This window comes from Microbacterium hydrocarbonoxydans, assembly GCF_900105205.1.
Lineage (GTDB): Bacteria > Actinomycetota > Actinomycetes > Actinomycetales > Microbacteriaceae > Microbacterium > Microbacterium hydrocarbonoxydans.
Window position 1 is genome coordinate 3447633 of record NZ_FNSQ01000005.1, and the last position, 55040, is coordinate 3502672.

The window sequence follows — 55040 nt, forward strand, 5'->3', positions numbered from 1 at the left end:
AGCAGCGCGATGAGATCGCGGCCCTGATCGGCGGGTTCCGCTTCACGACCGCGTTCGGCAAGACGCTGTCCCGCTTCCTGCGGGCGGGCATCGGTGTGCACCATGCCGGGATGCTGCCGAAGTACCGCCGCCTCGTCGAACAGCTCGCGCAGCGCGGCCTGCTGCGGGTGATCTGCGGCACCGACACACTGGGCGTCGGCATCAACGTGCCGATCCGCACCGTGCTGCTCACGGCGCTGACCAAGTTCGACGGCACCCGGATGCGCCAGCTCAGCGCCCGCGAGTTCCACCAGATCGCCGGTCGCGCCGGTCGCGCCGGCTTCGATACCGCCGGCACGGTCGTCGCTCAAGCTCCGGAGCACGAGACCGAGAACATCGCCGCGATCAAGAAGGCGGGCGACGACCCGAAGAAGAAGCGCAAGATCATCCGCAAGAAGGCGCCGGACGGCTTCGTCTCATGGGGCGAGCCGTCGTTCCGCAAGCTGATCGACGCGGAGCCCGAGACCCTCACCTCGCACATGCAGATCACGAGCGCGATGATGCTCAACGTGATCGGCCGCGGCGGCGATGTCTTCGGCAACATGCGTGCACTGGTCTACGACAACCACGAACCGCGCAAGCGCCAGCGCGAATTGGCCCTGCGCGCCATCGGCATCTACCGCACCCTGCTCGAGTCCGGCGTGGTGGAGCAGACGGATGCCGGGGAGATCCGCCTCACCGTCGACCTGCAGCCGAACTTCGCCCTGAATCAGCCGCTGTCGCCGTTCGCCCTCGCCGCCTTCGAGCTGCTCGATCCCGACCCCGCGGCCGGCACCGGCACCGGGTCGTATGCCCTCGACATGATCTCGATCGTGGAGTCGACGCTCGACGACCCGCGCGCGATCCTCGGGCAGCAGGAGTTCCTCGCTCGCGGTGAGGCCGTGGCCGTCATGAAGCGCGAGGGCATCGAGTACGACGAGCGCATGGAGCTGCTCGAGGAGATCACGTATCCGCGGCCGCTCGACGAACTGCTGACCGCCGCCTTCGAGACGTTCAGCGCGGCGCAGCCGTGGATCCGCGACTTCGAACTGCATCCGAAGTCCGTCGTACGCGACATGTACGAGCGAGCCATGTCGTTCGGGGAATATGTCGCGTACTACAAGATCGCGCGCTCCGAGGGCGTCGTGCTGCGCTACCTCTCCGACGCCTATCGCGCGGCGTCTCAGACGATCCCCGAAGAGCTGAAGGACGAGGACCTGCGCGACCTGATCGAGTGGCTCGGCGAGCTCGTGCGCCAGGTCGACTCGAGCCTGCTCGACGAATGGGAGGAGCTCGTGAACGGCGTGCTCCAGGACCCGGACGAGGAGCCGATCGTCCCGCCGGCGCCGAAGCGTCTGACGTCGAACGTCCGGGCCTTCCGCACGCTGGTGCGCAACGAGCTGTTCCGCCGCGTGCAGCTCGCGGCACGCGAGGACGTCACGACCCTCGGCGAGATCGATCCCGCCTTCGGCGCCGACGCCTGGTCCGATGCGCTGGACGGGTACTTCGCCGACCACGACGAGATCCTCACCGGCGGCAACGCGCGCAGCGCTCAGCTGCTCCTGATCACGGAGGGCGCCACGGAGTGGACGGTCCGCCAGATCCTCGACGACCCCGCCGGCGACCACGACTGGGGCATCTCCGCCACGGTCGACCTCGCCGCCTCCGACGAGGAGGGGGCGGCGGTGCTCACGGTCACGAGCGTCGACCGACTCTGAGCCGTCGCCGTTCTCTGACGCGCGCCGTGAGGCGGTCGGTCACCAGCAGCGGGTCGAACAGCATCCCGAGCCCGAGCCGAACGATCAGGGCGTGCGCTGCGAGGCAGATCGCGATCACCAGCGCCGTCAGCAGCGGGGGCCAGACAGCCTCTACGAGGGGCGTCGCCACCAGACCCGACCCGCGCAGCGCGCCGTCGATCAGGGCGAGCGGCACCATGTGCATCACGTAGATCGGGAGCGTCCGTCGTCCCACCCACCGCAGGGGGCGGGCGATCACGTCGACGTGCCGGTCGAGCAGTGCGCACGCCGCCACGCCGAACGCGACCGCCACGATCGCGAGCAGCGGCCAGATGCCCGGCCACTGCCGCATGCCGAGAACGCCGACCGCGCCGACTGCCACGACATATGCCAGTCCGAGCATGACAGTGCTCAGCACGCCGGATGCCGCAGCGAACCTCTCCACCACGGAGCGCAGTCGCAGGCCCGCGAGGAAGAAGAAGAGGTTCTGCAGCACCTGCCACAGGTTGCCGAGGTCGGGCAGGATGCCGGACGCGGCGACCGCGGCCAGTGCGAAGGTGAGGGGCAGCACGATCCCGGTCGGCACCTGCCGCACGAGCCGGGCCACGACCAGGTAGACGGCGAGCGCGAGCAGATACCAGAGGTTCGTCGGGCTGATCGTGAGCTGGGCGAGCAGCTGCCATCCGTCCGTCGCCCTCGCCGTGTCGAACTCCGGCGTGATCGCGAGCGCGATCGTCTGGATGAGGACCCAGACGACGTAGACCAGAGCGAGTCGACCGGCGCGACGGCGCCAGGACGAGCCGGAGGGAGCCGAGACCGCACCGCCGGCGAACATCCCGGAGATGAGGAAGAACAGTGGCATCCGCAGCGGCAGGAGTTGCGCGTTGAGCCTCGCCCACCCCTCGGTGATCGCGCCGGCGCCGTCGAGCCCGATCGCGTGCTTGGTCACCACATGCCAGAGCACCACCAGGATGATGCAGACGCCCTTCGCGACATCGGGCCAGCCGACGCGCGCCGTCACCGCCCCGGCACCTCGGCGGCGCGCACCAGGCGCGACACCAGTTCGACGTAGGAGACGTCGGCTGCCGCGAACATCCGAGGGACCTGGGATGCCGCGGTGAGGCCGGGCATCGTGTTGACCTCGTTCAGGACGGGGCCGTCGGCGGTGAGGAAGAAGTCCATCCTGGCGACCCCGGCGCAGCCGAGCGCATCGAACATCGTCAGCGCCGCCCGTGTCAACACGTTCGTCTCGGCGGACGACAACTCGGCCGGAACCGTGAACCGGGCGCTGCCGTCGTACTTCATGGCCGTGTCGAAGAGCCCTGACGCATGGATCTCCAGCGGAGGCGCGGCCCACCGCACGCCCCCGGCCTCACGCAGGACGGCGACGTCTATCTCGCGCCCCTCGACGACCTCCTCCACGAGGATGCGCGAATCGAATCGCGCGGCCTCCCGCAGCGCCGCCCCGAGCAGGCGCTCCTCCCGCACGAGCGACACCCCGTAGCTCGACCCCGCCGAGACGGGCTTCACCACGACGGGCCCGTCGAACTCGGCATCCCCGGAGTCGGCCGCTCCGACCAGCCGCCCTCGCGCCGTGCGCAGCCCGGCTGCCTCCGCGACGAGCTTCGTCGCCCACTTGTCCATCCCGATCGCGCCGGCTCGAGTGCCGGAGCCGACCACCCGCACCCCGGCCAGCGCGCACAGCGCCGCGAGCACGCCGTCTTCCCCGAGCGCTCCATGCACTGCGGGGAATACGACGTCGGCCCGGGCGATCGACGGCACCGCGAGGGCGAGGGAGTCGGCGGCGGTGGCACCCTCCGAGACGCCCGCCACCTCCCAGACGCCCTCGCGCGAGATGGTCACGCCGCTCACGTCGTGCCCCGCCGACCGCAGCGCGGTCGACACAGCCGCGGCGGACGCGAGCGAGACCTCGTGCTCGGCGTTCTGCCCCCCGCCGATCACCAGCACCCTCACGCGGTCCTCCTCTCGACGCGGGGCCCGATCCCCGTGACGATCGTGTGCGGGATGCTCCCCGCCCAGCGCGCCCACTCCTGGATTCTCGGCACCGCGCCGCCGTCCGGGCCGAACACCACGGCCGTCGAGCCGCGCGGCATCCGCCGCTCCCCGGTGTCGACGACGATCTGATCCATCGACACCCGTCCGACGATCTCGCAGCGCACCCCGTCGATCTCGACGGCGGCCCCCGGCAGGAGTTCCCGCGGGATGCCGTCGGCATACCCGACCCCGATGACGGCGATCCCCGTCTGCCGCTGCGTCACATGAGTGCCGCAGTAGCCGATCGACGTCCCCGCCGGAACGACGCTGCTGTGCACGACCGACGCCGTCAGCCGCGCAGCCCCCTGCAGCGCCACGGTCTCGGACGGGTCGATGCCGACGAGCCCCGCGCCGACCCTGACCAGGTCGAAGTGCGTCGCCGGATCCGTGAGCGTGCCGGACGTGGCCGCCAGGTGCACGATGAGCGGTCCGAATCCGGCCCGCAGCACGGCATCCCTCCCCTGTCTCATGCGCAGCACCGCCGGCGCGTTGACGGAGGGATCCGCCGCATCCGCTCCCGGCAGGTGCCCCATGACACCGACCACGTCGATCTGCGCACTCCCCGCGCGAGCGACGCGCAGGAGCTCGGCCCAGTCCTCCACCGGCGCCCCGCCTCTCGCCATGCCCGTGTCGAGGTGCAGGTGCACGCGCAGGCGCCCTGCGTCCGCAGCCGAGACGTCGGCGATCAGCTGCCGCAGCTCGTCGACCGAGCCCGCGGCGACGTCCACGCAATGCGCGAGGGCTCGTGCGGCATCCACTCCCGAGGGGTTCAGCCAAGCGAGGATCGGGACGTCGACGCCCGCCGCGCGCAGCTCCGCCGCGTCGTCGACGTCGGTGATGCCGAGCCACTCCGCCCCGGCCCCGACCGCAGCCAGGGCGACCGGGACGGCCCCGAGCCCGTAGCCGTCCGCCTTTACAACCGCCATGATCGTGGCGTCCGTGGCGAGGCGCATACGCTCGACGTTCGCGGCCACCGCGTCGGTCAGCGTAGTCAGGGTGGGCGCGTGCAGCCGCGAGAGGGTCGGCGGGTGAGCCGGTGTCGTCGGCGACGTGGCCGACGCGCTGGTGTCGGCTCCGGTGGTGATGTCGGCTCCGGTGGTCTCGAGCGCGGGGTGCAGCACGGTCGTCATCGCTGGGTCCTCGGGTCGGCGGTCGGGTCGGCGTACATCAACGGGCAGCCGTTGGCGACAGCAGCGGGGCGCAGCTCGAAGTGCCAGCGCTCGTTCTCGTAGATCTGGCAGAGACCGAAGTCCGAGCCGTGCCGCGACAGCCAGTCCTGGGCGGCCACTGGCCCGAGATCCACGGCCTCCCCCGAGACGTGCTCGGAGTTCTCCGGCGTCGCGACCCAGCGCGCCGCCTCCTGTTCCGATCCGTACTCGGCGATCGCCTCCTGACGCAGCACCTGCTGATAGTCCGCCGACCGCCATCCGCTGTTCACGTGCACGCGGACGCCGTCGTCCTCCGCGGCGGTCGCCGCTGCCCGCACCGCGGCCAGCAGGTCGGAGTCGAGGTTCGTGACGGCCGGGGTCTCGTCGAACACCGACACCGCACCCTCGTCGCGGATCAGGCCGTCGGCCTCGGTGATCGACGACGGCGGCACGGACGGAGGAACGGATGCTGAGGCGAGCGACTGCTGGCCGATCAGCACGACCGAGCCGGTGATGGCGGCGGCGAGCAGCCCGACACCGATCAGTGCGGTGAGGCGGCGACGCCCGAGGGCAGTGCGTGTGTTCATGTCCTCAGTCAAGGAGGGCGGCTGTTGCGACGACGTATGCGTTTTTTCATATGCTCCCGATATGCGGGGGTGCGTAAGCTCTGAGCACATGGGAGCTGTGTCGTGCGCGTACTGATCGTCGAGGATGAGCCGTACCTCGCGGAGGCCGTGCGAGACGGGCTGCGGCTCGAGGCGATCGCCGCCGACATCGCCGGCGACGGCGACACGGCGCTCGAACTGCTCAGCGTCAACTCCTACGACCTGGCGGTGCTCGACCGTGACATCCCCGGTCCGTCGGGAGACGATGTGGCGAAGTCGATCGTGGCCTCGGGCAGCGGCATCCCGATCCTCATGCTCACGGCGGCCGACCGTCTCGACGACAAGGAGTCGGGTTTCGAGATCGGCGCCGACGACTATCTCACCAAGCCCTTCGAGCTGCGCGAGCTAGTGCTGCGCCTGCGGGCGCTCGACCGTCGGCGCCACCGTGCCAGGCCGCCGGTGCTGGAAGTCGCGGGACTCCGTCTCGACCCGTTCCGGCGCGAGGTCTTCCGCGACGGACGGTACGTGGCGCTCACCCGCAAGCAGTTCGCGGTACTGGAGGTGCTCGTCGAGGCGGCGGGCGGAGTCGTCAGCGCCGAGCAGCTGCTCGAGCGCGCGTGGGACGAGAACGCCGATCCGTTCACGAACGCCGTGCGGATCACGGTGTCCTCGCTGCGCAAACGACTGGGCGAGCCCTGGCTGATCCTCACCGTTCCCGGCGTCGGATATCGCATCGGGACGGATGCCGATGGCTGACCCGGTGCGCGTGCCCCGCCGCCGCGGCATGAGCGCCCGCTGGAAACTCACCCTGAGCTACGCGGGCGTCGTCGTCGTGTCGGGGATCGGTCTGCTCGCGGCCGTGGCCGTGTATCTCCTGCGCTATGTGCCGGACGCGGCGATCATCGCCGACCGATTCGTCCCGAACCGCTCCGACCTGATCCGCGCGTTCATCCCCGCGGCGGTGGTGATGATGCTCGTGCTGCTCGCGATCGGCCTCGGCGGCGGGTGGATCATCGCCGGACGGATGCTGGCCCCGCTCGACCGCATCGGACGGGCAGCGCAGCTCGCTGCGCAGGGGTCGCTGTCGCACCGGGTGGCTCTCGAGGGACCGCGCGACGAATTCCGCGACCTGGCTGACGTGTTCGACGCGATGCTCGAGCAGCTCGAGGCGCACATGAGCGAGCAGCAGCGGTTCGCCGCCAACGCCTCGCACGAGCTGCGCACCCCGCTCGCGATCTCGCAGACGATGCTGGAGGTCGCCCGCAACGATCCCGCGCGCGACACGGATGCGCTGATCGACCGGCTGCAGGAGGTCAACGCCAGGGCGATCGAGCTGACCGAGGCGCTGCTGGTGCTGAGCCGTGCCGAGCGCCGCACGTTCACCCGCGAGCCGGTCGACCTGTCGCTGCTCGCCGAGGAGTCGACCGAGACGCTGCTGCCGCTCGCGGAGCGCCGCGACGTGACGATCGATGTGGGGGGAGACAGCGCCCACGTGTTCGGGTCATCGGCACTGCTGCAGCAGCTGATCACCAACCTGGTGCACAACGCCATCGTGCACAATCGGCCGTCCGCGGGAACGGTGGTCGTCCGCACGCACGTGCTGCCGCATGCGGTGGCGCTCGTGGTGGAGAACACGGGCGACGTGCTGCCCCCACACCTGGTGGCGACGCTGGCCGAGCCCTTCCAGCGCGGGGCCGAACGAGCGCGCAGCGACGATCACGTGGGCGTCGGCCTGGGGCTCGCGATCGTGCAGCGCATCGCGCAGGCGCACGACGGATCGCTCGTGCTCACCGCCAGGCACGGCGGCGGGCTGAACGTGACGGTGTGGCTGCCGCATCCGTTCCCCCAGCCGAGGTGAGGCGGCGCGTCCGTCTGGTTTGTTCGGCTGCACAGTGTGGCTGCACATCTGCATGCTCGGATCACGGATGCATGCTGATTTCGCCGGTTCTGGCATGCATCTGTGATCTGGGCATGCATCTGTACTCGGTGCAGCCGCAGTGACCGGTTGGCACGGGCCTGGCTTCGACGACGGTACCGACCTGGCTGCACCTCTGGCCCCGAACGCGGGAGGTCAGGCGACCTCGCCCCGCAGAGCGGCCAGCTCACGGCCATAGGTGCGAGCCGACTGCTCGGCGTTCTCCTTGAGCTCGCGCGCGGTGTCGGCGAAGGCGTCGAGTGCCGGGTTCACTCCCACGAGGGTGAACGGCCGCTCGACGACCCGCAGGTCGAGGCCCCAGACGTCCTCGAGCACGCGGCGCAGCCATCCGGTGGAGTGGTCCCAGCCTTCCTTCGGCGTCCCGGGGGCGTAGTTGCCGCCGAGCACGGTGACGAGGGTCGCGGGCTTGCCGCGCAGCGCCGTGCCCTGCGGATCGATGCGCGGGTCGGTGTAGGCGACGTCGAACCAGGTCTTGAAGTGCTGCGAGACGCCGTAGTTGTAGAGGGGCACGGCGAACAGCAGCGCGTCGGCGCCGATCAGCTCGTCTGCGAAGGTGGTGGCGAGGGCGCGAGCCTCGTTCTGAGCGGGAGTGCGCTGCGCCTCGTCGACGAAGCCTCCGGTCACGGCATCCGCCCAGGCCGTCGCGGGCACCGGATCGGCGGCGAGGTCTCGGCGGGTGACCGTGGAGTCGGGGTGCGATGCCGTCCATTCGGCTTCGACGAGGTCGGCGAGCGAACGGCTGGCGGACGACGCGGGAAGGATGCTGGCATCCAGGCGGAACAGGGACATAAGGCTGCCTTTCGCTTTTCGTAGTCACTCTGTTTTTCTTAGCGACTTGCGTTAACGTAGCACAGGTATGATGGGCGCATGGCCGAGATCGACGACGAGAGTCATGTGTGCGACGCCGCCGTCACACTGGCCTTCAGCGTGCTCGGCAAGCGCTGGAACGGAATGATCATCTCGTCCCTCGGTGGCGGCCCCTCGACCTTCGTCGCGCTGCGCCGCGGCGTGTCCGGGATCAGCGACACCGTGCTGTCCGACCGTCTCGCCGAGCTCGCGGATGCGGGACTCGTCGCCCGCGCAGTCGACGCCGGCCCGCCCGTGACCGTCTCCTACTCGCTCACCGAGGGCGGCCGGGGCCTGCTGCCCATCCTCGATCAGCTCGGCACCTGGGCGTCCGAGAACCTCGAGATCCGCGCGCACTGACCGTCGCGCGCTCCCCTCACCAGGGGCTGGGCTCGTAGTCCTTGAGGAAGACGCCGTGGATGTCCTCGCCGGCCTCGCCGCGCACGATCGGGTCGTACACCCGGGCGGCGCCGTCGACGAGATCGAGCGGAGCGTGGAAGCCCTCCTCGGCCAGACGCACCTTCGTGTAGTGCGGGCGCTCGTCGGTGATCCATCCGGTGTCGACGGCGGTCATCAGGATGCCGTCGGTCTCGAGCATCTCGCCGGCGCTCGTGCGCGTCAGCATGTTCAGCGCCGCCTTGGCCATGTTCGTGTGCGGGTGTCCTGGCCCCTTGTAGCGGCGCGAGAACTGCCCCTCCATGGCGGAGACGTTCACCACGTACTTGCGGTGCGATGACGACGACGCCATCGACGCACGCAGCCGGCTGATGAGAAGGAACGGCGCGGTCGTGTTGGCCAGCTGCACCTCGAGCATCTCGAGCGGATCAACCTGGTCGATCGACTGCACCCAGCTGTTCGTGCGGTTGACGTCGGGCACGAGACCGCCGGCATCGATCGCGGTGCCGTCGGCGTGCTTCTCGAGCGACGACGACCCGGGAGCCATCCCGAGGCGCGCGAGGTCCTCGGCGGTCAGCGCCTGGCCGCCCTGCTCGGCGACGGTGCCGCCGAGGGCTGCGACCGAGAGCAGCGGATGCGCGTCGACCGAGGCCTGCAGCGCCTGAGGATGCGGGTCGGCGGTGTGGCCGAACGTCTCCATCTCCGGCAGCGGCCCATCGGGAAGCGGCTGCAGCTCGGCATCCGCCAGCAGGGAGTACGAGCCGGGCGAGCGGCGCACGGTCTGCGCCGCGTTGTTGATGAGGATGTCGAGCGGACCCTGCGCCGCGACCGAATCGGCGAGGCCGATCACCTGGGCGGGGTCGCGGAGGTCGATGCCGACGACCCGCAGGCGGTGCAGCCAGTCGGCGGAATCCGGCAGCGCGGAGAAGCGGCGCACCGCATCGCGGGGGAATCGCGTCGTGATCGTCGTGTGCGCGCCGTCGCGCAGCAGTCGCAGGGCGATGTGCATGCCGATCTTCGCGCGGCCGCCGGTGAGCAGCGCGCGCTTGCCGGTGAGGTCGGTGCGCGCGTTGCGCTTGCCGTGGCTGAACCGCGCGCAGTCCGGGCAGAGCTGGTGGTAGAACGCGTCGACCACGGTGTAGGGCTGCTTGCAGATGTAGCAGTTGCGGGGCTTGAGCAGCTCGCCGGCGATGGGGGCGTCGACGACGCTCGTCGCGAGATCGTGGCCGCGAGTCTCATCGTCGATGCGGTCGGGGGCACCGGTGGCGGTGCGGGCGACGACGGCCTTGTCGGCCTCGGCGATCGCGTCGCGGATCTCTTTGCGGCGCACGCGCTTGACGGCCTTGAACATCGCGGCGGTCGCGTGGCGGACGGCCACGAAGTCCGGATGCTCGTTGTCGATCTGGTGCAGCTCCGACAGGACGCGCAGGGTGGTGGCGAGATCGTCGGGGTCGATACCGGCACCCAGGTCGGAGGAGGAGTCGGGCGCATCGGTCATTGTGCTGATTTTACGCGACTTCTCGGGGTGTCTTCCTGGGAACGCGGGCGGGGCAGCGGGGTCCGACGTTCACAACTCAGCATGGGCGTTCAGGGGCGATGGCACCGCCGCCGGAAAGACGCGGGCCGTCGCACGTCGACCACGCGTTCATGCTGAGTCGTGAACGCCGACCGGCGGAGAAGAGGGGCAGGCCGCGCGAGCCCGCCCCTCGCGCCGGTCAGTGCCCGGCGGCGCCGACCACCACGAACTCGCCGGGCACGACGTCGAGAGTCGCCTCGGCCGAGACCTCCCCGGTGTGCAGATCGACGGCGAGGATGCGGTTCTCCGCCGGTTCCGTGACGTAGGCGATGTCCCCCACGACGCGGAGCCCGGGGTGCGGGTCCTGCCATTCCGCGGGGCTCTCCCACGGCTCGATGACACTCCACGAGTCGACGACCGCGCCGGCCTCATCGAGCACGTTCAGCGTGCCGTCCGATGCCAGGACGACGATGTTGTCATGGCCGTCGCGGCCGACCCCGCGCCAGGTGTACTCGACGCCGTCGGGCAGATCGACCACCGACAGGGTCTGCGCCTCCGTGTCGACGAGGGCGAGCTGCGAGAGCAGGTAGCCCTCCGTGTCAGGGTCGGCGTTGTAGTCGAGTGCGGCGATCGCGCTCGTGTCGGTGACATAGGCGTTGCCCGATCGACCGAACGCATCGGGCGCTTCGAGCTTGGTGAACTCCCCGTCCGCGAACACGAGCACCCCGTCCTCGCAGCCGAACACGATGGTCTCGCCCTTCAGCGCACCCTCTCCGTGCACGCCGGGGCAGTCCTCGGAGCGAGCGACCTCGGTTCCGGCGTCGAGCAGGCGGACCCCGCTGCGGGACTCTGCGGTGCCGATCGTCGACAGGACCGTCCCGTCCGAGAGCTCGATCGCGACCCCGTGGTGGGCCTCCTCCGACTCGACCGTCTCCGAATCGGGCAGGGCGCCGGTGCCGACCGAGTCGGTGTCGAAGAGCGTGATCCGGCCCGTGCCGTCGTCGAACAGGGCGGTGCGACCGGCGTGCGGGGTGACGTGGCCGGGGGCTTCGGCACCGAACACCTCGCCCGTGAATTCGACAGACCCCGAGGCGAGGCCGCTGTCGAGAAGATGGAAGCCGTCGGCTGCGGTGACGAACACGTGGCCGTCGTGGTCGCCGGCCGGGTTGACGCGCAGGAACCCGTCGAGCTCGGCGGAGGCGACGGTGTCGAGGGTGTCGCCGTCGAGCACGACGATGCCGCCGTCGTACGCGATGGCGACGCGGGTGTCGCCGTCGTGCGAGGGCTCCGAGGCGTCGTTCTCGCCGGAGGCCGACGGAGCGGCGGTCGCACATCCGGCGAGCGCGATCGCGGCGAGCGCGGCGATTGCGCCGGCCGCGAGGCGGCTGCGGGCTGGTCGATGCATGGGGTTCTCCTTCTTCTGGGTGGGTGCGCGGGATGCGCGAGGCGACGGATGCCGCCGATGAGGTGGCCGGAGTTCAGCCGACGGGCTGGATGTACTGGGCGTCGAGGTCGTCGAACGTTCGGGCGACGGTTCCGTCGCCGTGGTCGATCTCGTGCACGGCGCCGGTGGCCGGGTCGGAGACGTAGGCGTGCCGGGCGTCGACGATGAGCTGCACCTGATCGCGCAGTATGGGATCGGAGACGGATGCCTGCAGCAGGGGGGCGGTCCGGGCGAGTTCCGCACCGTCGGCGGCGAGGACTCGCACAGTGCCGTCTGCCCCGATCACGACGGTGCGACTCTCGTCGTCGCCGATCGCGGCGGCACGGATCAGTGGGGTGTCGGTGGCGAGCAGCGTCCAGCTCCGGGCGCGGACGTCGAGCAGCCACGCCCCCGCCGATCCGGCGACTCCTGCGAGGTCGGGGCGGTCCGCGCGACCGGCGAGATCCGGTGCCGCGGGGGCGTCTGCGGGGTAGGGGATGGCCTCGGCGGCGAGCGCTCCGCCGACTTCGCGAGTGACGAGCACGGCTCCGGCGTCGCATGCGAAGACGGCGCCGACGCGGGTGAGATCGACATCGCTCGCGTTCGAGCAGGGCGCGGCGACCCCCGTGGCCGTGCCGGTGCCGGCGAGCACGTCGACCGTCTCGCCGGTGGCCGCGAGGAGATGCCCGGCGAACGGGATGACGGGGCCCGCCGGGTCGATGGCGAGATCGAGGCGCGGGGCATCGTCGATCTTGGCGAGCCGTTCGTGGTAGAGGAGCACGACCTCTCGGCCGAAGCGGATGGCCGTGGCGGTGTCGCCGACGCGGATGTCTGCTTCGCCGGTTCCCTCGACCGTGCCGAGCAGCCCGGGTTCGCCGAGGAACGAGTGCGAGTGGTCGCCGTGCGGAACCGTCCAGCGGCCCGAGTCGAGCACATCGACGACCGTGCGGTCTCCCTCGACGCGGACCAGGTGGGCGAAGCGCCCTGAGCCCGGAACGGCTGCCGCGTCGGCATCCTCGGTCGCCGTCTCGTCCGTCGCGAGCTCCGAGCGCTGTTCGGTGTCTAGGTCGAGCAGCAGGAGTCTGCCGTGCTCGTCGGCCGCGATCAGCGCGCGGGCCGGCGATGCGACCTCTGCGGCTCCCCCGCCGTCGATGCCGTCGTTCTGCGGAATCGGCACGCTCGACGCGGGGGCCGGAGCGTCGGATGCCGCGCACGCCGTCGCGAGAAGCGAAGCCGTGAGCAGCGAGGCGAGCAGCAGGGTGCGGCCGGTGCGGGGAATGGGGGTCACGAGATCTCACCTTATTGAGAACGATTCTCAATCTCAAGTTGGGATGCTTCTGTTCGTCGGCGATCCGTCTCTCGCCGCGTCCGCGTCCGCCTGCGAAGTCCGATCGCGCTTCGAAAGTCCGGATGCCGGAAATTCGGCCTTCCGGGGTGTACTTCGCCGTGCGTGGCGCACCCTCCGCGACGGCATCCGATCGGCCCCGCCCTTGCGAGAACGTCCGACCCCCGGCGTAGGGTCTGAACATGAGCAGCCACACCGAAGCCCCAGGAGTCGTCCCTTCCTACCTGCTCGCGCGCCTGGCCGAGTCGGGTCGCTACCCTCGTGCGGCCGCCGCCGCCCGGCAGACGCTGACGGCGGGCAGACCGCCGTTCCGTGCACGGCTCGACCTCTCGATCGACGAGAACGGCGACCTGGTCGCCCAGCTCTCCGACGCCCCCAATCGCACGATCAGCGACGCCGGCAATACGCAGAACCTGCCCGGCGCGATCGTCCGCAGTGAAGACGAGGCGCCGGTCGACGATGCGTCTGTCAACGAGGCCTACGACGGGCTCGGCGCGACGTTCGAGATGCTGCTCGCCGCCTTCGGCCGCAACTCGCTCAACGACGCCGGCGCGCCTCTCGACGCCACGGTGCACTACGGCATCGACTACGACAACGCCTTCTGGGACGGCGAGCGCATGGTGTTCGGCGACGGCGACGGCGAGGTGTTCGTCGGATTCACCTCGTCGACCACCGTCATCGGACACGAGCTCGCCCACGGCGTCGTGCAGTACACCGCGAACCTCGAGTACCAGGGTCAGCCCGGGGCGCTGAACGAGTCGATCGCCGACGTGTTCGGAACGCTCACGGAGCAGTACCTGCTGGGTCAGCCGGCAGCGGATGCGACCTGGCTCATCGGGGCGGAGATCTTCACGGATGCCGTCGAGGGCCGCGCGCTCCGGTCGATGATCGAACCGGGCACCGCCTATGACGACGACGAGCTCGGCAAAGACCCGCAGCCCGCCCACATGAGCGGATTCGTACGCACCACGGAAGACAACGGGGGCGTGCACATCAACTCCGGCATCCCGAACCGCGCCTTCGCCCTCTTCGCCATCGACCTCGGCGGCAACGCCTGGGAGGCGGCGGGCACGGTCTGGTACCGCGCCCTCACCGGCGGCCTCTCGAGCACCGCGACCTTCACCGAATTCGCCGATGCCACCGTCGCGGCGGCAGCGGCGATCGACGACGCGACGGCCGCGGCCGCTCGACGCGCGTGGACGACCGTGGGAGTCTATGGAGATGAGCGAGTCCCCTCCACCGACTGAGCCGCAGCAGGTCGTCATCGCGGTGGTGCGCACGGGCGGCATCGCCGGCATCCGTCGCAAATGGCGCGTCGAACCCGATGCCGCACAGACTCACCGCTGGATCGCGATGATCGAAAGCTGCCCGTGGGACGACGAGACGGATGCCGACGCCGGCGCCGACCGCTTCGTCTGGGTGATCCGGGTCCGCACTTCTTCCGAGGAGCGCGAGCGCGAACTGCCCGATTCCGCCCTCGACGGCCCCTGGCGAGATCTCGTCGAAGCCGTGCGGGCAGCATCCGCCACCAGAGACACCGACGATGAGGAGTCGCCCCGATGACGACAGAAGAGGCCGCCCGCCTGCTGCAGCTCGCGCGAGATGCGCACCGACGAGGCGACTTCCTGCTGCACCTGCAATTGGAAGTCAGTCGCCTCACCGGCGAGGCGTCGTCGTGGGGGTCCGCCGACAACGCATTCGTGAGCGACGACAGCGTCGGGTACTTCCTCAGCGACGTCGAACGGGTCGGCTGGAGACTCGAGCAGACCGGCTACACGTTCGTGGAATCGGGTGCCACGACCTCCGCACGGATGCTGAGCACCGGAACCGGCGTGGTCAACCACGGCGCCGTCTCGGGATACTTCACGTTCCGTCGCGTCGACTGACCCGTCTGCGCGTATCGATCGATCCGGTGTGAATCCACGCCCCCGCCACGGTCGGGGGGCGAGAATGGGCGCATGGGACTCTTCCAGCAGCGACCCGAAGAACAAGAGAACGAGTGGGCGCTGCCCTCCGAGCCGATCGAACGCTCCGAGTCGGAGGTCCTCGACACCGCTCCGGCCATCGATCCGCTGACGATCGGCCTGGGCCTCGGCGCAGGTGCGTCGGTCAGCTCGATCGTCTTCCCGGTCGCTCCCCCTGCACCGGATGCCTTCTCGATCGAGAACCGGGAACCCGACGACGAGTCGGGCGACGCGGGCAACGCGTCGGGCACGGACTCCGACGACAACTGACGCCTGGCTGCCGTCGGGCTGTGCGTCGGGCTGGTGGCGAACGCCCGTCCTCGTGGCGAACGCCCGTCCTTGTGGCGAACTCCCTCATCGGGACCACGAACCGCACGCACGCCGCCGGGACGACGAACCGCACGCACGCCATCGGGACGACGAATCACACGCACGCCGCCGGGACGACGAACCGCACCTGGCCCATAACGCGCGTCTGCTCTGACGCGCCCCGCGCACGGCGGTGTCGGCCCGCGCGGCTACGGTGGAGGCATGACGATCACCGCCGCCGCAGACGGCTCCGCCCTGGGCAACCCCGGCCCGAACGGCTGGGCCTGGTACATCGACGACGCGAACTGGGCGGCCGGCGGCTCCCCGCACGGAACGAACAACCAGGGTGAGCTCCGCGCCGTGCTCGAGCTGCTGCGGGCGACGGCGGGCATCTCCGAGAAGCTGCTGATCGAGTGCGACAGTCGCTACGTGATCGACTCGGTGACGAAATGGATGCCGGGCTGGAAGCGCAAGGGCTGGCGCAAATCCGACGGCGGCCCGGTGCTCAACCGCGACCTGCTCGAGGGCATCGACGAGGCGATCCGAGGCCGTGATGTCGAGTTCTCGTGGGTCAAGGGCCACGCGGGGCACCCCCTCAATGAGGCGGCCGACGAGCGCGCGAACGCGGCGGCGAAGGCGTATCAGCAGAAGCAGGAGCCGCGCCGCGGTCCCGGCTTCACGATGGCCACGGATGCCGGGGCGGCCGCGGCCGCATCCGCTCCGATCGCCGCGGCCGCCGGTCGCGCCGGTGAAACTCCGGCATCCGACGACACCGCAGACCACACCGCGTCCGCAGACCACGCCACGTCCGCAGACCACGCCACGTCCGCAGACCACACCGCCACCGACGATCACGCCGCCTGGGCCGAGGCTGTCGAGGCCGACGCCGCCCACGCCGGCTCGTCCCTCGCCGAGCCGCTCTGGGCCGAGGCCTCCGACCTGTTCGAGGGCCTCGACGATGAGCCGACCGCGACCCCGATCGAGCTGCGCATCATGCTGACCGGCGATGAGCACGCTCGCCTCGCCGACCGCGCCGACGCCCAGGGCATCCCACTCGAGGAAGCGCTCCGCCGCCTCATCTGACCCGAGCGACGCCATCTGGCCCGGAAGCACCCTCGAGCGACCGGGTCACTCCACTCGCTCCGGCCGCACGCCGAGGCCGACGAAGCGTCCGGTCACGCGGGCGAGCGCCGCATGGTCGCGGAGCATCCGCAGCGGCAACGGCACCGGAGCCCCCGGTTCGGTCGTCGACAGCAGCGGCCCCTGCAGCCCGCGCTGCACGGCCTGTGTCACCCGCACCGGCCAGGCGCGCCGCCGCTCCACCCGCCGCAGATCACGAGGGCGGGGCGCGCGCCTGCCGAGGATCGGGCCCAGGATCCGCGCGGTCGCCACTGCATCCTGAATGGCCAGGTTGATCCCGACGCCGCCCGCCGGCGACATCGCATGAGCTGAGTCGCCGATGCAGAGCATCCCGTCCGTGTACCACCGGCGCAGTCGCTCCAGCCGCACGCGCAGGAGGTGCACGTCGTCGACCTCCAGTCCGGTCGCGGCCTCTCCCAGCCGAGGGGAGATCGATCGGATGCGCTCCTTCATCCGGGCGACGTCGTCATCGGACCCCGTCCACGATCCGGCCGGGATGACGTGCGCGATCTGGAAGAAATCCCCGCGGTCGATGGTGATGATCATCCCCGCCCCGGCCTGCACGAAGGGATAGGTCTCGGAGGCGGCCTTCGGCAGTCGGAACCAGAGCACGTCCATGGCTGCGGCGACACCGACGGGCATGAGCCCCGCAGACGCGCCGAGCACGGAGTCGCGACCCGAGGCATCGATCACGAGCGCAGCTCGGATCTCGACCACACCCTCGGGACCGGATCCGGTGACTCCGGCGATCCGGCGATCCTGGTCGCGAACGACCTCGTCGATCCGCGTCGAGCGGAGCAGATGGAACCCCGGATACCGCGCCGCGGCTGCCGCGAGCAGGTCGAGGAAGTCCCACTGCGGCATGAACGACATCACCCGGCGAGCGGTGGGCAAGCGGGAGAAGTCCGCGAGCGTGAGTTCCGCGCCGTGCCAGCTGAGCGTCACCCTGCTCATGTCGGAGTGGGGCGTGGCGAGGAACTCGTCGAGCAGCCCCAGCTCGGCGAGCAGTTGCTGGGTCGACGGATGGATCGTGTCGCCGCGGAAGTCGCGGAGGAAGTCGGCGTGCTTCTCGACCACCGTGACGTCGTGCCCCTGCCGGGCGAGCAGCAGACCGAGCATGAGGCCGGCGGGGCCGCCGCCGACGATGACGCAGGTGGTGTCGATTCGATTGTCCATGGGTAGAGCATCCGCCTGTGGAGTGCGACGATACGACAGTGGTCAATAAACGATCGGGGCGTCCGCGCGGCGATTCGACAGCGCGACAGAGGCTCCTGGCCGCCGCGCAGACGCATGCGGAACAGGGTGATCTCGCCGCGCTCTCATCGCGGGCGCTGGCTGCGGAGGTCGGCGTCAGCCACACACTGGTCAATTATCATTTCGGCTCCCGCGAAGCCTTGGTGGCGGCCACGATCGCGCTGCACGCGGCGCCGCACGACGTGATCGCGCTGTCGCGCGACGATCGGGGGCGCATCGATGTCGACCGGCTCGCGCACGGCATCCTCGCGGTATGGGAGCATCCCGAACACGGCGACCGACTTGCAGCCCTCGCCCGGCGGCTCGCGTCGGCGTCCGCGGAGGCGTCCACGATCGGCGACTATATCGAGACCTCGGTCTACGAACCGCTGGTCGACGATCTCGGCCGCGCGCACGCCCGACGGATGGCCACCGCCATCATCGGGTTCGTGTTCGGCCGGTACGTCATCGCACTGCCGATCTTCGCCCGCCTCTCACGGGAGGAGGCCGGTCGGCTGCTCGCCTCGATGCTGCGCTGAGTAGCCGCGTACACTCGCACCATGTCGACCGTCCCCCGCACCATCGGCCGGATCTTCCTCGGATCCGCCCTCGTCTTCGCCGGCGTCTCGCACCTGACATTCGCCCGCGAAGAGTTCCAGGCACAGGTGCCGGACTTCGTCCCCCTCGACCCGGATGTCACCGTGCTCGCGTCTGGCGTCGTCGAGATCGGCCTCGGCGCCGCGCTGCTGGTCGCCCGCAAGCGCCGCGGACTCGTCGGCATCATCGCCGCCCTGTTCTTCGTCGCGGTCTTCCCCGGCAACATCGCGCAGTGGGTCGAGCACCGTGACGCCTTCGGCCTCGACACGGACATGAAGCGCTTCGTCCGGCTGTTCTTCCAGCCGGTGCTCATCGCCCTGGCGCTCTGGTCGACGCGTTCTCCGCGCCGCCAGCCGGGCGCTGCCGACTCGTGACAGGGGGCGCTCGTTCACGACTCAGCATGAACGCGCGCAAGACAGCAGAAGAGGAGGCGGTTCTCGCGAGAACCGCCTCCTCATGCTGAGTTGTGAACGTCAGACCGCGAGCAGTTCCCGCTCGAGGCGTGCATACGAGGTCTCCATGCCGTCGGCCATGCCGGTGGCGAGGATCATGTCGCGCGTCTCCTTGTCGGGATACTCGATGTGGAGGGTGATGAGCGTCGCCCCGTCCTCCTCGTAGAGGTTCAGATCGTTGAGCGTCTCGACCGGCATCCCGATCATCCGCTCGGTCTGCACCGACCGGCGGGGTGCGTCGATCAGCAGCGCCTCCCCTTCGAAGCCGAACGGCTGCCCCTCGGTCTCGCCCACTGGCGCCCAGGAGGTGCGGTAGGTCTGCCCCACCTCGGTCGCGACGACGCACTCCGTCATCTCCCAGCCGTCGGGTCCGAGCAGCCACTGCTTCATCAGCTCCGGGTCGTTGTGCGCCCGCCAGACCAGTTCGCGCGGTCCCTCGACCAGACGCGTGATGCGCACATGGGTGTCGTCGAGCAGTTCGACCCTGGTGCCCTTGCCCTGCGCGTAGTCGCGCAGGTCCTGCAGCACGGCATCGAGCTGGCTCATCGCGAGCTTCAGGCCCTCGATCTGGCCCATCGACACGACCTGCTCGATCGCCTCGACCGAGTCGAAGTGGCTGGTGGTGACCATGCGGGTGCCGCCGGCGGTCGACTCGAAGGCGAACGACATCCGCTGCGCGGGGAAGCCCTCGAGCGGCGCACCGTTCTCGTCGACGAATGAGTCGAGCACTTCGAAGGCGTGCGGTGCGTCGATGGAGAGGAACTCCCACGACCCCGACGACCGCTCACCTCGAGGTCCGTTCATCGTGTAGACCGCGCGGCCTCCGACGGTGTGGTCCCAGGCGGTGAAGGTCGCCGGCCATCCGGGAGGGCCCCAGAACCGCTCGAGCTGACGCGGATCGCTGTAAGCGGCCCAGACGCGCTCGATCGGCGCCGCGAAATCAGCGACGACCGTCATGGTGAGGTTGTCGGCATCGGTGGTGACATCCGTGACGGGCATGTCAGTCTCCTTCTTCGGTTCGTGAATCATCGGTGGTGTCGGGGGTATCGGTACGACGAGTCGGCGTCTCGGCCAGCAGGTCGTCGAGTCGGGCGATGCGCGACCGCCACAGCTCTTCGTATCGGGCGAGAAGCGCCCTGGCGCGGGCGATCATCTCGGGGTTCGCGCGGACGAGCCGCTCGCGTCCCTCGGCGCGCTTGACGATGAGGCTCGCGGCCTCGAGCACGGCGACGTGCTTCTGCACCGCAGCGAACGACATCTCGTATTCGGAGGCGAGGGTCGAGACGGACTGCTCCCGCTCGATCGTCCGGCGCAGGATGTCGCGCCGGGTCGACGTCGCCAATGCGTGGAACACACGGTCGACCTCCGCTTCGCTCAGTTCTCGTTGTGCAACCATTTGGTTGTACGTTACGCGCGAGCGAGGCGGAGGTCAAGGGGTGGTTGTGAGTTACGTCTTTAGATCGGACTAACCGCTTTACATCGGATTACCCGCCGCTCGATCGGACTTAGTCCGGGCTAAAGCAAGTGTCGGGAGATTGACAGCGGTGTGCGGCGCTGATCCTGCGGGCAAGCCACAACGCGTGACGAACCTGACGCTCCGCCCTCGGGATGGCAATGCAGCCAGCTGAGGTCACGCAGACGAGTCAGATCTTCAGACTGGCCCATGAGCGACGACGGTTTGACGAGTGAACCTCTAGACCTCGATTACGGGTGCTTTCTTGCTGACAGAGCCTGCGCCGAAACCCACACATCACCTGTTTCGGTGCCCTACGGTTTCGGCAGGGGGTTACGGCGGAGCGAGGCACGGCGTGTCGCGCTTCCCACCAGCACCGAGGATCCCCGGCCGCAAACGATCGTTTTCGGCAGACCGATCGACTATGGGCCGAGGCCTCCAACGCGGTGCATCCGTCTCTCTTTAGAGCTGACCGAGCAGTTGCACGAACTCGTCGGCCATGGCGAGCTGCTCCGTGAGTTTCTGGCGACGCTGGTCGGCGCCGTCGCGGATGTCATCGATCCGGGCGCGCAACGCCACGTCGCTCGGGTCGACGGTGAGGGCGTCGACGACGTCGAGGAGTTCGCGCATCTCGTCGAGGGTGTATCCCAACGGTTTCATTCTGCGGATGATGAGGATGCGATCGACATCTTTCTCGGTGTAAAGCCGGAACCCGCCCTCCGTGCGCGCGGACGGCTGCACGAGCCCCACGTCGTCCCAGTGTCGAAGCGAGCGGAACGAGAGCGCCGTGCGCTCGGCCACTTCGCCGATCCGCATCGTCTCGACGGTCCTGTGTTCGTCTTCCACTGATTTCCCCACAACACTCACGTTACGTTAGAGTCTAGATCGGCGCGGCTCTCGCGCCCGCTCCCCTTATCTTTCCGTGTCGGCCTGACCGACGCCTGCGCACCGCTGCGCTCCCATTCGTTTCCCGCGCTCTCACGAGAGAGCCCAGCACCCGGAGGGCACATGACTGCCGTCACCCCCACCCGCGACTCCGCGTCGCGTTACCGCATCGAACCCACCGTCATGCAGGCGCTGCGCAGCCCGCGCCTTTTGACCCGTGAAGTCCTCGCGGGCCTCGTCGTCGCCCTTGCCCTGATCCCGGAGGCGATCGCGTTCTCGATCATCGCGGGCGTCGACCCCCGAGTCGGCCTGTTCTCGTCCTTCATCATGGCCGTCGCGATCGCGTTCCTCGGCGGACGCCCTGCCATGATCACCGCGGCCACCGGAGCAATCGCGCTCGTCATCGCGCCCGTCGCTCGTGAGTACGGCATGGACTACTTCATCGCCACGGTCCTGCTCGGTGGACTCATCCAGATCGTCCTCGCGTTGCTCGGGGTCGCCAAGCTGATGCGGTTCATCCCGCGCTCGGTGATGGTCGGGTTCGTGAACGCTCTGGCGATCTTGATCTTCACTTCGCAGTTTCCGCAGCTCATCGGCGTTCCCTGGCTGGTCTACCCGCTCGTCGCGGTCGGCCTGCTGGTGATGTATCTCATGCCGCGGATCACGAAGGTGATCCCGGCGCCACTCGTCGCGATCGTGCTGCTCACCGCGGCAGTCGTGGTCTTCGCGTGGAACGTGCCGAACGTGGGCGATCAGGGAGAACTTCCCGAGAGCTTGCCGGCGCTGTTCATTCCGAATGTGCCGCTCACCTTCGAGACGCTGCAGATCATCGCTCCCTACGCGCTGGCTATGGCCGTGGTCGGCCTGCTCGAGTCGCTCATGACCGCGAAGCTCGTTGACGACATCACCGACACCCACTCCCGCAAGACCCGCGAGGCACTTGGACAGGGCGCCGCGAACGTTCTCTCCGGCGCGTTCGGCGGCATGGGTGGCTGCGCGATGATCGGCCAGACCATGATCAACGTCAAAGCCTCCGGCGCACGCACCCGGATCTCGACCTTCCTCGCCGGCGTCTTCCTGCTGGTCCTCGTGCTCGCGCTCGGCGACGTGGTGGCGATCATTCCCATGGCAGCGCTCGTCGCCGTCATGATCCTCGTCTCGATTGCGACTTTCGACTGGCACAGCATCCGCCTGAGCACGCTCAAGCGCATGCCGAAGAGCGAGACCGCCGTCATGCTCATCACCGTCATCGCCACCGTCTGGACCCACAACCTCGCCGTTGGCGTCATCCTCGGAGTCGTGGCCGCGATGATCATGTTCGCCCGACGCGTCGCACACTTCGTCAGCGTCACCCGCACCCTCAGTGACGACGGCGACACAGCGCATTACGCCGTCGATGGAGAACTCTTCTTCGCCTCCAGCAACGACCTCACCACCCAGTTCGAGTACGGCGACGACCCCGACACGGTAGTCATCGACATGAGTCACTCCCACGTCTGGGACGCTTCCACCGTGGCCGCCCTCGACGCCATCGTCACCAAGTACGAAAACCACGGGAAGACCGTCACCATCCAAGGCCTGAACGACACCGCAGCAGCGTTCCACGGCCGCCTCACCGGAAACCTCGGCGCCGGGCACTGAGTCACGATTCACGCAAGAAGAAGGGGCGGCCTCGGGTCGCCCCTTCTTCGTCATCCACCGACGCCGCCGCTCCTCGACCCTCAAGCTCGGCATCGAGCGCGAGGCTCGGCCCTCCAGCGCGCCGAAATAGTCTGCCGAAACCGGCTTCCGGTGCACGTTTGCGGCACCCCTCGCAGAGCAGAATACGAAATCACGCCGTAAACGATCGTTTTCGGCACTCCACAACTACGGAGTATGCCCTTCGTCAGATGAGACCCACCGTAGGCTCAGAGGATGAGCACGGGTCAGGTGTTGCGCATCCCGTTCGAGTCGAAGGGGTTTGCAGGCGTCGTCACTGTAGACACGGTGACGAGCACGAACATTTCGCAGACTGGGCTGAACGCCCTTCTGAACGATGTGCCACACGAACGGCTCATCGGCTACCCGATCATGACGGCAACCGTTGAGCATGCCGGCTCCGGCTACAACGCTGTGTTCGCCTGGGTTCAGTTCGTGGAGATGACCCCCGCAGATGAATCGCCCTCGACAGCGTTCTTGGACAATATGCCGAGCCTGAACCAGCAGGGTCCTTTCAGTTCGCTTGGGTTTCTGCCGACGCTGTTTGACGCCCCCGCGAATCCCAACGCGCCAGACCTTCAATGGCGCGCCCATTCATATCTTGTCCGGTTCTCTGTTTACGAACCGCGAGTGATCACGCCGATTGCAGCGTTCCAATGGGGGTACGACCTATGCGCGGGAAAGCCCAGCGTCGTACATGCGACCCCTCTTCCCTGGCAAGACATGCTGCGCTGGACGAGCTCGCTGCCTGACTCGTTAGGCGGTTGGGACGTTAACGTAGCTCCCGACGCTGACTAGTGGCGAGCTCCTAGCGTCGCTGTCACCCGCACGCTCAGCCGAAAACCTCTGCCGCTTGGTGGTTACGCCGCGCGTTTTCGGCAGGCCTTCCGTTGCACACGCCAGGATCGCGCCGTAAACGATCGATTTCGGCTGCGATCGCGGCTATTCTCCGGGGGATCCCGTTGAACCACATCTCCGACATTTCTCGAGCTTCGGAGTGAGAGAGTGAGAGCGTGGAGATGAGGCGGAAGGGCAGAGCGGGCGCGATGTTCCTCTGCGCAATCGTGGCGACGACAACATTCACAGGATGCGCTGTCGAATACCATGGCTATCCCAGCGGAATAGATGGTGTGCTCTGGCGACAAGTCGCATCCTTCGAAGATCCTCTATCCCAGCGTCTCTACAGTCCCCCAGTTGATGGTCCGACGGCTTACCTCGACACCCTTCCTGGCGCACGGTGGGATGGCGACGCCCTCTCAGCGGCTGAGTTCGAGATCGAGCAGGGTGGCATCGTCCTCTACAACATCTCTTCGACGGATGCCTTCGCTCACGTCTCGGTGTTCATCGCCTCAGGACCACGACCGGCCATCCCGACCGATGATGGCTATGCCTACAACGGGCCAAGCGAGGTTTACACCTGCTACGACGTGAGGGCCGATTTTCGCTCGCAGCCAATGCCGTCAGCAGAACGAGACATCCTCACGAAGTGTCCAACACCCCTCGTGGAACTCTTAGCCGAGGATGCCGCATTTGCTAGTGGTGAGGTGTTCGACGGGTAGGCATCGACTTTTTCCGTCCGCCGGCGATCAACGGGAGCTGCCGAAAGCGCCTGCCGAAACGCGCTTCCGGCGAACGTTAGTGGCACCCTCGAAAGCGCACGACACCTGACCTCACCGTAAACGATCGTTTTCGGTGGGCTAAGGCGAGCAGGTTTGAACAGTCGGGGCGGGCATCTGGCGACCCCGCCCCGACTGTGCATCGCGAGGCAGTGCTCGAGCGATGCGGTGGCGTGCTGTGCACGCAGGTACGTGCTCGTGGGGGCGAGCACGTACGTCTCAGGGCTGCACGACGGGGAGGCCTGTCGTGGCGGCGGCGTCTTCCAGGGAGCCGAGGTTGAGGAGGTCGGTGAAGCCGGCCTGCTTCATCAGGTCGATGGCGACTCCTGCCCGGTTACCTGAACGGCAGTAGACGAGGTAGGTGGCTTCGGGGTCAAGGTCCGGCAGCGCAGCTTGGAGGTCGCCGCCCGTGACGTCGAGCAGGAGGGCGCCGTCGAGGTGGCCGGTGGCGCGCTCGGCGGGGGTGCGCACGTCGATGATGACCGCGTCGGGGCCGAGGTCAGCCTGTGGTGTGGGTGTGCTGGCGCAGGAGGTGAGCGTGAGTGCGGTGATGACGGCGAGGGTGGTGAGGGTTAGGCGGCCCATGTGCGTCCTTTCGTTGTGAGGGAGCGAGAGTGTCAGCGGTCGCAGGCGCCGTTGGCGCAGTGGCGGGTGGGCTGCCTACTGAAGCGTTGGTGCAGGGCACATCCCGCGCACCACCCGAGGGTGGCTTCTAGGAGCAGGACTGTGAAGCAGACTCCGCAGAGCCCGAGAGTCACGGGTAGCGGGACCATTCCAGCGCTCATCGTCACGCACGAGATAGCAGCGAGACCGAGGGCGAGCCACCAGGCGAAGACCTTCTGCGGCGCGCCCACCCAGTGCCGACGGCGGCGGCGTGTCAGAGCACGGCCGAGGGCGAGAGTGAGGGACAGCCGGTCGCTGATGAGTACGCGCGTCGTCATGTCGAGGAGGAAGAACATGCCGAACATCTGCAGCGGCCTGATGCTGTCGGAGGCGAGCGTGATGGTAAGGGCGGTGATGCCTATGGCGAGGAGGATGCCGGCGGCGATGCGGACGGCGTGCTCGTCGAGGACGGGCACCTCGTATCCGTCGACGTGTTCCCCGGTGCGGGGCGCGGTGTCGGTCGCGTGAGGCATGGGCTTCTTTCTGGTGGTGGTCAGGCGGAGAGCGTCTGAATGATGAGGGTGGCGAGCATGGTCAGCCCCACGGCCAGCACCAGAACCCCGAACCCGGTGCGGATGCCGGCAGCCGGGAGGCGATGCGACAGTGCCAGACCGATGAAGGATCCGGCGACGGCGAGCGCGGTGAAGGTGAGGACGATGGGCCAGTGGATGGCCACGGTCGTGATCTGGGTGAGGAAGCCGGCGGACGAGTTCACGGCGATGACTAGTAGCGATGTCCCCACTGCAGCGGCGATGGGCTGGCCGAGGAAGGTGAGGGCGGGGACGATGAGGAACCCGCCGCCTGCTCCCAGTGCCCCTGTGAGGACTCCCACGCCGAGTCCCGTACCTGTCGTTCGGATTCCACGGACGACCGGCCGCGTCGGAGGGCGCGCCGCGCGTTCTCGTCGCGGCCGCATCATGGCGATCGCTGTGACGATCATGATCGCCGCGAACAGAACGGTGAGCACGGTTTCTGGTAGCAGCTGACCAACCATCCCGCCACCGATTCCCCCGATCAAGCCGGTCGCCGCGAAGACGCCGGCGACTTTCCAGCGCACCTCGCGTCGGCGCACACGGAAGGCGGCGGAGACGGCGCTGGTGATAGCGACGACGAAGAGAGAGGAGACGATCGTCTCCCTCGTTCCGATGCCCAGGACGAGGGAGAAGATGGGGAAAGTGAGGATGGAGCCCCCGCCGCCGAGGAGCCCGAGTGCGACACCGACAAGGGCCGCGAGAGTCATCGCGAGGATGATGGAGGTGTCCACTCGAGCTCCTCGGCCGCTCAGGCGGCCGTCGGCCGAGACGGCGTCGCGGCGAGCCAGGCGTTGTAGCTGCCTTCGATCTCGATGACGTCGAGGCCGGCCCGGCGCAGGGCGCTGGCGGCGACGCTGTTGCGGACGCCGCTCTGGCAGTAGGTGAGGATCTTGCCGGCGGGCAGTTCGTCGGTGTGCCAGAGGGCCCGACCACCGGAGAGCTGCGCGGCGCCGGGGATGTGCCCGGCGTTGTACTCGGTACGGTTTCGCACGTCGAGGAGGAGCGCCGCGTCGACCTGGTCCAGGTCGGTGGGGGCGATCGTCTTGGGCTGCACCGTGGGGAGGCCATCGAGTGTGGTGATGAACCCGTCGACCTGATCGATGCCGACCCGCAGCAGATGATCCCGGAACCGGGCCGCGGCGTCCCCCGAGTCGATGATGAGGACGAGCGGCCGCGTCTCGGTGTCGGGGTCGTAGACCCAGGCGCCGTAGCTGGCTGCTTTCGCGACTCCGGGCACGTTCAGCGCGCCCTGAACAGTGCCCTCGTGCACGAGGGAGTGGTGGCGGGTGTCGACCATGATGACCCGGTCGGCGTCGATGTCGGCGTCAAGATCGAAGACGCTGCGCTCGAGGAGCGGAGGAAGTTCGCCCAGCACGGCCGGTCCGACGCGGTTCTGCCGCTTCATTCGTGCGAAGTAGGCGTGTGCGTCGGGCTGATCGTTCAACAGCGTGTCGATGAATCCCTGCTCATCGCCGGCCTCGAGGTAGGGAGCCCACCAGGCGAAACGCCGCTCGTATCCGACTGTCGAGCTTGGGACGGCGCCGAGCGCCTTGCCGCAGGCGGACCCCGACCCGTGCGCGGGGAGCACCTGCACGTAGTCGGGCAGGGTGAGGAAGTGGTCGCGGAGGCTCGCGAATAGATCCCGTGCGCCGTCGAAGCGGGTGTCGATGCCGCCTGCGGCCTCGTCCAGCAGGTCCGGGCGTCCGACGTCCCCGACGAACACGAAGTCACCGGTGAGGACATAGCCCGGCTCGGAGGTCGTGGCGCCGTCGATGACGAGGAAGGACAGGTGCTCGGGGGTGTGCCCGGGAGTGTGGACCGCCTCGACCGTGATGTTGCCGACCGTGATGCGGTGACCGTGCATTATCCGGGTGGCGTCTTGGAACCCGACACCGTACTGCCAGTCCGGGCCGCCCTCGCCGGAGACATACATCGTCGCCCCGGTACGGGCTGCGAGCTCGCGGGTGCCGGAGAGGTAGTCGGCGTGGATGTGGGTCTCGGTGACCGCGGTGATGGTCATGCTGTTCTTCGCGGCGAGGTCGAGGTAGACCTGGATGTCGCGGCGCGGGTCGACGACGATCGCTTCACCGGTGCGCTGGCAGCCGATGATGTAGCTGGCGTGGGCGAGGTCGTCGTCGTAGAGGCGTTCGAGGAGCATAAGGGTCTCCGTCGCTTTCTTCTGGGTCAGTGCGTGCAAGTGCAGCGCTGGGATACGGGGACGCCCGCGAGGGCTTGTTCGATGTGCTGGCCGCAGCCGTCCCAGGTGGGCTTGCCGCAGGAGGAGCAGGTGATTCGTGCGCACATGGTGCCAGGTCCTTTCAGGGGGTAGCGGTGTTGGCGAGCTGGCGGCGGACGTCGTCCATGTCCAGTTCGCGGGCCTTCTCGATGAGCAGCTCGAGCTGCGGTTCGGCAAGAGCTCCCGGCTGCCGGTAGACCAGGACGCCGTCGCGGACGACCATCAGGGTCGGAATCGAGGTGATGCGGTGGGCGGAGGCCAGAGCGGTCTCGGCCTCGGTGTCGACCTTCCCGAAGAGGATGTCGGGGTGCCTGTCGGATGCTGCATCGAATACCGGGGCGAAGGCCCGGCAGGGTCCACACCACTCAGCCCAGAAGTCGATCAGCGCGATGCCCTCGGCGTGGGTGAGCTGTTCGAAGTTCCCGGTGGTCAGTTCAACAGTTGCCATCGCCGATCACCGTCCGAACAGGCGGGCGAAGAAGCCACCCCGCTGAGACTGGGCGGCCTGGACTTCGGCACGGGTATGGCTGCCATTGCACCAGTCGGATGCGGGCACGGATTTCCGCACGGATGCGACGTGCTGACCGCACCCGGTCCAGGTCGTCTTTCCACAGGTGTGGCACTTCGTTGCTCTGCACATACGCTGATCTCCTTGCTCGGCGATACCCCGGGGAGTATCAGTTCATGTGAATACGATACCCCAGGGGGTATAGTGGTTGTCAACTCGACGGAAGGACCACCCATGACCGACACCCTCGTCACCGGCGACCCGCTCGTCCACGACCCCGAAGCCAAGCGCAAAGTCGTCAACCGCCTCAAGCGAGCTCAGGGCCAGCTGGCGGCGGTCATTACGGCCGTCGAGGACGACGCGCACTGCCGCGACGTCGTGCAGCAGCTCTCCGCCGTCTCGAAGGCCCTCGACCGGGCCGGATTCCTCGTGATCTCGACCGCGCTGCGGGAATGCCTCACCGATCCGGACGCCGACGACGTCACCTCCCCCGCCGAGTTGGAGAAGCTCTTCCTCTCCCTGGCCTGAACCGGTCAGGCCCGCTCCTCGGGGCCCTCGCCTGGTGACCTGGGAGGAGTTCGACGATTCCCGTGTCGAACACCGTTAGTCTTCCCAGGGCGCTGTTCGCATGGGACCGGCGCTGAACAATGATGTGTTGAAGCATTCACAGTGATGCCAGATGAGGAGCGGTGCTTCGTGCTTTTGACGAGTCTTCCCAGCCCCCCACCGTCGTGGGCACAGTTCACCCTCGGGCCGCTCACAATCCACACCTACGCGCTGTGCATCATCGCCGGGATCATCGCCGCCGTGATCATCACCCAACGACGCCTGTCGGCACGAGGCGCGGAGGACGGCGTGGTTGTCGACATCGTCATCTGGGCTGTCCCGATCGGCATCATCGGAGCCCGGTTCTATCACGTGTTCACCCACGTCGGGGACTACTTCTATCCGGGCGCGAACCTCGGGAACATCTTCGCCATCTGGGACGGCGGCAACGCCCTCTACGGGTCCCTCCTGGGCGGCGCTGTCGGTGCGTACATCGGCTGCCGACGAACCGGTATCCGGCTGTGGTCCTTCGCCGACGCTCTCGCGCCCGCGATGCTCATCGCGCAGTCCATGGGTCGGATCGGCAACTACTTCAACCACGAACTCTTCGGGCTGCCCACCACGCTGCCGTGGGGGCTCGAGATCCTGCCGACGGACACCATGTTCCCGGACGGCCTCCCGGCCGGAACGCTGTTCCACCCGCTGTTCCTGTACGAGATCATCTGGAACCTGATCGGCGTGGCGATCATCCTCCTCCTCGAGCGCAGATACCGGTTCCGGTGGGGACGAACCTTCGCCCTCTATATGATCTGGTACGGCCTCGGACGCAGCTGGCTCGAGGCCATCAGGATCGACCCCACCAGCGACGCCCTGTTCGGCATCCCCGCGAACGTCTGGGCATCCGTCGTCGTCGTCGCCCTCGGCATCGCGCTATTCGTCGTCCAGGGGCGACGACACCCCGAACCCGAACCCTCCGTGTACCAAGAAGGACGCGCGCCAGCGGTGGAACATCAGCCCAGCAGCGCAGACGAGAGCTGAACGCCACCCACACCTCCAGCTGTCAGCTAGTTCTGTCTAAGCGATCACGGACACAACGCCTCTTGACGTGGTGCGCCGAAAATCCCTGCCGAGAGGGGTTTCCGAAGATCGTTTGTGGCGCCTCATAAGGAGCCACCGGGCCAGTGACGCCAAAACGATCGTTTCTGGTGTGACGGACGACGGCATGCGGAAGATCATCCGGGTTACCCGACCCGGTTTGCGCCGGGCGTACGCTGATGGTCTCGATCGCGGAAGACGGGACGACGACCATGGGCGACTCGGCACAGGGGCCACGCGGTTCGCTGCTCTATGTTGAAGATGATGCGGAGATCGCTGCGCTGACCGTCGAAGTGCTGGAAGAGGTGTACGACGTCGAGCATGCCGCGGACGGCGAGACCGCGCTCCGGCTCGCGCTGAGCAGGCGATACGACGCCATGGTGGTCGATCGACGCCTCCCCGGCATGGACGGCGTCGATTTCATCTGTGCCGTGCGTACCGCGCACATCACGACGCCGGTCCTGATGCTGACCGCGCTCGGCACCGTGGACGATCGTGTCACCGGTCTCGACGGCGGAGCGAACGACTACCTGGTGAAGCCGTTCGATTACGACGAGCTGCTGGCGCGCCTTCGGGCGCTGCGACGCGCGTTCAGGGCTGATGGGGTACGTCGACGCCTCGGCGAGTGGGTGTTCACGCCGGACGCCCAGGCCGCGTACGATCCATCTGGAATCCGAGTGGCGCTGACGGCGACGGAGAGCGCGCTCCTGGAGCTGTTGAGCACCAGCCCCGAGCACGTGTTCAGTCGGGACGAGATCCTCCGCGCCGTGTTCCATGAAGGAGATACGACGAGTTCGGTGGACACGTACGTGCACTATGTGCGGCGCAAGACGTCCCCCGACATGATCGAGACCGTCCGCGCACGCGGCTACCGCGCGGGAACACCGTCATGAGCGACGCCGATAATCGACGCGTGCGTCGCGCAGCGCTATCCATCGGACTCTGGGTCGGAGTCTCGTCGGGTGTGATCGTCGCGATCGGCATCGGCGTGCTGATCGCGGTGGTGCTCTCAACGTCGCGCCGCGAAGGCGAGGAGCACGGCGGCGGCTGGTTCGGCGGTCCCGCCGGAACGCGGGACGACTTCATCGTCGACATCGACGTGATCGTTCCGGCCGTGATCATCATCGGAGTGATCGGCGTGGTGCTGCTCGGGGTTGTCGCCGCGGTCGCCGCTCGACGATCGGTCCGCCCGCTCGGGGAGGCGCTGCGTCGGCAGCGAAACTTCGTGGCCGACGCGAGCCACGAACTGCGTACGCCGCTGACGGCGCTGACGAGCCGTATCCAGGTGTTGCAACGCCGTCATGACCGAGGCGAGGACCTCGGAGCGGGTCTCACCAACCTCCGGCGCGATGCGGACATGATGGCCGACGTGCTCAACGACCTGCTCATCGCCGCGGAAGGAGAATCGTTCGCCGACGGGAACGCGGACGTCGCGACAGCGGCGGCGACAGCGGTCGCAGCGATGACGACGAGCGAGAAGCGCTCCGAGGTCTCGCTCGCGATCACCGTGGATCAGGAGGTGAAGGCGCAGCTGCCGGAAGTCACGCTCGTCCGCATCCTGGTCGCGCTGCTCGACAACGCCGTGCAGCACTCCCCGGCGCGAGGTACCGTCTCGATCCGCATCGCGCGGGACGCCCGCAACGTGACGGTGCGCGTCATCGACGAGGGCTCCGGGATCGAAGGCATCTCGCCCGAGCAGGTCTTCGAGCGCTTCGCGCGTCCGCGCGAGAGTGGGCGCCCTCGCAGCTTCGGTCTCGGACTCTCACTCGTGCGAGATGTCGCTCGCCGTGCCGGAGGGTCCATCGAGGTCGAACGGTCGACAGCATCCGGCACGACTTTCCTGCTCACACTGCCGGCTCATCCCTGAACGAGTGCGTCTCCTCCGATCGGATGCGAACCGACCGTCGTCGTCTGCACGTCCACCATCGTCGTGCCGAGCCAGCGGGTCACGCGACGATCAGCATCGACGACGATGCCGGTGCGCGACCCCGCAGCCGCGATCCACGAGCGGTTCGCCGGGCCGGCCACCACGGCAGCGGTCGCCCAGACGTCCGCTTGCGTGAGACCGTCGGTCACGATCGTGGCCGACGCGGTGCCTGTCGCGGGCCTACCGGTGCGCGGATCGAGGATATGATGCCCGCGCTCCGCCGTCCCTGAGGTCGCCACCGCACCGTTCACCACGTCGACCACCGCGATCAACTGACCGCGGTCGTGCGGGTCGGCGATTCCCACCGGCCATCGCCAGTCGGCTCCCTCGGCTGTGAACAGCTGCAGGTCTCCTCCGGCGTTGATGCCGACCGCGGTCGCGGCAGCCAGCAGCGGCTCGAGGTGCCGACGGCCCGCAGCTTCCACCGCCCAGCCCTTGACGTATCCCGTCGGGTCGAACCTTCCCCGCCACCGGGCGGAGACCAGGCCGCCAGTCTCCTCTTCGGCGCGTTCGCAGGCATCCGCGACCAGCGCCACCCTGCTGTCAGCGTCGGCGATGGAGAGTTCACCGCGACGGATGCGGCTGATGTCGGAATCAGTGCGATATGTCGAGAAGACCCGGTCGATGTCACGCAGTTCGTCGAAGCATGCTCGCACTGCCCGGTCGGCGCCCTCGTCGGTCATTTCCCCCGGAGCAATCAGATGGATGCTCATCGGAATGCCCATGATCTCCTCGACCCAGACCCGCGTCACCTCATTCGCGGTACGCATCAGCTCTGCGCCTGGTCGATCGCGCTCTGCAGCGACGAGAGGTAGCCACCGCTCGTGTATGTGGCACCGGACACCATCTGGATCTTCGAGCTCTGCGCCTGGATCGTCTCCGAGACGAGCCTCGGGATCGCGGTGCCGTTGATCTGCCGGTCCCGACCGTTGCTGTTCGGGTAATCGACCGCCTGTGCGTCCGTGATCTGTCCACCGGAGACGGTTATCTGCACCTGCACCGGCCCGTAGCGGGTCTGCGATGATGCGCCGGTGTAGGTTCCGTCGGCGAGGCCGGTGCCAGACATGGTTCCCGAGTTCGTCGATGTGGTTCCCGAGCCGCTCGCGCCGGTCTCGGCGGTCGTCAATGAACTGCCCGCTGTCGCCGCACTGGCGTCGGTCGGGGTGACCGCCTCCAGAGACGTTCGGTAGCTGAACAGCAGCACGAGTCCGCTGACGGTCGCGAGCAGCGTGTAGAGGATCTTCTTCATGGCCGTCTCCCTGCTCAGATCGTGAACGATTCGGAATGGATGCGATGGGCGGGGAACCCGGCGCCAACCAGGTCGCGCCTGAGGTCTTTCATCCAGGCCTCACCGCCACAGATGAACACGTCGTGGTCCTTCGGCTCCGGCACGAGATGGCGGAGGAGATCTGCGCCCGACCACGCCTCGTGCGTGGCAGGGATCCAGCTCGACGCGCCGGAAGATCGCGGGCCGATGAACGGCAGGTAGCTCAGGCCACGGGTACTGATGAGGTGAGCGATGGCCTCCTGCCGAAGAGCGTCCTCGGCCGCGGACTCCCGGGTGATAAGCATCGCTTCTCCCGGTCCGTAGCCTTCCGTCTCGAGCAGCGAGACGAGCGGTGCGACCCCGGCGCCTGCGCCGATCATAAGCAGCTTCGTCCCGGTCCTGCGCTCACCGGTCATCTCCCCGTATGGTCCTTCCACGATGACCCTGGTGCCAGGGAGCAGCGCGGTGAGGCGTCGCGTGCCGTCGCCCAGCACACGGGCAGTCAACGTCAGCTCGCTTCCCGGCGCAGCGGAGAGCGAGAACGGGTGCGCGCGAGTCCAGCCTGGTCCATCGAGGAACCGCCAGACGAAGAACTGACCAGCCCTGGCACCGAGCGTCGCGAGGTCGCGACCGGTGACCCGGATGGTGACGCCCCGAGCACCGTCCGCCTCGACCCCCGCCACCCGCAGGGCCCGACGAGTGGACCGCAGCAGCGGCATCCCGATGCGGAAGAGCAGTACCGATCCTGCGGAGAGCGCCCAGATCGACCACCAGTAGACGGTCGCGATCGGTGAGGACAGGAAGTCGGCGCCCGTCCACAGCTGGTGCGGCAGCGCGAGCCCGACGCCCAGGTACGCGTACAGGTGCAGGAGGTGCCAGGACTCGTACCGCAGGTGCCGACGAGCACGCCGGATCGAGGTGACGACCACGAGCAGGATCAGCAGAGTGCCGGCAGTCGCCAGGAGCATGCCGGGGTATTCCCAGATGAAGCTCCACAGCTGGACGAGCGGGTTGATGCCGGCAGCCATCGCGTAGCCCACCGCGAGCAGTGCGATGTGCGCGCCCATCAACCAGAACGACCAGAATCCGACGAAGCGATGCAGCCGCGTGATCCCGTCGCGACCGAATCCGCGCTCGAACAGCGGGACGCGCGCCATCAGCAGCACCTGATAGAGCAGCAGATTCGCCGCGACCAACCCGGTGAGGCGTCCGAGCGTCGTGACGGTCTCGGCGTTGACTCCCAGGACTGCGGTCACTCCACCACAGGCGATCCACAAAGCGACGACGAACAGGCTGGTCGCCCAGATCACCGTGATCGCCGCTGCACGCCAGACCCGCGCGCGGCCATGGGCTGCCCGCCGTGGCTCAGGGGAAGCGGCGGGGACGGAAGCACGCGGTCTCGTCGTCAGAGTGGTCATAGGGGAATCGTGCTGCGCCGACTCTGAGACAGGTCTAAGGAACGGCTCCCGATAGGCAACTCATATCTGTCTCTCAGGCAACGCCACTCGTCCCGAGCAGCGTACCGATCGCGAACGTGACCACCAGCGCGATCGCCCCACCGAGCACCACCCTGATCGTGGGCCTCAGCGCGGGGTTCCCGCCGATCCTCGCGCTCAGGAATCCGGTCAGCGCGAGCGCCAGCAGCACCACCGCGAAAGCGACCGGCACCCGGATCTCGGGAGGCGGGAGCAGTATCGCCAAGAGCGGAAGCAGCGCTCCGAGTGCGAAGGCAAGTGCGGAGGCCCCCGCCGCCGCCCACGGACTGACCACCTGATTCTCCGTGATGCCTAGTTCCGCTTCGAGGTGCGCGGTCAGCGGGTCGTGCGCGGTGAGCTCCTCCGCAACGAGGCGTGCGGTCGCCGGGCTAAGACCTTTCGCCTCATAGATGCCCGCCAGCTCCTCGAGCTCGGTCGCAGGATTATCGGCCAGCTCTCCTCGTTCCTTCTCGATCAGAGCCCGTTGGCTGTCTCGCTGGCTGCTCACCGACACGTACTCCCCGAGCGCCATCGAGATCGCACCGCCGACGAGACCGGCGACACCCGCGGCGAGCAGCGTCGCGGAATCGGTCGTCGCCCCCGCGACACCGACGACGAGCGACGCGACCGACACGATGCCGTCGTTCGCGCCGAGCACTCCGGCTCTGAGCCAGTTGAGCCGCCCAGCGAGATCGCCGCGGTGGGGTTCACCCGGATGCGTCGCCAACATCATCGCCCCGTTCTTTCTCCCGGCGCGGCTATGGAAGGCACATCCCGACGTAGGTCGAGCTCTGCGTGCGCGGAATGCCACTTCGTGAGAGGTCGAGTCATCGGACAAGAGTACGCCCGCCACAAACGCGCCCTCCGCAGCTCGACCGCTAGCAAGTCCGGTCGCGGCACCAACCGAAGGCCCATGCCAGAACGGGGTTCCGGCTCCCGTTAGCGGCGACCGCCCCGGCAACCAAGTGATACCGCGCCGGAAACGATCGTTTTCGGTGGGTTGAACAGAGGCAGTAGCCGTACCAGTCAACAGGCGCTTCCGGCACACCCACCAGACCTCCGCAAAGCGATCTTCAGGTAGGTCCGACCGCCCCTGCCATCGGCGTCGTCGACGGGCTTGCCTGGGACGTTTGACACCCGTTCGAGTTCGAGACCATCATGAACCACAACCCGCCCGCCCCTCGGCTTAGCCGAAATGTCGCTATCCATTCAGTAGACCTTCCGCGTCCGATCGATAGAGAGGTAAATGGGATGGCATCGAGATCGAAGACGACGGCAGCACGGTGCGTTGTCGGGACCGCTCTGGGCGCAGCGGTCGCATTGTGGGGAGGGACTCACCTGCTCTCCCGCCGACGGGCGCGCTGGCGTCCCGGCGCGGGAGTGGTGTCGCGGCACGGTCCACTCAGCATCCGAACATTCGGCGACGGTGACCCGATCGTGGTCTTGCTGCCCGGAATCGCCGCAAGCGGATCGTTCTACGGTGCCGCCTTCGATCAGCTCGGTGACATCGCCACCGTCCTCGTGATCGACCCGCTCGGGTTCGGCCAATCGATGGTCGAACCCGACGGCGATGCTCTATTCGGAATCTCCGATCATCAGAACGCGATCATCGATGTGCTGTCTTCTTCCCCTTTAGCATCTCGCCCGGTGACCCTGGTCGGCCACTCGATGGGCGCCTCCCTCGCGATCATCACCGCCGCCGCCGCCGCCGACACCGCGATCACCATTGCAGGGGTGATCGCCTTCGACGCCCCCCTGTTCGTGTCAGAGCAGGAAGCCCGGCAACGAATCTCGGGCATGGGCTGGTTCGAAACCCTGCTGGCCAGCGGTCCGATCGCCCATCTGGTCTGCTCATGGATGTGCCGCCATCGGCGATTCGCCTCCTATGCCGCCATCGCGGTGAACCCATCACTGCCCATAACCGTGGCCAGAGACGGTGTCAGGCACACATGGCTGTCGTACTCCGGCGCCCTGAACTCGATCGTGATGTCGGATGACTGGTTACCCGCACTGGAGGCCCTGGGGCGGCGCAACATCGCCGTCCTCCTTGTCAACGGCACCGATGACCCCGTGCCGGTGCCCGGACTGGCCGATCGGCTCGCACGCTCCTATCCGAACCTCACCGTCTCGACTCATCGGGGTGGACACCAGCTTCCACTGAGTGATCCCGACTGGTGCGCCGAGACCGTGGCAAGGGCGATCAACGGCGACCCGTCCTGAAAAGCAAGCGTATTGAGGGATGTGCGAGAGACATCCTGCCTGACGGGCATCGGACAAGCCGCGGGCCACATCGAGAATCGGTCCCCGAAGGCGATCTCGAGCTGCTGCCAGCGCTGATGCAGAGATGTCGTAGTATCTGCGTATGAGTGCAGATACGCAAGGATGTGGGTATCGGCCGGATAGTTCCTTCGTTGAGCTGGCGGTGGAAGTGTTTGGGATGCTCGCGGATGCAACACGGGTGCGGATCATTCTCGCTCTTCAGGAAGCCTCGGAACTGTCGGTGAACAGCCTCGCCGACGCGGTTGGCAAGTCACCAGCCGCGGTATCGCAGCACCTGGCGAAACTTCGTCTGGCTCGCATCGTCTCCACCCGTCAGGACGGGCAAAGGGTCTTCTACCGGCTAGACAACGAGCACGCATCCCGACTGGTCGCGGACGCCATCTTCCAAGCCGAACACTCCCTGGGTGGCACACCCCGACACCATCATGCGGATCGGGCGAGCGAATGAGTCCGACCCACGATCACTCGCACGGCGGGCACCACGACCACGGCGCCCCGCACGCACACCATGACCACCCGACCGGCATCAAGGGGTTCTTCTACGGACTCTTCGTGCCCCACTCCCATGACGCGGCAGATTCCATCGATGATGCGTTGGAGGCGAACCGGTCAGGCATCCGTGCTCTGAAGATCAGCCTTCTGATCCTGCTGGTCACAACCGTCCTTCAGGCTGTCGTGGTCATCTTCAGCGGTTCCGTCGCGCTCTTGGCTGATACCGTCCATAATTTCTCCGACGCGCTCACCGCTGTTCCTTTGTGGGTTGCCTTCATCCTCGGCCGGCGTGCAGCCTCGCGCCGCTACACCTACGGGCTCGGCCGTGCCGAAGATCTCGCGGGGCTGTTCATCGTTTTCGTGGTCGCCCTCTCCGCAATCGCCGCCGCCTGGCAATCCATCCACCGCATCCTGAACCCGCAGCCCCTCACAAACATCGGCTGGGTCATCGCCGCGGGCATCATCGGATTCCTCGGCAACGAGATCGTCGCCGTCTACCGCATCCGAGTCGGGCAGCGAATCGGCTCCGCCGCCCTTGTTGCCGACGGCATCCATGCCCGCACAGACGGATTCACCTCACTCGCCGTCGTGGCCGGCGGGATCGGCGTGCTCCTCGGCTTCCCTCTGGCAGATCCCATCGTCGGCCTGGTCATCTCGGTCGCGATCTTCGTCCTCCTCATCGGAACGGTCCGCAGCGTCGGACGGCGCCTGCTGGACGGCGTCGAACCAGAACTCGTCGACAAGGTTGCGCACGCCCTCGATCATGTCGACGGCATCACCGCTGTCGACCGCATCAGACTCCGCTGGAACGGACATCGCCTGGAAGGCGACGCGATCCTCGCTGTCGACGCGCACGCCACCCGTGAACGGGTAGATGAAGTCACTGAGCGCGCACGCCGAAGTGTCCACTCCCACCTCCCCAACCTGGATGAGTTTCTTGTCAGCACCCGCAGCTCGATGGCCACAAGCAACACCTGATCCAGAGTCCGCACAGGGGTGACGAAGCTCACGCCTGAGGTCGGTCCGACCCGCGGGAATGATCTGCGTGCCATTGTGTTGGATACCCCCAGGGGGTATCTTGGAAGTATGAACGGCTACGAGAACAACAAGGCTGATCTGCGTAAGCGGTTGAACCGTGTCGAGGGTCAGGTGCGGGGTATCGCGCGGATGGTCGACGACGACAAGTGCTGCATCGACATCCTCACGCAGGTCTCTGCGGCGACGAAGGCTCTCGAAACGGTCGCATTGTCGCTCTTGGGGGACCATCTCAGTCATTGCGTCGCCCAGGCGAGTACCGAGGGCGGCGAGGTTGCGGCAGAGAAGGTCCGCGAGGCCAACGAAGCAATCGCCCGTCTTGTCCGTTCATGACCACCACGTCTGCTGAATTGAAGGAGCGCACCATGACTGATCGCATCGAACTCGGACTCAAGGACGCATCCGCCGACGGTTGCGCCTGCTGCGCTGTCCCATCGACCACCGAGGTATCCGTTTCGGGTGTGTCTCTGGTGTCGGAGGAGATTCTGGTTGCCGGGATGACGTGCTCGCATTGCGTATCCAGCGTCAGCGACGAGCTGAGCACTGTCGATGGTGTCGAATCCGTCACCATCGACCTGAACGCTGGCGCCACCTCCCGGGTGACCATCCACAGTGCCGCACCCGTCGATCACGCCGCCGTGAAGGCTGCGGTCGAAGAGGCCGGCTACACGCTCGCGACCGGCCAGGCCTGAGCGGCTATCTGTCTGCGCCCGGCTTGACCCGGGCGCATCCGAGCAAGGAGTTCCGATGAGCCAGCACGACGAGCACACCAATCAGGCCGCGCACCCCAATCACGGCGGGTTCCCTACCACGGAGCACGACCACGCGGCGATGAGCCACGAGCACGGTGCTTCTCAAGAGCACGCCGGTCAGGAGGGCCACGGTGGGCACGCTGGCCATGCCGATCATGTGGGCCAGTTCCGGCGGTTGTTCTGGATCATGCTGGTCCTCGCGGTCCCGGTTGTCGGGTTCTCGATGATGTTCTCGATGCTGCTCGGATACCCGCTGCCAGACGCCCCGTGGGTCGGGTGGGTGTCTCCGGTTCTCGGAACGGTCATGTATGTGTGGGGTGGGGCGCCGTTCCTCACCGGCGCGGTGAGTGAACTCCGTGCGCGTAAGCCCGGGATGATGCTGCTGATCGCGCTCGCGATCACGGTGGCATTCTTGGCGTCGTGGGGTGCGAGCCTGGGTGTGCTGCATCACGAGCTCGACTTCTGGTGGGAACTCGCGCTGCTCATCGTGATCATGCTGCTCGGTCACTGGATCGAGATGCGCTCCCTCGCCCAGACGACGTCAGCGTTGGATTCTTTGGCCGCGCTGCTCCCCGACGAGGCGGAGAAGGTGGAAGGCGACACGACGGTCACGGTCGCCCCGGCCGACCTGTTGGTGGGGGATGTTGTGGTGGTTCGCCCCGGCGGCCGGGTCCCCGCGGACGGGCGGATCGTGCAGGGCTCGGCCAGCATGGACGAGTCGATGATCACCGGAGAGTCCCGGCCCGTGCGCCGCAGCGACGGCGACCAGGTCATCGCCGGCACGGTCGCGACCGATTCTGGTGTGCGGGTGGAGATCACCGCGATCGGTGAGGACACTGCTCTCGCGGGAATCCAGAAACTCGTCACCGAAGCGCAGAGTTCGTCGTCGCGCGCGCAGCGGCTCGCGGATAAGGCTGCGGGGTGGTTGTTCTGGTTCGCACTGGGCGCTGCCGCGATCACCGCCGTTGTCTGGACGATCGTCGGTCAGCCTGACGCGGCCGTCATCCGCACGATCACCGTGCTGGTGATCGCCTGCCCGCATGCTCTGGGCCTGGCGATCCCACTCGTCGTGTCGATCGCAACCGAGCGGGCCGCTCGCGGTGGCGTCCTGATCAAGGATCGTCTCGCGCTGGAGAGCATGCGCACGGTCGACACCGTCCTGTTCGACAAGACCGGCACCCTCACCAAGGGCACCCCCGCCGTTACTGCAATCGATCCTGTCCTGGAGACTGACCCTGACCAGCTGCTGGCATGGGCCGCCGCGGCAGAGGCGGATTCCGAGCACCCCCTCGCTCGCGCGATCGTAAACGCGGCGAAGGACAAGACTCTCCGTGTCCCGTCCTCGTCGGACTTCGAGTCGTCCCCGGCGGTCGGGGTGCGTGCGCGTGTCGATGGACACGTCGTGCAGGTCGGTGGCCCGTATATGCTCGAGCAGGAGAACGCCCATGAGCTGCCTGTTGCCGACGAGTGGCGTCACGAGGGTGCGATCATCCTCCACGTGCTCGTCGACGGGCAGGTCGCGGGCGCACTGCGCCTCGCGGATGAGATCCGGTCGGAGTCGCGTCACGCGGTCGATGCTCTCCATGAGCGTGGTGTGCAGGTGGTCATGATCACCGGTGACGCTGACGCGGTCGCCGCATCGGTGGCGGGCGATCTGGGTATCGACCGGTACTTCGCGGGAGTGCGGCCGGAGGACAAGGCCTCGAAGGTGAAAGAGCTGCAGAGCGAAGGCCGCAAGGTCGCAATGGTCGGTGACGGCGTGAACGACGCCCCTGCGCTCGCGCAGGCGGATGTCGGGATTGCGATCGGTGCGGGTACGGACGTCGCGATCGCTTCGGCGGGCGTGATCCTCGCCAGCGACGACCCCCGGTCCGTGATCTCCGTAATCGAGCTGTCGCGGGCCAGCTACCAGAAGATGAAGCAGAACCTCTGGTGGGCCGCCGGGTACAACCTCCTCTCCGTCCCGCTCGCGGCTGGCGTGCTCGCACCCATCGGGTTTGTGCTTCCGATGTCCGTGGGGGCGGTGTTGATGTCGCTGTCCACGATCGTTGTCGCTTTGAACGCGCAGCTGCTGCGCCGGCTGAACCTGAGCCCGGACGCCGTCGTCAACGAGTAGGCGCATGGGCGGCGGCGACGTACCCTGGAGGAAAGAGAGGTGGGACGGTGTTGATCACGATTGCACGGCGCGTGCATGACCAGCGCACGCTCACCCGCACTCTCCTCACCGTCGTCGCCGTCGCTCTCTCCGTCATCTTCGGACTCTTAGCGATGCATTCGATGAACACGCACTCGATGCCCTCCGGGCACAGTGAGACCATCACCGTCACGCCCGCTTCTGCCGACGTTCACCCTGCACCCATGCCTGGGGAAGACGCAGCGATCGACGGGGCGGGATGTGCCACGTGTTCTGACGATCCAGGTATGGCGTGGATGGCCTGCGTACTCGCGCTCCTCATCGCCGTCGTGCTGCTTGCGCGACCGTCCGCCTGGTCGCGAGCCCTTGGACGCTCCCCGGGAGCGCCCGTATCGCTCCTGAGCCTCCGAGATTCGTTGCATCCACTGCGGCCCCCATCCCTCACCGTTCTCTGCATCAGTCGCACGTGATGGACGCGCTACCCGCATTCTGCGGGTAACGCCCTTCGCCCAGCCTGTCTCGCTGGGTGCCATCATCGACTCTTGGAGAGAACTCATCATGAAGACCCGTTTTGCGGCGACTGCCGCGCTCACCCTCGTTGCGTTGCTTGGACTCGCCGGCTGCGCCGGAACCACGTCCGGCGGCGGCGATATGCCCGGCATGGACCACGAGAGCAGCAGCTCCGCCCCGGCATCCGCGGACGCCAACGATGCCGACATCATGTTCGCCAGCATGATGAAAGAACACCACGCTCAGGCCATCGACATGTCTGACATGCTCCTCAGCAAGAACGGCGTCGACGCACGTGTCGTCGCTCTCGCTGAAGAGATCAAGGCCGCGCAGGAACCCGAGATCCAGAAGATGGATCAGTGGCTCGAAGAGTGGGGCGCTGACACCGCCGACATGGAGGGCATGGATCACAGCGGCGGCATGATGTCCGACGAGGACATGCAGGCTCTCGAAGATGCCACCGGTGCGGACGCCAGCCGCCTGTTCCTCGAGCAGATGATCCAGCACCACGAGGGTGCCGTCGAGATGGCCCAGGAAGAGGTCGACAACGGTCAGAACAGCGACGCGGTCGCTCTGGCCGAAACGATCATCGAGGCGCAGACCACGGAGATCGCCACGATGGAAGACCTCCTCGCCACGCTCTGATTCACGCCTGGGGTGCGGGATTCCTCCCGCACCCCTCGGCTGGCTCTTCCCCGCAGCTCTCGCCATCACACCGGTGACGCCACGCTGCGTGTCTCATTCGCGCACCCCGGGTGCGTACCCGCACGCACTTCTTCAAGTCGGAGCCATATGAACCGCTACTCACCCCTACCCGCTTTTGCGATCGCTCTTATAGCCGTCACCGCCACCGGATGCGCCGCACCACAAACCTCCGGCACCGATGCGGTTCCCCCCGTCATCGAACACATTCACGGTGTCGCCGCTGACCCAAACAGTGAGAACCTCTTCGTAGCCACCCACGGGGGAATCTTCACCCTCACACCCGAAGGTGCGCTCGCCGGTCCCATCGGAGGCTACGACTTCGATGCGATGGGATTCACCGTCCTCGACGATGCCCTCTTAGCATCCGGACACCCGGGCACGCAGACACCCGCAGAGCTCGGCTCCCCAAACCTGGGCGTCATTCGCAGTGACGACTTCGGCGAAACCTGGTCACCGATCGCTCTCACCGGCACTACGGACTTCCATACCCTCACCGCTGGACCGGACGGCACTCTCTACGGGATCGCTTCTGACGGGGTCGACCTGCTCATCAGCACTGACAACGGTCGCGAATGGAACCGCGGCGCCACACTTGCCGCGGCAGACCTCGCAGCCACCAACGACGGTCTCTACGCGGCGGCAGAAGAAGGACTACTTCTCAGCACCGATAACGGCGCCAGCTTCGCCCCCGTCGCGGACGCCCCACTGCTCTACGCCCTCGACGTCCGACCCGACGGCACGCTCGCAGGAGTCGGAACGGACGGCGCCCTCTGGTCTCAGAACACCGAAGGAACATGGCAGCGCCTCGACCCCCTCCAAGGGGCCGCCCAGGCCTTCACCGCGATCGGTGACGACAGCTTCGTTGTGGTCGATGACCGCGGCATCGTCCAGATCGCACCCGATGACACGACCGTCCTCGCCCCCGTCCGGTAGGTGGCTCACACCAGAACGGTCGCCATGATCAGCGCTGCAACCTCTCCGGACGCATGCCGGTCTTCATCGCCTGCGCCACGGTCCTCGCCATATCGAGCTTCCACCTCATCGGAGCTTTCACGGCACTCCCGGGGGGGTATCAACCGCACTATGGGTGAGTCTATTCTCGACCGGCAAGCGCTAGAAAGTTCACAGACGCGAAGCAGAGGCGGTTCCCCGACGGTCAGCCCAGGCCGCATGATTGGTCAGCTTGGCCTGTATAGTCATCGTGTGCTGACTATTGCTTCTCGTCTTGATGTGATGAACCGTCTCGGTCGCGCGATGGCAGACCCGTCGCGCTCGCGGATCCTTCTTGCGCTCTTGAATGTGCCTGGCTATCCAGCTGAGCTCGCTCGCGAACTGGATCTCACACGTACGAATGTCTCCAATCATCTGACGTGCCTGCGCGGGTGCGGTCTGGTTGTTGCGACCCCGGAAGGCCGGCGCACGCGTTACGAGATCGCGGACCCGCATCTCGCAGTGGGCCTACGACACATGCTGGAAGCGGTCGTCGCCGTTGACGAGGGTTTTCCGTGCACGGACGAGAAGTGTGAGTGCTGCGCATGAGTGAAGAGTGCTGCGGCCCAGACGAGCCCCGGAAGGCTCGCACGATTCAGCGCGTTGAGTTGACGCGTTCCCACAGGACGGGAGACGCATGTTGCGAGCCCGACCCGGTGCGAAATGCCACGTCCTCCGAGGCCCATGAGGAAGGCGATGCTTGCTGCGGACCGGCGCTGCCGTCCAAGGCAGGCGTGGATGACGATGAGATCGAGGTGCGTCCGCCGTGGTGGCGCGACATCGCGCTACTGCCGTCCGCGCTGTCGGGCCTTTTCCTGGTCGCCGGGTACGCGTTCGAGTGGGCGGGTATCGAAATCCCCGCGCTTGTGCTGCAATGGGCTGCTCTGCTGACCGGCGCCTACACCTTCGTTCCTGGTGCGATCCGCCGGTTGATCCGGGGTCGACTTGGCGTCGGGCTGCTGATGACGATTGCCGCGATCGGTGCGGTTCTGCTCGGCCATGTCGGTGAGGCTGCGACCTTGGCGTTCCTGTTTTCGCTGGCGGAGGCTCTCGAGGACCGTGCGATGGATCGGGCGAAAGAGGGTCTGCGTGCCCTGCTGTCCCTGATCCCGGAGACCGTGCGTGTCTCTCGTCTCGCCGGCGACACGACGATCCCGGCCGCGGATGTCCGTGAGCTCGATATCCTCATCGTTGGAGCAGGCGAGCGTGTTGCCACCGATGGTGTTGTTGTCGAAGGGCGTTCGAGCCTGGACACATCCGCGATCACCGGTGAGTCCATCCCGGTCGACGTGCATCCCGGCACTGCGGTCGCGGCGGGCTCGGTGAACGGTGCATCGACGCTGCGGATCGAGGCGACCGCGGACGGGCGCGACAACTCGCTCACCCAGATCGTGTCCCTCGTGGAGCAGGCCCACGCCCGCAAGGGCGACCGCGCGCGGCTTGCTGACCGGATCGCCCGCCCCCTCGTCCCCGTGGTGCTGATCGCCGCGGCCCTTGTCGCCGTGTTCGGATTCATCGTCGGAGATCCGTCGACCTGGATCGAGCGTGCACTCGTCGTCCTCGTCGCCGCGTCTCCTTGTGCTCTTGCGATCGCGGTGCCGGTCACGGTGATCAGCGCCATCGGGTCCGCGTCGAAGTTCGGCGTCGTGATCAAGTCCGGGGAAGCGTTCGAGCAGCTCGGCACCATCCAGGCGGTGGCGCTGGACAAGACCGGTACCCTCACCCGCAACGAGCCGGCCGTCGTCGACGTGCGCCCCGCAGCCGGCATCTCACGGGACGAGCTGTTGACCTGGGCGGGAGCAGTCGAAGAGACAAGCAGCCACCCGCTCGCCGCCGCGATCACCACGGCCGCCCCCGGCGCAGCTGGAGCCGTGGACGTCGTCGAAGACGCCGGCCACGGCATCACCGGCCGCGTCAACGGCACCCTGGTCCGCGTCGGCAACGTCCGGTGGCTCGCCCCCGGAGTCCTCCACTCGGCCGCTGATGAGATGGCCGAAGACGGCATGACCGTGGTCGTCGTTGAAGCCGAGGGCGAGATTGCCGGGCTCATCGGCATCCGCGACGAGCTGCGCCCTGAATCCGCCGCAACCGTGCGACTGCTGCAGGATGCCGGTATCGGGATCACGATGCTCACCGGGGACAACGAACGCACCGCCCGCGCGATTGCGGCACAGGCGGGCATCACCGACGTCCGCGCAGAGCAGCTCCCTGCGGACAAGGCCACGGTCATCGAACAACTCGCCGCCGCGCGCCCGACAGCCATGGTCGGTGACGGCATCAACGACGCCCCCGCCCTCGCGACCGCCACCGTCGGTATCGCCATGGGGCTGAAGGGCTCGGCTGCTGCCATCGAGTCTGCCGACGTCGCCTTTACCGGGAACGATCTCCGATTGATCCCCGGCGCGCTCGCGCACGCTCGTCGCGGTCGCCGGATCATGACCGCCAACATCGTGCTCGCCTTGGCGATCATCCTCGTGTTGTTCCCGCTCGCCCTCTTCGGCGTGCTCGGGCTTGCCGGTGTAGTTCTCGTGCACGAGATCGCGGAAGTGTTCGTCATCCTCAACGGGGTGCGCGCGGCGCGGCGCCCTGCTGCCCTGCGGTCACCTGCCGCAACCTCCGTACCCGCCCAGGTCTGAACCATCCCGCTTCGACGGCACTACCCCGCTCCCACGGAGCCACTTTCGAAGGCCCCGAAATCAACTGGGTTGCTCGGTTGTGGGACGCGGACGCTGACAGTAACTTCAGTTTGACCTTCGGGCGCGTGGCTCTCGGGTTCGCAACAGATCTTGATTGGTGGGGCTGGTACCATCCTGAGGTCATGGTCGTCCAAGGTCGCATTCGCAATAGCGACAGCCGCGCCGACGAGTTCATGATAACGAAGATCATTACGGCCCTCGGATTGGCACTTCTTCTCATCGTCGGAGCGTGGCCGGGCGGCCATCGTGACGCGACGGATGCGACTGCGTATCTGAGCACGACATCCTCGTCGTCACTAGGTACGTCTTCTGCTGGCCCTGTCGCGGCGGGTTCGGGTGAAAGCGGTGTCGGCGCAACTGCGGAACATGTCGTGGCTGGGGATACTGCGAACGACATCATGATCGGCGTCGCCGGGTGCCTCTTGGGTATCCTCTGCTGCTTCTTGGTGCTCATCGTCACGCGGATCTTCCGCCGTCACGTCCCCTCTTCTCGCGTTCGTGAACGTTTGCCGCGCGCACCATCACTGGCGGCCATGACGGGGCGCCTGTTCGTATTGCCTCCTTCTCTCACACAGCTTTCTCTGTCGCGAACCTGATCTGGCGGCGCCATCTCTTCGATGGCGCTCCCCTGGTCGTCCTCGTTCGTTGTGTGTGTCTGGAGTGTCTATGAAATCTTCTATGAAAGCGGTACTTGTCACCGTGGCTCTCGCCGTGGTGTTGCTGATCGTTGCGCTGGTGTTCGTCCTTGTCAATCAGAGTCGAGCTGCCGCACCCGAGACGGGGGCCGCTGATGGTCCACAGGTCGTCCGTGAGAACTCGCATGTCCTCGATGACGGAGGAGATGGGGCGGTGACGGTGGTCGAGTTCCTCGATTTCGAGTGCGAGGCCTGCGGTGCTTTTTATCCCCTCGTCGAGGATCTCCGTGGCAAGTTCGATGGCGAGATCACGTACGTGATCCGCTACTTCCCGTTGCCGGGTCATCTCAACTCGAAGAATGCCGCGATCGCTGCCGAAGCCGCAGCGCAGCAGGGACGGCTGGAAGAGATGTATCACCGCCTGTTCGAGACGCAGTCTCAATGGGGTGAGGCTCAAGAGTCTCGTGCGGACCTGTTCCGGGGATTTGCGGAGGAACTCGGATTGGATATGGCCGCGTTCGATGATGCGGTCGCTGATCCGGCGACTGCAGAACGGGTCCAGTTCGATCTAGACGAGGGTGAGCAGCTCGGTGTCAGCAGTACCCCCTCGTTCTTCATCGATGGGGAGCCTGTCGTGCTGGAGACGTGGAATGACCTGGAGGACACCATTGAAGCCGCGGTGAACGGTGCTGAATGATGGCGCGTTCGCTATCGCACCGTCGCGTCATCATCGTCGGCGCCGGGCACTCCGGGTTGGCGACAGCCGCCGCACTCAGGTCCTCCGGGCTTGAGCCGCAGAAGGACTTCGTGATCATCGATTCTGCACCTCCCGGTCGACGAAGCTGGGCCACACGGTGGCAGTCGATGAAGCTACGCAGCGCGGCCCGCCACAGTGTCGTCCGCGGGTTTCCTTTCCCGGGCGATGGAGACCGTTATCCGAGTAAGGATGAGATGTCCGATTACCTGTCTTCGGTGGAGAACGCCCTCGGTGTGAAGACCGTGTGGGGCACTCGTGCTCTTGGAATCACCCGGTTGGGCGACGGATCCACACTGCATCTGTCGACCTCCGCCGGGGAAGTGCAAACCCGAAATGTGGTCTGTGCAACGGGAGCTGCCGCGGTGCCGCGCGTGCCGGGCTGGCGCCTGGAACTGGCAGTACCCGGTGTTGTGCTGCATTCCAGCCAGTACCTCTATCCCGCCCAGATACCTCCCGGCCGCGTGTTGATCGTTGGCGGTGGATTCAGCGGAGTGGAGATTGCAGAAGAGCTCGCTTCCTCCCACGACGTCACCCTCTCCACTCGAGCGGAATCCTCAGAGGTGTCGGAGCGGCCCATCTGGTCGAGGCTGCGACGTCGGGGTCCGATGTCTGAGTCACGCCCCCGCGTAGCTTCGACAGACGTCACTCATGCCGCCGCCGTGACGGAGGTACACGGAGACACCGTGATGTTCGCCGATGGGGCGTCCGTGAAGCCGCATTCCGTGATCCTTGCGACCGGGTACAGGCCGGCGGACGCATGGCTGCCCGATTCGGAGCCGCCCGGGCAGCCTTTGCACGTCAATGCACGCATCCCGGGACTGTTCACTGTTGGCATGCCGCGTTACTCCCGGGCAGATGCGGGCACCCTCGCTGGGGCGGGTCGTGATGCGGCGATCGTCGCCCGGCACATCGTTGGACGGCCGTAAAGGAGCACCATGACAGACACAGGGCACAGTCACGGTATCGGTGACGCCACTCCCCGCAATCGCCTGGTCATCGCGTTCGCGATCACCTCTTCGGTCTTCATCGTCGAAGTGATCGGCGCAATCATCACAGGCAGCCTCGCACTGCTTGTTGATGCGGCGCACATGCTCACCGATGTCGTCGGGTTGGCGATGGCCGTCACCGCTGCGCATCTGATGAATCGTCCCCCGACTCCCAAGTACACCTTCGGTCTTCGACGCACGGAGGTTCTCGGTGCGCTCGCTCAAGCAACTTTGCTGCTCGGGGTGGGCATCTTCGCGCTCGTGGAAGGCGTACGGCGGCTGTTCGAGCCCCCTGAGATCGCATCGGGGAGTCTGCTGTTCTTCGGCATCGTCGGTCTCGTCGCCAACATCGCCTCCATGCTCGTATTGTTCAGCGGCCGCGGACGCAATCTCAACATGCGCGCCGCGTTCCTCGAGGTCGTCAACGATGCCCTCGGTTCCGTCGGCGTCATCGCCAGCGCCATCCTCATCGCCGTTTTCGGTTGGTATCAGGCGGACGCCGTCGCGGGCGTCTTGATCGCGCTGCTCATCATTCCCCGCACTCTTATCCTGTTGCGAGCATCCGGTCGGGTGCTGTTGGAGTCCACACCCGCCGGCCTCGACCTCGAGGATGTCCGCCGCCACATCCTTGCCCTTCCGCACGTGGTCGCGGTGCACGACCTTCACGCGACCCAAGTCTCGACCGACCTCCCCACGCTCACCGCCCATGTCGTGGTCGATGACACCGTCACGATGGAAGCTTCCGCCGCATTGCTGACATCACTTCAGCAATGCGTCAACGAGCACTTCGCCGTGAGCATCGAACACTCCACCTTCCAGATCGAACCCGAATCCCACCCCGGAGAGCACGACACCCATGCATAAACGCCTCTCGGCACGTATCACAGCCCTCGCCGCCGCCGCCCTGATGGTGTCGGCATCCGTCGTGCTGGGGACCACAGCCCCGGCCGCCGCTCACGACGAGTTCGTCTCGGCGTACCCCGACGCCGACTCGGCCGTCGACGGCTCTCCCGACGAGATCTCTCTGATGTTCACCGGGCTGCTTCCGGATGGTGACGGCGCAACAGTCATCGACGTGGTCGATGAAACCGGAGCAAACGTCGCAGTCGACGCCCCCCAGGCGACCGATGACGTTATCACGCAGCACCTCTCCCCGGACGCCGCGACCGGTGTCTTCACTGTCCGATGGAAGACCGTCTCCGCCGATGGGCATCCGATCAGCGGAGAGTACGTGTACACCGTCAGACCCGCGACGGACACGGGATCCGGCACAACCACCGCAAGCCCCACCCCTGAAGCCTCACCACAGAGCAGCGAAGAAACGGAAACCGCATCGCCGGCACAAACGTACGGCGGCACACCATCCGGAGGCGGTGCCTTCGAAATGCTGCCCCTATTCTTCCTCTCCGGTTTGGCTATCATCCTGGGGGTCGGGGTTGTGGGCGTGATGATGGCCGGGCGCCGCCGTCACCAGCGGGATCGCGCCGAAGTTGCTGAGGATGCCGCGGCCGCGGGGGAAGACGCCGATGCGTGATCGAGTCCGCCGGTCGGCCGTGGTGCTCATCGTCGCCGCCATCGTTATCCTGATCGATCAAGGCACCAAGACTCTTGCTCTGAACACGTTGCGACAGGATGCGCGTATACCGCTGATCGGTGACTGGCTCGGTCTTCAACTGGCCTTCAACCCCGGGGCGATCTTCTCGCTCGGGGAAGGCTCCACATGGGTCATCACCGTCGTCGGGCTCGCTGTCACCGCGGCCCTCATCGGTGCCGCTACCCGAGCCCGCAACGTGTGGTCGGCGGTTGGTTTCGGTTTCATCGTGGGCGGTGCGATCGGGAACCTCATCGATCGCTTATTCTCGCCGCCCGCGTTCGGGATCGGGCACGTCACCGATTTCCTTGCCTACGGGAACCTGTTCATCGGCAACCTCGCCGATGTCGCTCTCGGCATCGGTGCCGTGTTCCTCATCGTCGCGGGTCTGCGCATAAGCCGTCGCCGGCCAGACCCCTCGTCCCGCCCCGATCCCGTCGACCCTGTACCCGCCGAAGAAACGGTTCACCCATGAGTCCCAAAGAACGTGTCCCCTCCACTTACCAGCGGAACGCCCTGGCCCCCAGCCTCGTCGCCGCCGCGATCCTGTTCCTCGCCCCGGCGCTCTTCCAGGCGAATTGGGCGCCCCTCGTCCTCTTCATCGCCTCAATTTTCGGGCTGATCGTCGCGTGGTTTGCGCTGCAGGCACGCCACTGGTGGTGGATCCCGGTCTTCCTCGCGATCGCCGTGCTCTGGAACCCGGTAATGCCCTTCCCCTTCTCCGGTGTCGTGTGGACCACAGCACAGCCCATCGCGGCCGTGGCGTTCCTGGCAGCGGGGGCGACGATCAAGGTGATCCGGAAGTGAACAGCGCGATCTTCTTGTCACGACCATGCGTGTGAGCGGCCAGATCCTCGAAAGTCCCCCGTCTTTGCAGGCGTTCCTCGCACCGGCGGACATCCCGCTTCCGGTGTTACCGATAGTCGCGGGGATCCTCGCTGTGCTGTATCTGGTCGGAGCGATCCGGTTGTGGACGCGCGGGCGTCGGTGGCCCGTGTGGCGAACGGTCAGCTTCCTTCTCGGGTGTGTTCTCCTCGCGGCGGTCACTGGTCTAGGCGTTGAAACCTACGGCCAGGCGCTGGTGTCCGTTTTCATGTTCCAGCAGCTCACTCTGATGATGATGGTGCCGCCGCTCCTCGTCCTGGGCTCTCCCGGCACCCTTCTTCTGCGAGCGACACCGCATCATGGAGCGGGACGGTTAGTCCTCACAGCGGCCCACGGTGCTCTTCGAAGCCCGGCCGCGAAATGGATACTCAGTCCGTGGGCCACTGTCCCGCTCTACCTGTTCGCGTTCTACGGCATCTACCTTGCGGGTGCTGCCGATGCCATCCTCGCTCTCCCCGGGGGTCACGTCGCACTCGAGGTCGGATTCCTCCTCGCCGGCGTGCTCTTCACCATCCCCATCCTGTCCTCCGATCCGCTGCCGGTCAGGTTGGGTCATGGTGCCCGTGCACTGGACGTCTTTGCCGAAGCCGCGCTCCACGCATTCTTCGGGGTGTTTCTCATGATGGCCAGTACGATCCTGGTCGGCTCGTTCGTCGCGCCCACCGAAGCACTGGGCATCGATCCCCTCGCCGATCAGCAGCTAGCCGGCGCTCTGGCATGGTCCTACGGTGAAGCCCCGACCGTACTGATGTTGATCTACGTGATGCATCGTTGGTTCCGAAGCGACACCGCTCGTGCTGCCGCGGCGGATCGGTATGCCGACGTGCACGGGAACGCCGACCTCGACTCGTACAACGCTTACCTGAAAAACCTGGGCACTCATGACCGTGACCGCTGACCCGTTGGTGGGACACGCCCTCTCCGTTCGACCACGGCGCGGCAACGCCAGTGCGCACGATGCGCTCCTGGCAGCTGCGGTGCCATTTCCCGTAGCGATCGTCGCGTCCGCCATCGCAGGAGGCATGCTGGATCTCGCCTACCCCGCGTCCGGGTGGTGGCCCGCGACGTTCGTGAGCGCAACCATCGGGCTGTGGACGCTTCGCGGACGCTCTGTTCCCGGGGCGTTCCTGATCTCCCTCGTCTACGGGACGGCCTTCTACTTCACTCACTTGGTATGGGTGACCCGGTTTCTGGGGCCCATCCCATGGGTCGCGCTGGCTGGCTTGGAATCCCTGCTGTTCGGTGCCGGCGGTGCGCTGATCGCACTCGCCTATCGTGTCGCCACCACGCGGGCGGGATTCGGGTATCACGCGATCACTCCTGTGCTCGTCGCCGGGGTGTGGGTGCTGCGGGAAACGCTGATGGGGAATGCGCCGTACACCGGGTTCCCGTGGGCGCGAATCGGCTTCACTCTTGCCGAGAGCCCGCTCGCGGAAGCCGCTTCCTGGGTGGGGACAACCGGGCTGACCTTCCTGACAATCCTCGTCTGCGCAAGCGTCGTGGAAGCCCTCACCCTCCGCCGGTGGGAGCCGGGAGCAGCAGCGGCGGTCATCGTCGTTGCCGCGATGGCCGTCCCTCTGTTCCCGACTGAGCAAGCGGGAATGATGCGCGTCGGATGGGTGCAGGGCAACGGTCCCAGCGGCTACTTCGACACCAGGACAACAGGTGACATCCTGCGCGCACAGGAAGAAGCGACCGCTCCGCTCCTGGGGCGTGAAATGGACCTTCTCGTCTGGCCAGAAGGGGCCGTCGACGCCGATCCCCTGCGCGATGCCGCCGTCGCAGGCCGCCTTGATCGACTCGTGCAGGGTGCTGGCGCTCCGGCACTGGTGAATGCGGCAACCACCCGCGGAGCTGACACGTTCAACACCTCGATGCTGTGGACCAGCGCCGGGCCGCAGCAGCTCCACGACAAGGCCAACCCCGTCCCTTTCGGCGAATACGTGCCGGACCGTTGGTTCTACGAAGCCATCGCCCCCGATCTCATCGGGTTGATACAACGCGAGTACACGCCCGGCTCCAACACGCCCCTCATGAACGTTGGCGATGTGCCCATCGGTCTGGCGATCTGTTTCGACGTCATCTACGACGACGTCATCCACCAGAGCGCGTCCTCTGGCGCGCAGATGTTCGTGTTTCAAACCAACAATGCGGATTTCAGAGGCACGGACGAGAACCTCCAACAGCTGACCATCGCCCGCATACGCGCGCTCGAAACAGGGAGAACTGCGGTGAACGTCTCCACCACCGGGACCAGTCAAGTCATCGGCCGCGATGGAAAAGTGTTGGCTCAGGTTGCGGTGGACACGACCGCGGCGAAGATCACCGAGGTCCCCCTCCGCGCCGGCACGACTCTCGCTGTCGTGCTGATGCCGTGGCTCGGCTGGATGCTCAGTATCGGAACGGTACTAGCGCTGCTCGTCATGTCGATCCGACAGCGACGGACGCATGCTGACTCCCAGGAAGACGGATGGATGACGTTGTGAAGCTCAAGATTCTGACCTCTGGCGCGGCGCTGTGCGCACTGCTTGTGCTCACCAGCTGCGCACCCACCGTCCACCTCGAGCCCGCAGCGAACGCGAATGACCCGCTGTGCGCAGAGGTCACCGTACGATTACCGGACTCGATTGGCGACCAGGCTCGCGTCTGGACGGACGCTCAGGCCACCGCAGGATGGGGCACCCCCAGTAGCGTGCTCCTCACCTGCGGGTTGGAGCCCCCGGCCCCCACCACGCTGCAATGTGTCAGCTTGGGGGGCGTCGATTGGATCGTCGACGAGGAGGAGACCCCGAATCTGCGGCTCACAACCTACGGCCGAGATCCAGCTGCCCAGGTGTACGTGGACACGACCACCCTGTCGGCGGACGCGGTTCTCGAATCTCTTGCCGGGGCGATCCAGCAGCTCCCCAAGACCGGTGAATGCACGGCACCTGTGACGGAAGACCCGGACGCTGCTGGCGCTCAGACAGGGGATACCACTCCATGAATCCCGTTGTTCTCCGGATCGTTGGACCGACGATTCTCGTTGCCGCCGCACTCATCGCTGTGGTCATCGGGCTCGTGATTGGTGGAGGAGCTGCACCAAGACTCGCGAGTGACCCTGGAGCGCTCGTGCGATGGGGACTCCCGGCCGCGAAACTGTTCGTCAATCTGTCCGGTGCGGCGATGCTCGGGCCCCTGGTGCTGGCGGTGTTCGCTCTCCCCTCGGCAGGGAAGCCCTTCACCGTCGCGCTCGATATTGCCTCCGCCGGCGCCGCGACCCTCACCCTCACAAGCGGGGTGGTGGCTTACCTCACCTTCCTGTCCTCATTCAATCCGCAAGTTAACCTGAGTGCCGAGTTCGGCACGCAGCTCGGTCGCTTCCTCCTCGACACGGAGCTGGGACGATCATGGCTCATCACCGCGATCCTCGCTTCGGTCGTGACAGTCCTCGCATTCGCTGTTCGCAGCTATGGTGCGGTCATGATCACAACCGTGCTTGCGATCATCAGTCTGATTCCCATGGCCACCCAAGGTCATTCGGGTGAGCTCGCCAATCACGATCCCGCTGTCATGTCCCTCGTCCTGCATGTCATTTCAGCAGCAGTATGGCTCGGGGGCTCATCCTGCTCGTCGTCGCGCGACCGATCAGCTCGCCGCGCGAACTCGAGAACCTGCTCCGCCGGTACTCGACGGTGGCGCTCATCGCGTTCATCGGCGTCGCCGTCTCGGGATACGCGCGGACGCTCACAGCCCTCGGCCGGTGGGAGGATTTGGCCTCACCGTACGGCATCCTCCTTCTCACAAAGATCGGCGCGCTTTTGGTCATGGGCGTCCTGGGTGCCGCCTACCGCCGCCGACTCATCGCAAAGACCAGCGAGGGCCGTGGCGCCTTCTGGATGATCGTGTGCGTCGAACTCGGTTTCATGGGTGTCGCGAGCGGGGTCGCCGCCGCCCTCGCCCGCACCGCCGCCCCCGCCGATGCGATCACC

The 55040-nt window shown here is 66.9% G+C and carries 60 protein-coding genes (2 of these 60 cut by a window edge); 39 read left to right on the forward strand and 21 right to left on the reverse strand.

Features of this window, described 5'->3' with window-relative positions; all coding sequences use genetic code 11:
• On the forward strand, positions 1 to 1736 hold the 3' portion of the coding sequence (locus tag BLW44_RS16785; RefSeq protein ID WP_060928022.1) for a DEAD/DEAH box helicase. 778 nt of this gene lie to the left of the window's left edge; 1736 of the gene's 2514 nt are visible here — the last part of the coding sequence; the start codon falls outside the window, past its left edge; it ends in the stop codon at positions 1734 to 1736.
• Here BLW44_RS16785 and BLW44_RS16790 read toward each other — a convergent pair.
• From BLW44_RS16790 to BLW44_RS16805, 4 genes are read right to left on the reverse strand one after another with little or no spacing between them, the layout of a single operon-like run.
• Positions 1714 to 2775 (reverse strand): acyltransferase family protein, encoded by a 1062-nt coding sequence (locus BLW44_RS16790; RefSeq protein WP_060928023.1) that lies wholly within the window; start codon positions 2773 to 2775, stop codon positions 1714 to 1716. The genes BLW44_RS16785 and BLW44_RS16790 overlap by 23 nt on opposite strands.
• Positions 2772 to 3728 (reverse strand): D-alanine--D-alanine ligase family protein, encoded by a 957-nt coding sequence (locus BLW44_RS16795; protein WP_060928024.1) that lies wholly within the window; start codon positions 3726 to 3728, stop codon positions 2772 to 2774. The genes BLW44_RS16790 and BLW44_RS16795 overlap by 4 nt, the downstream gene beginning before the upstream one ends.
• Positions 3725 to 4939, reverse strand: coding sequence for an alanine racemase (gene alr, locus BLW44_RS16800; RefSeq protein WP_082724608.1), 1215 nt, complete (start codon positions 4937 to 4939; stop codon positions 3725 to 3727). The genes BLW44_RS16795 and alr overlap by 4 nt, the downstream gene beginning before the upstream one ends.
• Positions 4936 to 5544, reverse strand: a complete 609-nt coding sequence (locus BLW44_RS16805; protein WP_060928025.1) for a M15 family metallopeptidase — start codon at positions 5542 to 5544, stop codon at positions 4936 to 4938. The genes alr and BLW44_RS16805 overlap by 4 nt, the downstream gene beginning before the upstream one ends.
• A gap of 102 nt (positions 5545 to 5646) precedes the next feature.
• Between BLW44_RS16805 and BLW44_RS16810 the strand changes: the two genes are divergently transcribed.
• Together BLW44_RS16810 and BLW44_RS16815 are read left to right on the forward strand one after the other, a co-directional pair.
• Entirely contained in the window at positions 5647 to 6318 is a 672-nt protein-coding gene (locus BLW44_RS16810; protein ID WP_060928026.1) for a response regulator transcription factor, read from the forward strand.
• Between the two features lie 28 nt (positions 6319 to 6346).
• A complete protein-coding gene (locus tag BLW44_RS16815) occupies positions 6347 to 7420 on the forward strand; it encodes a sensor histidine kinase (protein WP_060928042.1) in 1074 nt (357 codons plus the stop codon).
• Between the two features lie 213 nt (positions 7421 to 7633).
• On the opposite strand, the gene BLW44_RS16820 is transcribed toward BLW44_RS16815, so the two are convergent.
• On the reverse strand, positions 7634 to 8287 hold the full coding sequence (locus BLW44_RS16820; protein WP_060928027.1) for an FMN-dependent NADH-azoreductase: 654 nt from the start codon (positions 8285 to 8287) through the stop codon (positions 7634 to 7636).
• A gap of 78 nt (positions 8288 to 8365) precedes the next feature.
• On the opposite strand from BLW44_RS16820, the gene BLW44_RS16825 reads away from it, so the two are divergent.
• The gene (locus BLW44_RS16825) at positions 8366 to 8704 is read left to right on the forward strand and encodes a winged helix-turn-helix transcriptional regulator (RefSeq protein ID WP_060928028.1); all 339 of its coding nucleotides are present in this window, start codon (positions 8366 to 8368) and stop codon (positions 8702 to 8704) included.
• Between the two features lie 16 nt (positions 8705 to 8720).
• Here the strand turns inward: BLW44_RS16825 and BLW44_RS16830 are convergent, their stop codons facing one another.
• The 3 genes from BLW44_RS16830 to BLW44_RS16840 all read right to left on the reverse strand — a co-directional run bounded on the left by BLW44_RS16830 (position 8721) and on the right by BLW44_RS16840 (position 12967).
• Positions 8721 to 10238, reverse strand: coding sequence for an SDR family NAD(P)-dependent oxidoreductase (locus BLW44_RS16830; protein WP_060928029.1), 1518 nt, complete (start codon positions 10236 to 10238; stop codon positions 8721 to 8723).
• A gap of 217 nt (positions 10239 to 10455) precedes the next feature.
• A complete protein-coding gene (locus tag BLW44_RS16835; RefSeq protein ID WP_060928030.1) occupies positions 10456 to 11661 on the reverse strand; it encodes a hypothetical protein in 1206 nt (401 codons plus the stop codon).
• A gap of 73 nt (positions 11662 to 11734) precedes the next feature.
• Positions 11735 to 12967 (reverse strand): hypothetical protein, encoded by a 1233-nt coding sequence (locus BLW44_RS16840; RefSeq protein WP_060928031.1) that lies wholly within the window; start codon positions 12965 to 12967, stop codon positions 11735 to 11737.
• Between the two features lie 239 nt (positions 12968 to 13206).
• Between BLW44_RS16840 and BLW44_RS16845 the strand changes: the two genes are divergently transcribed.
• The 5 genes from BLW44_RS16845 (at position 13207) to BLW44_RS16865 (ending at position 16380) form a co-directional block, all read left to right on the forward strand.
• Positions 13207 to 14271, forward strand: a complete 1065-nt coding sequence (locus BLW44_RS16845) for a M4 family metallopeptidase (RefSeq protein WP_060928032.1) — start codon at positions 13207 to 13209, stop codon at positions 14269 to 14271.
• Positions 14246 to 14587, forward strand: coding sequence for a protealysin inhibitor emfourin (locus BLW44_RS16850; RefSeq protein WP_060928043.1), 342 nt, complete (start codon positions 14246 to 14248; stop codon positions 14585 to 14587). Before BLW44_RS16845 ends, BLW44_RS16850 begins: the two co-directional genes overlap by 26 nt.
• Positions 14584 to 14910 (forward strand): hypothetical protein, encoded by a 327-nt coding sequence (locus tag BLW44_RS16855; protein WP_060928033.1) that lies wholly within the window; start codon positions 14584 to 14586, stop codon positions 14908 to 14910. Before BLW44_RS16850 ends, BLW44_RS16855 begins: the two co-directional genes overlap by 4 nt.
• Before the next feature lie 72 nt (positions 14911 to 14982).
• Entirely contained in the window at positions 14983 to 15258 is a 276-nt protein-coding gene (locus BLW44_RS16860; RefSeq protein ID WP_060928034.1) for a hypothetical protein, read from the forward strand.
• A 261-nt stretch (positions 15259 to 15519) separates the two neighbouring features.
• Positions 15520 to 16380: a ribonuclease H family protein gene (locus tag BLW44_RS16865; protein ID WP_060928035.1), complete on the forward strand. Its 861-nt coding sequence runs from the start codon at positions 15520 to 15522 to the stop codon at positions 16378 to 16380.
• A 45-nt stretch (positions 16381 to 16425) separates the two neighbouring features.
• On the opposite strand, the gene BLW44_RS16870 is transcribed toward BLW44_RS16865, so the two are convergent.
• On the reverse strand, positions 16426 to 17613 hold the full coding sequence (locus BLW44_RS16870; protein ID WP_060928036.1) for an FAD-dependent monooxygenase: 1188 nt from the start codon (positions 17611 to 17613) through the stop codon (positions 16426 to 16428).
• A gap of 38 nt (positions 17614 to 17651) precedes the next feature.
• On the opposite strand from BLW44_RS16870, the gene BLW44_RS16875 reads away from it, so the two are divergent.
• Together BLW44_RS16875 and BLW44_RS16880 are read left to right on the forward strand one after the other, a co-directional pair.
• A complete protein-coding gene (locus BLW44_RS16875; RefSeq protein WP_060928037.1) occupies positions 17652 to 18209 on the forward strand; it encodes a TetR/AcrR family transcriptional regulator in 558 nt (185 codons plus the stop codon).
• Positions 18210 to 18230: 21 nt separating this feature from the next.
• Complete coding sequence (locus BLW44_RS16880) at positions 18231 to 18641, forward strand: DoxX family protein (protein ID WP_060928038.1); 411 nt, start codon at positions 18231 to 18233, stop codon at positions 18639 to 18641.
• Positions 18642 to 18740: 99 nt separating this feature from the next.
• Here BLW44_RS16880 and BLW44_RS16885 read toward each other — a convergent pair whose 3' ends face one another.
• The 3 genes from BLW44_RS16885 to BLW44_RS16895 all read right to left on the reverse strand — a co-directional run bounded on the left by BLW44_RS16885 (position 18741) and on the right by BLW44_RS16895 (position 20988).
• Positions 18741 to 19718: an SRPBCC family protein gene (locus tag BLW44_RS16885; protein ID WP_060928039.1), complete on the reverse strand. Its 978-nt coding sequence runs from the start codon at positions 19716 to 19718 to the stop codon at positions 18741 to 18743.
• 1 nt (position 19719) lies between these two features.
• On the reverse strand, positions 19720 to 20115 hold the full coding sequence (locus tag BLW44_RS16890) for an ArsR/SmtB family transcription factor (RefSeq protein WP_074731940.1): 396 nt from the start codon (positions 20113 to 20115) through the stop codon (positions 19720 to 19722).
• A gap of 519 nt (positions 20116 to 20634) precedes the next feature.
• Positions 20635 to 20988, reverse strand: a complete 354-nt coding sequence (locus BLW44_RS16895; protein ID WP_042538356.1) for a MerR family transcriptional regulator — start codon at positions 20986 to 20988, stop codon at positions 20635 to 20637.
• Positions 20989 to 21180: 192 nt separating this feature from the next.
• Between BLW44_RS16895 and BLW44_RS16900 the strand changes: the two genes are divergently transcribed.
• From BLW44_RS16900 to BLW44_RS17835, 3 genes are all read left to right on the forward strand, one after another.
• Positions 21181 to 22698 carry a SulP family inorganic anion transporter gene (locus BLW44_RS16900; RefSeq protein WP_042538242.1) on the forward strand — a complete coding sequence of 506 codons (1518 nt, stop codon included), beginning with the start codon at positions 21181 to 21183 and terminating at the stop codon, positions 22696 to 22698.
• Between the two features lie 273 nt (positions 22699 to 22971).
• A complete protein-coding gene (locus BLW44_RS16905; RefSeq protein WP_042538244.1) occupies positions 22972 to 23553 on the forward strand; it encodes a hypothetical protein in 582 nt (193 codons plus the stop codon).
• A 215-nt stretch (positions 23554 to 23768) separates the two neighbouring features.
• Positions 23769 to 24314, forward strand: a complete 546-nt coding sequence (locus tag BLW44_RS17835; protein WP_136057006.1) for a hypothetical protein — start codon at positions 23769 to 23771, stop codon at positions 24312 to 24314.
• 276 nt (positions 24315 to 24590) lie between these two features.
• Here the strand turns inward: BLW44_RS17835 and BLW44_RS16910 are convergent, their stop codons facing one another.
• The 5 genes from BLW44_RS16910 to BLW44_RS16930 form a co-directional block, all read right to left on the reverse strand.
• Entirely contained in the window at positions 24591 to 24956 is a 366-nt protein-coding gene (locus BLW44_RS16910; RefSeq protein WP_042538246.1) for a rhodanese-like domain-containing protein, read from the reverse strand.
• A gap of 32 nt (positions 24957 to 24988) precedes the next feature.
• Positions 24989 to 25507: a DUF4395 domain-containing protein gene (locus BLW44_RS16915; RefSeq protein ID WP_042538248.1), complete on the reverse strand. Its 519-nt coding sequence runs from the start codon at positions 25505 to 25507 to the stop codon at positions 24989 to 24991.
• A gap of 20 nt (positions 25508 to 25527) precedes the next feature.
• Positions 25528 to 26298 carry a sulfite exporter TauE/SafE family protein gene (locus tag BLW44_RS16920; RefSeq protein ID WP_042538250.1) on the reverse strand — a complete coding sequence of 257 codons (771 nt, stop codon included), beginning with the start codon at positions 26296 to 26298 and terminating at the stop codon, positions 25528 to 25530.
• A gap of 17 nt (positions 26299 to 26315) precedes the next feature.
• Entirely contained in the window at positions 26316 to 27725 is a 1410-nt protein-coding gene (locus BLW44_RS16925) for an MBL fold metallo-hydrolase (RefSeq protein ID WP_042538252.1), read from the reverse strand.
• A 160-nt stretch (positions 27726 to 27885) separates the two neighbouring features.
• Positions 27886 to 28251, reverse strand: coding sequence for a thioredoxin family protein (locus BLW44_RS16930; protein WP_042538256.1), 366 nt, complete (start codon positions 28249 to 28251; stop codon positions 27886 to 27888).
• A gap of 294 nt (positions 28252 to 28545) precedes the next feature.
• Between BLW44_RS16930 and BLW44_RS16940 the strand changes: the two genes are divergently transcribed.
• The 4 genes from BLW44_RS16940 (at position 28546) to BLW44_RS16955 (ending at position 31819) form a co-directional block, all read left to right on the forward strand.
• A complete protein-coding gene (locus BLW44_RS16940) occupies positions 28546 to 28839 on the forward strand; it encodes a metal-sensitive transcriptional regulator (RefSeq protein WP_042538258.1) in 294 nt (97 codons plus the stop codon).
• A 144-nt stretch (positions 28840 to 28983) separates the two neighbouring features.
• Positions 28984 to 29895 (forward strand): prolipoprotein diacylglyceryl transferase, encoded by a 912-nt coding sequence (gene lgt / locus BLW44_RS16945; protein WP_042538259.1) that lies wholly within the window; start codon positions 28984 to 28986, stop codon positions 29893 to 29895.
• Between the two features lie 236 nt (positions 29896 to 30131).
• Entirely contained in the window at positions 30132 to 30845 is a 714-nt protein-coding gene (locus BLW44_RS16950) for a response regulator transcription factor (RefSeq protein ID WP_228385636.1), read from the forward strand.
• The gene (locus BLW44_RS16955) at positions 30842 to 31819 is read left to right on the forward strand and encodes a sensor histidine kinase (protein WP_042538261.1); all 978 of its coding nucleotides are present in this window, start codon (positions 30842 to 30844) and stop codon (positions 31817 to 31819) included. Before BLW44_RS16950 ends, BLW44_RS16955 begins: the two co-directional genes overlap by 4 nt.
• Here the strand turns inward: BLW44_RS16955 and BLW44_RS16960 are convergent.
• The 4 genes from BLW44_RS16960 to BLW44_RS16975 all read right to left on the reverse strand — a co-directional run bounded on the left by BLW44_RS16960 (position 31810) and on the right by BLW44_RS16975 (position 35354).
• Positions 31810 to 32649, reverse strand: coding sequence for an FAD:protein FMN transferase (locus BLW44_RS16960; RefSeq protein WP_052492863.1), 840 nt, complete (start codon positions 32647 to 32649; stop codon positions 31810 to 31812). The genes BLW44_RS16955 and BLW44_RS16960 overlap by 10 nt on opposite strands.
• Entirely contained in the window at positions 32649 to 33128 is a 480-nt protein-coding gene (locus BLW44_RS16965; protein WP_042538263.1) for an FMN-binding protein, read from the reverse strand. Before BLW44_RS16965 ends, BLW44_RS16960 begins: the two co-directional genes overlap by 1 nt.
• Positions 33129 to 33142: 14 nt before the next feature.
• Positions 33143 to 34564 carry a ferredoxin reductase family protein gene (locus BLW44_RS16970; RefSeq protein ID WP_042538265.1) on the reverse strand — a complete coding sequence of 474 codons (1422 nt, stop codon included), beginning with the start codon at positions 34562 to 34564 and terminating at the stop codon, positions 33143 to 33145.
• A gap of 73 nt (positions 34565 to 34637) precedes the next feature.
• A complete protein-coding gene (locus tag BLW44_RS16975) occupies positions 34638 to 35354 on the reverse strand; it encodes a VIT1/CCC1 transporter family protein (RefSeq protein WP_139305306.1) in 717 nt (238 codons plus the stop codon).
• A gap of 710 nt (positions 35355 to 36064) precedes the next feature.
• Here BLW44_RS16975 and BLW44_RS16980 point away from each other — a divergent pair.
• The 21 genes from BLW44_RS16980 to BLW44_RS17085 form a co-directional block, all read left to right on the forward strand.
• Positions 36065 to 36841: an alpha/beta fold hydrolase gene (locus tag BLW44_RS16980; protein ID WP_171821974.1), complete on the forward strand. Its 777-nt coding sequence runs from the start codon at positions 36065 to 36067 to the stop codon at positions 36839 to 36841.
• Positions 36842 to 36983: 142 nt separating this feature from the next.
• Positions 36984 to 37349, forward strand: a complete 366-nt coding sequence (locus BLW44_RS16985) for an ArsR/SmtB family transcription factor (RefSeq protein ID WP_042538269.1) — start codon at positions 36984 to 36986, stop codon at positions 37347 to 37349.
• A complete protein-coding gene (locus BLW44_RS16990; RefSeq protein WP_042538271.1) occupies positions 37346 to 38371 on the forward strand; it encodes a cation diffusion facilitator family transporter in 1026 nt (341 codons plus the stop codon). The genes BLW44_RS16985 and BLW44_RS16990 overlap by 4 nt, the downstream gene beginning before the upstream one ends.
• Before the next feature lie 108 nt (positions 38372 to 38479).
• Positions 38480 to 38761, forward strand: coding sequence for a metal-sensitive transcriptional regulator (locus BLW44_RS16995; RefSeq protein WP_042538273.1), 282 nt, complete (start codon positions 38480 to 38482; stop codon positions 38759 to 38761).
• A gap of 32 nt (positions 38762 to 38793) precedes the next feature.
• Positions 38794 to 39120 carry a heavy-metal-associated domain-containing protein gene (locus BLW44_RS17000; RefSeq protein WP_042538275.1) on the forward strand — a complete coding sequence of 109 codons (327 nt, stop codon included), beginning with the start codon at positions 38794 to 38796 and terminating at the stop codon, positions 39118 to 39120.
• Positions 39121 to 39175: 55 nt separating this feature from the next.
• On the forward strand, positions 39176 to 41296 hold the full coding sequence (locus BLW44_RS17010; RefSeq protein ID WP_396653629.1) for a heavy metal translocating P-type ATPase: 2121 nt from the start codon (positions 39176 to 39178) through the stop codon (positions 41294 to 41296).
• A 576-nt stretch (positions 41297 to 41872) separates the two neighbouring features.
• Positions 41873 to 42469: a DUF305 domain-containing protein gene (locus BLW44_RS17020; RefSeq protein ID WP_042538281.1), complete on the forward strand. Its 597-nt coding sequence runs from the start codon at positions 41873 to 41875 to the stop codon at positions 42467 to 42469.
• Between the two features lie 147 nt (positions 42470 to 42616).
• Positions 42617 to 43462 (forward strand): F510_1955 family glycosylhydrolase, encoded by an 846-nt coding sequence (locus BLW44_RS17025; RefSeq protein WP_042538283.1) that lies wholly within the window; start codon positions 42617 to 42619, stop codon positions 43460 to 43462.
• Between the two features lie 270 nt (positions 43463 to 43732).
• Complete coding sequence (cmtR, locus tag BLW44_RS17030; RefSeq protein WP_074731945.1) at positions 43733 to 44068, forward strand: Cd(II)/Pb(II)-sensing metalloregulatory transcriptional regulator CmtR; 336 nt, start codon at positions 43733 to 43735, stop codon at positions 44066 to 44068.
• Positions 44065 to 46155: a heavy metal translocating P-type ATPase gene (locus BLW44_RS17035; RefSeq protein ID WP_254775138.1), complete on the forward strand. Its 2091-nt coding sequence runs from the start codon at positions 44065 to 44067 to the stop codon at positions 46153 to 46155. Before cmtR ends, BLW44_RS17035 begins: the two co-directional genes overlap by 4 nt.
• A 182-nt stretch (positions 46156 to 46337) precedes the next feature.
• The gene (locus BLW44_RS17840; RefSeq protein ID WP_139305307.1) at positions 46338 to 46811 is read left to right on the forward strand and encodes a hypothetical protein; all 474 of its coding nucleotides are present in this window, start codon (positions 46338 to 46340) and stop codon (positions 46809 to 46811) included.
• A 70-nt stretch (positions 46812 to 46881) separates the two neighbouring features.
• Complete coding sequence (locus BLW44_RS17040; protein ID WP_136041016.1) at positions 46882 to 47547, forward strand: DsbA family protein; 666 nt, start codon at positions 46882 to 46884, stop codon at positions 47545 to 47547.
• On the forward strand, positions 47547 to 48533 hold the full coding sequence (locus tag BLW44_RS17045) for a flavin-containing monooxygenase (protein ID WP_042538369.1): 987 nt from the start codon (positions 47547 to 47549) through the stop codon (positions 48531 to 48533). Before BLW44_RS17040 ends, BLW44_RS17045 begins: the two co-directional genes overlap by 1 nt.
• A gap of 9 nt (positions 48534 to 48542) precedes the next feature.
• Entirely contained in the window at positions 48543 to 49457 is a 915-nt protein-coding gene (locus BLW44_RS17050) for a cation diffusion facilitator family transporter (RefSeq protein ID WP_042538288.1), read from the forward strand.
• On the forward strand, positions 49450 to 50127 hold the full coding sequence (locus BLW44_RS17055) for a copper resistance CopC family protein (protein ID WP_052492864.1): 678 nt from the start codon (positions 49450 to 49452) through the stop codon (positions 50125 to 50127). The genes BLW44_RS17050 and BLW44_RS17055 overlap by 8 nt, the downstream gene beginning before the upstream one ends.
• Positions 50120 to 50659, forward strand: coding sequence for a signal peptidase II (lspA, locus tag BLW44_RS17060; RefSeq protein WP_053098498.1), 540 nt, complete (start codon positions 50120 to 50122; stop codon positions 50657 to 50659). Before BLW44_RS17055 ends, lspA begins: the two co-directional genes overlap by 8 nt.
• On the forward strand, positions 50656 to 50991 hold the full coding sequence (locus BLW44_RS17065) for a DUF6804 family protein (RefSeq protein WP_042538290.1): 336 nt from the start codon (positions 50656 to 50658) through the stop codon (positions 50989 to 50991). The genes lspA and BLW44_RS17065 overlap by 4 nt, the downstream gene beginning before the upstream one ends.
• 25 nt (positions 50992 to 51016) lie before the next feature.
• Positions 51017 to 51967, forward strand: coding sequence for a cytochrome c oxidase assembly protein (locus BLW44_RS17070; protein ID WP_042538291.1), 951 nt, complete (start codon positions 51017 to 51019; stop codon positions 51965 to 51967).
• Entirely contained in the window at positions 51951 to 53555 is a 1605-nt protein-coding gene (gene lnt / locus BLW44_RS17075) for an apolipoprotein N-acyltransferase (protein ID WP_079112071.1), read from the forward strand. Before BLW44_RS17070 ends, lnt begins: the two co-directional genes overlap by 17 nt.
• Positions 53552 to 54055, forward strand: a complete 504-nt coding sequence (locus tag BLW44_RS17080) for a DUF3515 family protein (RefSeq protein WP_079113881.1) — start codon at positions 53552 to 53554, stop codon at positions 54053 to 54055. The genes lnt and BLW44_RS17080 overlap by 4 nt, the downstream gene beginning before the upstream one ends.
• A gap of 601 nt (positions 54056 to 54656) precedes the next feature.
• Positions 54657 to 55040, forward strand: the 5' portion of a protein-coding gene (locus BLW44_RS17085) for a bifunctional copper resistance protein CopD/cytochrome c oxidase assembly protein (protein WP_074731947.1). It continues 909 nt past the right edge of the window; the window shows 384 of its 1293 coding nt (coding positions 1–384); the start codon lies at positions 54657 to 54659; its stop codon lies off the right edge, out of view.

Excerpts from the sequence above, each read along its gene's own strand:
- lspA (WP_053098498.1), top strand. The coding sequence starts at position 50,120 with ATGCGTGATCGAGTCCGCCGGTCGGCCGTGGTGCTCATCGTCGCCGCC.
- BLW44_RS16895 (WP_042538356.1), bottom strand. The coding sequence starts at position 20,988 with ATGCGGATCGGCGAAGTGGCCGAGCGCACGGCGCTCTCGTTCCGCTCG.
- BLW44_RS16860 (WP_060928034.1), top strand. The coding sequence starts at position 14,983 with ATGGGACTCTTCCAGCAGCGACCCGAAGAACAAGAGAACGAGTGGGCG.
- BLW44_RS17070 (WP_042538291.1), top strand. The coding sequence starts at position 51,017 with ATGCGTGTGAGCGGCCAGATCCTCGAAAGTCCCCCGTCTTTGCAGGCG.
- BLW44_RS16855 (WP_060928033.1), top strand. The coding sequence starts at position 14,584 with ATGACGACAGAAGAGGCCGCCCGCCTGCTGCAGCTCGCGCGAGATGCG.
- BLW44_RS17065 (WP_042538290.1), top strand. The coding sequence starts at position 50,656 with ATGAGTCCCAAAGAACGTGTCCCCTCCACTTACCAGCGGAACGCCCTG.
- BLW44_RS16865 (WP_060928035.1), top strand. The coding sequence starts at position 15,520 with ATGACGATCACCGCCGCCGCAGACGGCTCCGCCCTGGGCAACCCCGGC.
- BLW44_RS16835 (WP_060928030.1), bottom strand. The coding sequence starts at position 11,661 with ATGCATCGACCAGCCCGCAGCCGCCTCGCGGCCGGCGCAATCGCCGCG.
- BLW44_RS16885 (WP_060928039.1), bottom strand. The coding sequence starts at position 19,718 with ATGCCCGTCACGGATGTCACCACCGATGCCGACAACCTCACCATGACG.
- BLW44_RS16870 (WP_060928036.1), bottom strand. The coding sequence starts at position 17,613 with ATGGACAATCGAATCGACACCACCTGCGTCATCGTCGGCGGCGGCCCC.
- BLW44_RS17055 (WP_052492864.1), top strand. The coding sequence starts at position 49,450 with ATGCATAAACGCCTCTCGGCACGTATCACAGCCCTCGCCGCCGCCGCC.
- BLW44_RS16960 (WP_052492863.1), bottom strand. The coding sequence starts at position 32,649 with ATGCGTACCGCGAATGAGGTGACGCGGGTCTGGGTCGAGGAGATCATG.
- BLW44_RS17000 (WP_042538275.1), top strand. The coding sequence starts at position 38,794 with ATGACTGATCGCATCGAACTCGGACTCAAGGACGCATCCGCCGACGGT.
- BLW44_RS16965 (WP_042538263.1), bottom strand. The coding sequence starts at position 33,128 with ATGAAGAAGATCCTCTACACGCTGCTCGCGACCGTCAGCGGACTCGTG.
- BLW44_RS16815 (WP_060928042.1), top strand. The coding sequence starts at position 6,347 with ATGAGCGCCCGCTGGAAACTCACCCTGAGCTACGCGGGCGTCGTCGTC.
- BLW44_RS16940 (WP_042538258.1), top strand. The coding sequence starts at position 28,546 with ATGACCGACACCCTCGTCACCGGCGACCCGCTCGTCCACGACCCCGAA.
- BLW44_RS17025 (WP_042538283.1), top strand. The coding sequence starts at position 42,617 with ATGAACCGCTACTCACCCCTACCCGCTTTTGCGATCGCTCTTATAGCC.
- BLW44_RS16820 (WP_060928027.1), bottom strand. The coding sequence starts at position 8,287 with ATGTCCCTGTTCCGCCTGGATGCCAGCATCCTTCCCGCGTCGTCCGCC.
- BLW44_RS16930 (WP_042538256.1), bottom strand. The coding sequence starts at position 28,251 with ATGGCAACTGTTGAACTGACCACCGGGAACTTCGAACAGCTCACCCAC.
- BLW44_RS16890 (WP_074731940.1), bottom strand. The coding sequence starts at position 20,115 with ATGGTTGCACAACGAGAACTGAGCGAAGCGGAGGTCGACCGTGTGTTC.
- alr (WP_082724608.1), bottom strand. The coding sequence starts at position 4,939 with ATGACGACCGTGCTGCACCCCGCGCTCGAGACCACCGGAGCCGACATC.
- BLW44_RS16910 (WP_042538246.1), bottom strand. The coding sequence starts at position 24,956 with ATGGGCCGCCTAACCCTCACCACCCTCGCCGTCATCACCGCACTCACG.
- BLW44_RS16975 (WP_139305306.1), bottom strand. The coding sequence starts at position 35,354 with ATGATGTTGGCGACGCATCCGGGTGAACCCCACCGCGGCGATCTCGCT.
- BLW44_RS16830 (WP_060928029.1), bottom strand. The coding sequence starts at position 10,238 with ATGACCGATGCGCCCGACTCCTCCTCCGACCTGGGTGCCGGTATCGAC.
- lgt (WP_042538259.1), top strand. The coding sequence starts at position 28,984 with ATGCCAGATGAGGAGCGGTGCTTCGTGCTTTTGACGAGTCTTCCCAGC.
- BLW44_RS16950 (WP_228385636.1), top strand. The coding sequence starts at position 30,132 with ATGGTCTCGATCGCGGAAGACGGGACGACGACCATGGGCGACTCGGCA.
- BLW44_RS16925 (WP_042538252.1), bottom strand. The coding sequence starts at position 27,725 with ATGCTCCTCGAACGCCTCTACGACGACGACCTCGCCCACGCCAGCTAC.
- BLW44_RS16970 (WP_042538265.1), bottom strand. The coding sequence starts at position 34,564 with ATGACCACTCTGACGACGAGACCGCGTGCTTCCGTCCCCGCCGCTTCC.
- BLW44_RS17045 (WP_042538369.1), top strand. The coding sequence starts at position 47,547 with ATGGCGCGTTCGCTATCGCACCGTCGCGTCATCATCGTCGGCGCCGGG.
- BLW44_RS16995 (WP_042538273.1), top strand. The coding sequence starts at position 38,480 with ATGAACGGCTACGAGAACAACAAGGCTGATCTGCGTAAGCGGTTGAAC.
- BLW44_RS17840 (WP_139305307.1), top strand. The coding sequence starts at position 46,338 with ATGGTCGTCCAAGGTCGCATTCGCAATAGCGACAGCCGCGCCGACGAG.
- BLW44_RS16990 (WP_042538271.1), top strand. The coding sequence starts at position 37,346 with ATGAGTCCGACCCACGATCACTCGCACGGCGGGCACCACGACCACGGC.
- BLW44_RS16880 (WP_060928038.1), top strand. The coding sequence starts at position 18,231 with ATGTCGACCGTCCCCCGCACCATCGGCCGGATCTTCCTCGGATCCGCC.
- BLW44_RS16825 (WP_060928028.1), top strand. The coding sequence starts at position 8,366 with ATGGCCGAGATCGACGACGAGAGTCATGTGTGCGACGCCGCCGTCACA.
- BLW44_RS16955 (WP_042538261.1), top strand. The coding sequence starts at position 30,842 with ATGAGCGACGCCGATAATCGACGCGTGCGTCGCGCAGCGCTATCCATC.
- lnt (WP_079112071.1), top strand. The coding sequence starts at position 51,951 with ATGACCGTGACCGCTGACCCGTTGGTGGGACACGCCCTCTCCGTTCGA.
- BLW44_RS16900 (WP_042538242.1), top strand. The coding sequence starts at position 21,181 with ATGACTGCCGTCACCCCCACCCGCGACTCCGCGTCGCGTTACCGCATC.
- BLW44_RS16845 (WP_060928032.1), top strand. The coding sequence starts at position 13,207 with ATGAGCAGCCACACCGAAGCCCCAGGAGTCGTCCCTTCCTACCTGCTC.
- BLW44_RS17035 (WP_254775138.1), top strand. The coding sequence starts at position 44,065 with ATGAGTGAAGAGTGCTGCGGCCCAGACGAGCCCCGGAAGGCTCGCACG.
- BLW44_RS16985 (WP_042538269.1), top strand. The coding sequence starts at position 36,984 with ATGAGTGCAGATACGCAAGGATGTGGGTATCGGCCGGATAGTTCCTTC.
- BLW44_RS16805 (WP_060928025.1), bottom strand. The coding sequence starts at position 5,544 with ATGAACACACGCACTGCCCTCGGGCGTCGCCGCCTCACCGCACTGATC.
- BLW44_RS17020 (WP_042538281.1), top strand. The coding sequence starts at position 41,873 with ATGAAGACCCGTTTTGCGGCGACTGCCGCGCTCACCCTCGTTGCGTTG.
- BLW44_RS17050 (WP_042538288.1), top strand. The coding sequence starts at position 48,543 with ATGACAGACACAGGGCACAGTCACGGTATCGGTGACGCCACTCCCCGC.
- BLW44_RS16905 (WP_042538244.1), top strand. The coding sequence starts at position 22,972 with ATGAGCACGGGTCAGGTGTTGCGCATCCCGTTCGAGTCGAAGGGGTTT.
- BLW44_RS16850 (WP_060928043.1), top strand. The coding sequence starts at position 14,246 with ATGAGCGAGTCCCCTCCACCGACTGAGCCGCAGCAGGTCGTCATCGCG.
- BLW44_RS17010 (WP_396653629.1), top strand. The coding sequence starts at position 39,176 with ATGAGCCAGCACGACGAGCACACCAATCAGGCCGCGCACCCCAATCAC.
- BLW44_RS17040 (WP_136041016.1), top strand. The coding sequence starts at position 46,882 with ATGAAATCTTCTATGAAAGCGGTACTTGTCACCGTGGCTCTCGCCGTG.
- BLW44_RS16915 (WP_042538248.1), bottom strand. The coding sequence starts at position 25,507 with ATGCCTCACGCGACCGACACCGCGCCCCGCACCGGGGAACACGTCGAC.